Source organism: Bacteroides sp. AM44-19 (genome assembly GCF_003603395.1).
GTDB lineage: Bacteria > Bacteroidota > Bacteroidia > Bacteroidales > Bacteroidaceae > Bacteroides > Bacteroides uniformis.
This window is the reverse complement of the sequence record NZ_QTNB01000001.1, coordinates 517,584-575,254: the sequence shown is the minus strand read 5'-3', so window position 1 is coordinate 575,254 and position 57,671 is coordinate 517,584. Positions and strand designations below refer to the sequence as shown.

51 protein-coding genes and 1 tRNA gene (2 of these 52 cut by a window edge) are annotated in these 57,671 nt (G+C 44.9%); 31 read left to right on the top strand and 21 right to left on the bottom strand.

The genetic code is table 11. The features are described from left to right. From cysC to DW947_RS02620, 6 genes are all read left to right on the top strand, one after another. Positions 1–466, top strand: the 3' portion of a protein-coding gene (cysC, locus tag DW947_RS02645) for an adenylyl-sulfate kinase (protein WP_005836053.1). The gene continues 140 nt to the left of window position 1, outside the view; the window shows 466 of its 606 coding nt (coding positions 141–606); its start codon lies beyond the left edge, outside the window; the stop codon is at positions 464–466. 6 nt (positions 467–472) lie between these two features. Next, positions 473–1,384, top strand: coding sequence for a sulfate adenylyltransferase subunit CysD (gene cysD, locus DW947_RS02640; protein WP_005826557.1), 912 nt, complete (start codon positions 473–475; stop codon positions 1,382–1,384). A 31-nt stretch (positions 1,385–1,415) separates the two neighbouring features. Beyond that, positions 1,416–1,775: a four helix bundle protein gene (locus DW947_RS02635; RefSeq protein ID WP_057281831.1), complete on the top strand. Its 360-nt coding sequence runs from the start codon at positions 1,416–1,418 to the stop codon at positions 1,773–1,775. Further along, a complete protein-coding gene (gene cysN, locus DW947_RS02630; protein WP_117962622.1) occupies positions 1,772–3,274 on the top strand; it encodes a sulfate adenylyltransferase subunit CysN in 1,503 nt (500 codons plus the stop codon). The genes DW947_RS02635 and cysN overlap by 4 nt, the downstream gene beginning before the upstream one ends. A 63-nt stretch (positions 3,275–3,337) precedes the next feature. Continuing rightward, complete coding sequence (locus DW947_RS02625) at positions 3,338–4,444, top strand: sulfotransferase family protein (protein WP_022402110.1); 1,107 nt, start codon at positions 3,338–3,340, stop codon at positions 4,442–4,444. Positions 4,445–4,469: 25 nt separating this feature from the next. After that, the gene (locus DW947_RS02620; protein ID WP_057088318.1) at positions 4,470–5,435 is read left to right on the top strand and encodes a PCMD domain-containing protein; all 966 of its coding nucleotides are present in this window, start codon (positions 4,470–4,472) and stop codon (positions 5,433–5,435) included. A gap of 82 nt (positions 5,436–5,517) precedes the next feature. Here DW947_RS02620 and DW947_RS02615 read toward each other — a convergent pair whose 3' ends face one another. The 5 genes from DW947_RS02615 to DW947_RS02595 all read right to left on the bottom strand — a co-directional run bounded on the left by DW947_RS02615 (position 5,518) and on the right by DW947_RS02595 (position 11,631). Then, on the bottom strand, positions 5,518–6,270 hold the full coding sequence (locus DW947_RS02615) for a YjbH domain-containing protein (RefSeq protein ID WP_118930937.1): 753 nt from the start codon (positions 6,268–6,270) through the stop codon (positions 5,518–5,520). 126 nt (positions 6,271–6,396) lie between these two features. Then, entirely contained in the window at positions 6,397–7,536 is a 1,140-nt protein-coding gene (locus tag DW947_RS02610; protein WP_117866199.1) for an OmpA family protein, read from the bottom strand. A gap of 40 nt (positions 7,537–7,576) precedes the next feature. Further along, the gene (locus DW947_RS02605; protein ID WP_005827864.1) at positions 7,577–8,452 is read right to left on the bottom strand and encodes a DUF3869 domain-containing protein; all 876 of its coding nucleotides are present in this window, start codon (positions 8,450–8,452) and stop codon (positions 7,577–7,579) included. Between the two features lie 13 nt (positions 8,453–8,465). After that, a complete protein-coding gene (locus DW947_RS02600; protein ID WP_119958436.1) occupies positions 8,466–9,713 on the bottom strand; it encodes a hypothetical protein in 1,248 nt (415 codons plus the stop codon). 778 nt (positions 9,714–10,491) lie between these two features. Next, entirely contained in the window at positions 10,492–11,631 is a 1,140-nt protein-coding gene (locus DW947_RS02595) for a site-specific integrase (RefSeq protein ID WP_117866197.1), read from the bottom strand. A 299-nt stretch (positions 11,632–11,930) separates the two neighbouring features. Here DW947_RS02595 and DW947_RS02590 point away from each other — a divergent pair, with 299 nt between their 5' ends. The 11 genes from DW947_RS02590 to rplT all read left to right on the top strand — a co-directional run bounded on the left by DW947_RS02590 (position 11,931) and on the right by rplT (position 22,664). Next, complete coding sequence (locus DW947_RS02590) at positions 11,931–12,917, top strand: YjbH domain-containing protein (protein WP_243635071.1); 987 nt, start codon at positions 11,931–11,933, stop codon at positions 12,915–12,917. 13 nt (positions 12,918–12,930) lie between these two features. Further along, entirely contained in the window at positions 12,931–13,839 is a 909-nt protein-coding gene (locus tag DW947_RS02585; RefSeq protein ID WP_117866196.1) for a DUF3869 domain-containing protein, read from the top strand. Between the two features lie 40 nt (positions 13,840–13,879). After that, entirely contained in the window at positions 13,880–15,004 is a 1,125-nt protein-coding gene (locus tag DW947_RS02580; RefSeq protein ID WP_057281808.1) for an OmpA family protein, read from the top strand. 127 nt (positions 15,005–15,131) lie between these two features. Beyond that, the gene (locus DW947_RS02575; RefSeq protein ID WP_035448038.1) at positions 15,132–15,884 is read left to right on the top strand and encodes a YjbH domain-containing protein; all 753 of its coding nucleotides are present in this window, start codon (positions 15,132–15,134) and stop codon (positions 15,882–15,884) included. 116 nt (positions 15,885–16,000) lie between these two features. Next, positions 16,001–16,426, top strand: a complete 426-nt coding sequence (gene ruvX / locus DW947_RS02570) for a Holliday junction resolvase RuvX (protein WP_005836066.1) — start codon at positions 16,001–16,003, stop codon at positions 16,424–16,426. 43 nt (positions 16,427–16,469) lie between these two features. Then, entirely contained in the window at positions 16,470–17,027 is a 558-nt protein-coding gene (def, locus tag DW947_RS02565; protein WP_005827872.1) for a peptide deformylase, read from the top strand. 117 nt (positions 17,028–17,144) lie between these two features. Next, positions 17,145–19,205, top strand: coding sequence for a tetratricopeptide repeat protein (locus DW947_RS02560; protein WP_005827873.1), 2,061 nt, complete (start codon positions 17,145–17,147; stop codon positions 19,203–19,205). A gap of 79 nt (positions 19,206–19,284) precedes the next feature. Beyond that, on the top strand, positions 19,285–21,225 hold the full coding sequence (thrS, locus tag DW947_RS02555; RefSeq protein ID WP_005836068.1) for a threonine--tRNA ligase: 1,941 nt from the start codon (positions 19,285–19,287) through the stop codon (positions 21,223–21,225). Between the two features lie 120 nt (positions 21,226–21,345). Further along, complete coding sequence (gene infC, locus DW947_RS02550; RefSeq protein ID WP_005827878.1) at positions 21,346–21,948, top strand: translation initiation factor IF-3; 603 nt, start codon at positions 21,346–21,348, stop codon at positions 21,946–21,948. Positions 21,949–22,015: 67 nt separating this feature from the next. Further along, a complete protein-coding gene (rpmI, locus tag DW947_RS02545) occupies positions 22,016–22,213 on the top strand; it encodes a 50S ribosomal protein L35 (RefSeq protein WP_005827880.1) in 198 nt (65 codons plus the stop codon). Between the two features lie 100 nt (positions 22,214–22,313). Further along, positions 22,314–22,664 carry a 50S ribosomal protein L20 gene (rplT, locus tag DW947_RS02540; protein ID WP_004289896.1) on the top strand — a complete coding sequence of 117 codons (351 nt, stop codon included), beginning with the start codon at positions 22,314–22,316 and terminating at the stop codon, positions 22,662–22,664. 538 nt (positions 22,665–23,202) lie between these two features. Here the strand turns inward: rplT and DW947_RS02535 are convergent. The 7 genes from DW947_RS02535 to DW947_RS02505 all read right to left on the bottom strand — a co-directional run bounded on the left by DW947_RS02535 (position 23,203) and on the right by DW947_RS02505 (position 29,870). Beyond that, positions 23,203–24,510 carry a phenylacetate--CoA ligase gene (locus DW947_RS02535; protein WP_057088188.1) on the bottom strand — a complete coding sequence of 436 codons (1,308 nt, stop codon included), beginning with the start codon at positions 24,508–24,510 and terminating at the stop codon, positions 23,203–23,205. Between the two features lie 30 nt (positions 24,511–24,540). Next, complete coding sequence (locus DW947_RS02530) at positions 24,541–25,122, bottom strand: indolepyruvate oxidoreductase subunit beta (RefSeq protein ID WP_009036846.1); 582 nt, start codon at positions 25,120–25,122, stop codon at positions 24,541–24,543. Positions 25,123–25,126: 4 nt separating this feature from the next. Continuing rightward, a complete protein-coding gene (locus tag DW947_RS02525) occupies positions 25,127–26,719 on the bottom strand; it encodes a thiamine pyrophosphate-dependent enzyme (RefSeq protein WP_016273438.1) in 1,593 nt (530 codons plus the stop codon). A 76-nt stretch (positions 26,720–26,795) separates the two neighbouring features. Then, positions 26,796–27,827 carry an endolytic transglycosylase MltG gene (gene mltG / locus DW947_RS02520; RefSeq protein ID WP_044467511.1) on the bottom strand — a complete coding sequence of 344 codons (1,032 nt, stop codon included), beginning with the start codon at positions 27,825–27,827 and terminating at the stop codon, positions 26,796–26,798. A 66-nt stretch (positions 27,828–27,893) separates the two neighbouring features. Then, positions 27,894–28,805 (bottom strand): TolB family protein, encoded by a 912-nt coding sequence (locus DW947_RS02515; protein WP_005836075.1) that lies wholly within the window; start codon positions 28,803–28,805, stop codon positions 27,894–27,896. Positions 28,806–29,130: 325 nt separating this feature from the next. Beyond that, the gene (locus tag DW947_RS21510) at positions 29,131–29,352 is read right to left on the bottom strand and encodes a hypothetical protein (protein ID WP_034523134.1); all 222 of its coding nucleotides are present in this window, start codon (positions 29,350–29,352) and stop codon (positions 29,131–29,133) included. A gap of 445 nt (positions 29,353–29,797) precedes the next feature. Next, positions 29,798–29,870, bottom strand: a tRNA-Thr gene (locus DW947_RS02505). A gap of 199 nt (positions 29,871–30,069) precedes the next feature. Here DW947_RS02505 and DW947_RS02500 point away from each other — a divergent pair. The 5 genes from DW947_RS02500 (at position 30,070) to DW947_RS02480 (ending at position 36,251) form a co-directional block, all read left to right on the top strand. Next, positions 30,070–31,743, top strand: a complete 1,674-nt coding sequence (locus tag DW947_RS02500) for an SDR family NAD(P)-dependent oxidoreductase (protein WP_119958435.1) — start codon at positions 30,070–30,072, stop codon at positions 31,741–31,743. A 140-nt stretch (positions 31,744–31,883) separates the two neighbouring features. After that, a complete protein-coding gene (locus tag DW947_RS02495) occupies positions 31,884–34,352 on the top strand; it encodes an SLBB domain-containing protein (RefSeq protein ID WP_119958434.1) in 2,469 nt (822 codons plus the stop codon). A gap of 8 nt (positions 34,353–34,360) precedes the next feature. Then, positions 34,361–35,467 (top strand): Wzz/FepE/Etk N-terminal domain-containing protein, encoded by a 1,107-nt coding sequence (locus DW947_RS02490; RefSeq protein WP_044468719.1) that lies wholly within the window; start codon positions 34,361–34,363, stop codon positions 35,465–35,467. Further along, positions 35,446–35,793, top strand: a complete 348-nt coding sequence (locus DW947_RS02485) for a UpxY family transcription antiterminator (protein ID WP_016273443.1) — start codon at positions 35,446–35,448, stop codon at positions 35,791–35,793. Before DW947_RS02490 ends, DW947_RS02485 begins: the two co-directional genes overlap by 22 nt. Next, positions 35,793–36,251 carry a WbuC family cupin fold metalloprotein gene (locus DW947_RS02480; RefSeq protein WP_044468723.1) on the top strand — a complete coding sequence of 153 codons (459 nt, stop codon included), beginning with the start codon at positions 35,793–35,795 and terminating at the stop codon, positions 36,249–36,251. The genes DW947_RS02485 and DW947_RS02480 overlap by 1 nt, the downstream gene beginning before the upstream one ends. A gap of 80 nt (positions 36,252–36,331) precedes the next feature. Here the strand turns inward: DW947_RS02480 and dnaJ are convergent, their stop codons facing one another. Both dnaJ and DW947_RS02470 read right to left on the bottom strand, forming a co-directional pair. After that, positions 36,332–37,504 (bottom strand): molecular chaperone DnaJ, encoded by a 1,173-nt coding sequence (gene dnaJ / locus DW947_RS02475; protein ID WP_057088198.1) that lies wholly within the window; start codon positions 37,502–37,504, stop codon positions 36,332–36,334. 11 nt (positions 37,505–37,515) lie between these two features. Beyond that, entirely contained in the window at positions 37,516–38,148 is a 633-nt protein-coding gene (locus tag DW947_RS02470) for a nucleotide exchange factor GrpE (RefSeq protein ID WP_005827933.1), read from the bottom strand. 221 nt (positions 38,149–38,369) lie between these two features. Here DW947_RS02470 and DW947_RS02465 point away from each other — a divergent pair, with 221 nt between their 5' ends. After that, positions 38,370–39,989: an ABC-F family ATP-binding cassette domain-containing protein gene (locus tag DW947_RS02465; RefSeq protein ID WP_005827934.1), complete on the top strand. Its 1,620-nt coding sequence runs from the start codon at positions 38,370–38,372 to the stop codon at positions 39,987–39,989. Between the two features lie 214 nt (positions 39,990–40,203). On the opposite strand, the gene DW947_RS02460 is transcribed toward DW947_RS02465, so the two are convergent. Next, entirely contained in the window at positions 40,204–41,256 is a 1,053-nt protein-coding gene (locus tag DW947_RS02460; protein ID WP_005827936.1) for a leucine-rich repeat domain-containing protein, read from the bottom strand. A 112-nt stretch (positions 41,257–41,368) separates the two neighbouring features. Between DW947_RS02460 and DW947_RS02455 the strand changes: the two genes are divergently transcribed. Continuing rightward, a complete protein-coding gene (locus DW947_RS02455; RefSeq protein WP_057258980.1) occupies positions 41,369–42,265 on the top strand; it encodes a CPBP family intramembrane glutamic endopeptidase in 897 nt (298 codons plus the stop codon). Between the two features lie 53 nt (positions 42,266–42,318). On the opposite strand, the gene DW947_RS02450 is transcribed toward DW947_RS02455, so the two are convergent. Further along, the gene (locus DW947_RS02450; protein ID WP_117962630.1) at positions 42,319–44,454 is read right to left on the bottom strand and encodes a Tex family protein; all 2,136 of its coding nucleotides are present in this window, start codon (positions 44,452–44,454) and stop codon (positions 42,319–42,321) included. Positions 44,455–44,587: 133 nt separating this feature from the next. Between DW947_RS02450 and DW947_RS02445 the strand changes: the two genes are divergently transcribed. The 7 genes from DW947_RS02445 (at position 44,588) to DW947_RS02415 (ending at position 53,463) form a co-directional block, all read left to right on the top strand. After that, the gene (locus tag DW947_RS02445) at positions 44,588–45,151 is read left to right on the top strand and encodes a hypothetical protein (protein WP_117866187.1); all 564 of its coding nucleotides are present in this window, start codon (positions 44,588–44,590) and stop codon (positions 45,149–45,151) included. Beyond that, positions 45,144–47,054 carry a sensor histidine kinase gene (locus DW947_RS02440; protein WP_117866186.1) on the top strand — a complete coding sequence of 637 codons (1,911 nt, stop codon included), beginning with the start codon at positions 45,144–45,146 and terminating at the stop codon, positions 47,052–47,054. The genes DW947_RS02445 and DW947_RS02440 overlap by 8 nt, the downstream gene beginning before the upstream one ends. A gap of 26 nt (positions 47,055–47,080) precedes the next feature. Continuing rightward, positions 47,081–48,826 (top strand): bifunctional metallophosphatase/5'-nucleotidase, encoded by a 1,746-nt coding sequence (locus tag DW947_RS02435; RefSeq protein WP_117962756.1) that lies wholly within the window; start codon positions 47,081–47,083, stop codon positions 48,824–48,826. A 45-nt stretch (positions 48,827–48,871) separates the two neighbouring features. Then, the gene (locus DW947_RS02430) at positions 48,872–49,210 is read left to right on the top strand and encodes a hypothetical protein (RefSeq protein ID WP_034525598.1); all 339 of its coding nucleotides are present in this window, start codon (positions 48,872–48,874) and stop codon (positions 49,208–49,210) included. A 151-nt stretch (positions 49,211–49,361) separates the two neighbouring features. After that, positions 49,362–51,686: a TonB-dependent receptor gene (locus DW947_RS02425; RefSeq protein ID WP_016273450.1), complete on the top strand. Its 2,325-nt coding sequence runs from the start codon at positions 49,362–49,364 to the stop codon at positions 51,684–51,686. Positions 51,687–51,760: 74 nt separating this feature from the next. Next, positions 51,761–52,639, top strand: a complete 879-nt coding sequence (locus tag DW947_RS02420) for a helix-turn-helix domain-containing protein (protein ID WP_005836102.1) — start codon at positions 51,761–51,763, stop codon at positions 52,637–52,639. A 62-nt stretch (positions 52,640–52,701) separates the two neighbouring features. Next, positions 52,702–53,463: a creatininase family protein gene (locus DW947_RS02415; RefSeq protein ID WP_117962758.1), complete on the top strand. Its 762-nt coding sequence runs from the start codon at positions 52,702–52,704 to the stop codon at positions 53,461–53,463. Positions 53,464–53,650: 187 nt separating this feature from the next. Here the strand turns inward: DW947_RS02415 and DW947_RS02410 are convergent, their stop codons facing one another. The 5 genes in view from DW947_RS02410 to gmd are tightly spaced (at most 48 nt apart) and all read right to left on the bottom strand, a layout consistent with a single transcriptional unit that may run on beyond the window. Further along, complete coding sequence (locus tag DW947_RS02410) at positions 53,651–54,073, bottom strand: BT0820 family HAD-type phosphatase (protein ID WP_005836103.1); 423 nt, start codon at positions 54,071–54,073, stop codon at positions 53,651–53,653. Between the two features lie 39 nt (positions 54,074–54,112). After that, positions 54,113–55,417, bottom strand: coding sequence for a carboxypeptidase-like regulatory domain-containing protein (locus DW947_RS02405; RefSeq protein ID WP_171028986.1), 1,305 nt, complete (start codon positions 55,415–55,417; stop codon positions 54,113–54,115). Positions 55,418–55,458: 41 nt separating this feature from the next. Further along, the gene (locus DW947_RS02400; RefSeq protein ID WP_044468733.1) at positions 55,459–56,706 is read right to left on the bottom strand and encodes a YjbH domain-containing protein; all 1,248 of its coding nucleotides are present in this window, start codon (positions 56,704–56,706) and stop codon (positions 55,459–55,461) included. 48 nt (positions 56,707–56,754) lie between these two features. After that, positions 56,755–57,465: a YjbH domain-containing protein gene (locus DW947_RS02395; protein WP_117962762.1), complete on the bottom strand. Its 711-nt coding sequence runs from the start codon at positions 57,463–57,465 to the stop codon at positions 56,755–56,757. Further along, positions 57,459–57,671 carry the final stretch of a GDP-mannose 4,6-dehydratase gene (gmd, locus tag DW947_RS02390; protein ID WP_117962764.1) on the bottom strand. It continues 897 nt past the right edge of the window, so the window shows 213 of its 1,110 coding nt (coding positions 898–1,110); the start codon falls outside the window, past its right edge; its stop codon occupies positions 57,459–57,461. Before gmd ends, DW947_RS02395 begins: the two co-directional genes overlap by 7 nt.

Below are 57,671 nucleotides of genomic sequence, written 5' to 3'. Positions count from 1 at the left end.
CTTGGAGCGCGAACTTCATAAAAGAGGATTGCTTTGCCGTATCCTGGATGGTGACAACATCCGCAGTGGCATCAACAATAACCTCGGTTTTACGGAGGCCGACCGTGTGGAGAATATCCGGCGTATAGCCGAAGTTTCCAAACTCTTTCTTGATACGGGTGTTATAACAATCGCGGCTTTTATCAGTCCTAATAACGATATTCGTGAAATGGCGGCTGATATTATCGGACAAGACGATTTTCTGGAAGTTTATGTCAGTACCCCGCTTGAAGAGTGTGAACGCCGTGACGTGAAGGGACTTTATGCCAAGGCACGTAAGGGAGAAATCAAGAATTTTACAGGTATTTCCGCGCCTTTTGAGGAACCGGCTCATCCGGCTCTGACGTTGGATACCTCTGTTCTCAGCCTGGAAGAATCGGTCAATAAACTGTTGGAACTCATTTTACCAAGAATTCAGAAGAAATAAGATATAATGAAAGAAGAATATAAATTGAGCCATTTGAAGGAACTCGAAGCAGAGTCCATTCATATTATCCGTGAAGTGGCAGCGGAGTTTGAAAATCCGGTGATGCTGTATAGTATCGGCAAGGATTCTTCGGTTATGGTGCGCTTGGCCGAAAAGGCGTTTGCTCCCGGCAAAGTGCCGTTCCCGTTGATGCACATCGATTCCAAGTGGAAGTTTAAGGAGATGATACAGTTCCGTGACGAGTATGCCAAGAAGTATGGTTGGAACCTGATAGTGGAAAGCAATATGGAAGCTTTCAATGCAGGTGTCGGGCCTTTTACGCATGGCAGCAAGGTGCATACGGACCTGATGAAAACGCAGGCTTTGCTCCACGCATTGGATAAGTATAAGTTTGATGCGGCATTCGGTGGTGCTCGTCGCGACGAGGAGAAGTCACGTGCCAAAGAGCGTATTTTCTCTTTCCGCGACAAGTTCCATCAATGGGACCCCAAAAATCAGCGTCCCGAATTGTGGGATATTTATAATGCCCGGGTACATAAAGGAGAGAGTATCCGCGTATTTCCGTTAAGTAATTGGACGGAGCTGGACATCTGGCAATATATACGTTTGGAAAACATCCCTATTGTGCCGTTGTATTTTGCCAAGGAACGTCCTTGTGTGGAGATTGACGGAAATCTGATAATGGCGGATGACGACCGCTTGCCGGAACAGTACCGCGACCAGATAAAGATGCGTATGGTGCGTTTCCGTACGCTGGGTTGCTGGCCGTTGACCGGTGCTGTGGAAAGCGATGCCGATACCATCGAGAAGATTGTCGAGGAAATGATGACCACCACCAAGAGTGAACGGACGACCCGTGTCATTGACTTCGACCAAGACGCAAGCATGGAGCAGAAGAAGCGCGAGGGATACTTTTAAATTGACAATTGATAATTGACAATTGACAATTATGGGGAAAGGTAATCTCATAATGGATAAATCGTTTGCTTTTGCAATACGGATTGTCAGACTTTACAAGTTGCTGTGTGAGCATAGAAAGGAGCTTGTTCTTTCTAAGCAAATATTGAGAAGCGGAACAGCTGTAGGTGCTTTGATTAAGGAAAGTGAACATGCTCAGTCAAAAGCTGATTTTATCAATAAATTGAGTATTGCTCTAAAAGAAGCAAATGAAACAGAATATTGGCTGATGCTATTAAAAGAATCTGATTATCTCTCAGCGGATGAATATAATTCCATAATAGAAGATTGTAGGGAACTGTTGAGGCTCCTTATTTCGATTATAAAAAAAATGAAAGAAAATAAAGTATGAAAGATAGGTGTAAGGACGAATTGTCAATAGTCAATTGTCAATTGTCAATTTCGGAGTTTCTCCGAAAGGATGAGCAGAAAGACTTGTTGCGCTTACTGACTGCCGGTTCTGTGGATGACGGAAAATCCACATTGATAGGCCGTCTGTTGTTCGACAGCAAGAAACTATATGAGGACCAGCTGGACGCACTGGAACGCGACAGCAAGCGCATGGGAAATGCCGGCGACCACATTGACTACGCCCTTTTGCTGGACGGCTTGAAGGCGGAGCGCGAACAAGGCATCACCATCGACGTGGCATACCGCTACTTCTCGACCAACAATCGTAAGTTTATCATTGCCGACACTCCGGGACACGAGCAGTACACACGCAACATGATTACCGGAGGCTCTACGGCTAACCTGGCAATTATTCTGGTGGATGCACGTATGGGTGTCATTACGCAGACGCGCCGGCATACTTTCCTGGTGTCGTTGCTTGGCATCAAGCATGTGGTGCTTGCTGTCAATAAGATGGACCTGGTGGATTTCTCCGAAGAACGTTTTAACGAGATAGTCGATGAATACCGGAAGTTTATAGCTCCATTGGGTATTCCTGACGTAAACTGCATTCCGCTGTCAGCTTTGGACGGGGACAATGTAGTGGAGAAATCGGAACGTACTCCTTGGTATGAGGGTATTTCACTTCTTGACTTCCTGGAGACGGTACATATTGACAACGATCATAATTTGAAGGATTTTCGTTTCCCGGTTCAATACGTCTTGCGCCCCAATCTCGATTTCCGTGGTTTTTGCGGCAAGGTGGCTTCGGGTATTGTTCGTAAGGGAGATGAAGTGATGGCATTGCCTTCCGGTAAGAAGTCGCATATCAAGAGTATAGTTACATACGACGGCGAGTTGGATTACGCCTTTCCGCCCCAGTCCGTCACCCTGACTTTGGAGGACGAAATAGATGTGTCGAGAGGGGAAATGCTGGTACATCCGGATAACCTGCCCGTCATGGACCGCAATTTTGAAACGATGCTGGTTTGGATGGATGAAGAGCCGATGGATATAAACAAATCATTCTTCATCAAACAGACCACCAATATAAGCCGCACCCGCATCGACAGCATCAAGTATAAGGTGGATGTCAATACGATGGAGCATCTTTCCATTGACAACGGAAAGTTGAGCAAGGAAACATTGCCGATGCAGCTCAATCAGATTGCGCGCGTGGTGCTGACCACTGCCAAAGAGCTGTTCTTTGACCCTTATCAGAAGAATAAGGCTACCGGTTCGTTCATCCTGATAGACCCGATAACCAACAATACCAGTGCTGTAGGTATGATTATCGATAGGGTGGAGGATAAGGACATGCACTTAGCTGAGGACCTGCCTATACTGAATTTGCCTCAGCTGGGTATAGCTCCCGAACATTACGAAGCTATAGAAAAGGCTGTGAAAGAGCTGGAACGCCAGGGCGTGGCTGTACGGATAGAGCGCAGTACTTCTTTATAAGTATTGCAGTTCTCTCTCGGTATCACCGGAAGAAAACCATAACATATTAATATAAAGATAATAATGGGATTGTTAGAATTCAATAAGCTTCCGATAAACACCCTGGTAGGTGCGGATTGGAAAACATTCAAGGATATAACGGGCGGTCGTGACATCGGTGCTGCCTACAAAGGCAAGTATCGGCTGACAAAAGCTGTCTGCCGCCTGCTGTCCACTTTGGCTCCTCTGCAGGACAGACGCTATGAAAAGCTTCTGGCAGATAAGCCCTTGGAGCATGATCCGGTATTCATTTTGGGACACTGGCGTAGCGGAACTACGTTTGTGCATAATGTTTTCTCCTGCGACAAGCATTTCGGCTACAACACGACATACCAGACTGTATTTCCGCATCTTATGATGTGGGGGCAGCCTTTCTTCAAGAAGAACATGAGTTGGTTGATGCCGGACAAACGTCCCACGGACAATATGGAACTTGCCGTTGACCTTCCGCAAGAAGAGGAATTTGCTTTGGCAAATATGATGCCCTACACCTATTATAATTTCTGGTTTCTGCCCGAATATCAGCAAGAGTATGCCGATAAATACCTGCTGTTTGATGACATCACAGAGAAAGAGCTGAAAGTATTTGAGGAGACTTTCGTCAAACTGATAAAGATTTCTCTTTGGAATACGAACGGAACCCAGTTTCTTAGTAAGAATCCGCCTCATACGGGACGTGTGAAAGAGCTTGTCAAGATGTTCCCCAATGCCAAGTTTATCTATCTGATGCGTAATCCTTATACTGTTTTCGAAAGCACACGTAGTTTCTTTACTAACACCATTCAGCCGTTGAAGCTGCAGGATATCAGTCATGAGGAGCTTGAGAAGAATATTTTGTCCATTTATGCCAAACTGTATCATAAGTACGAAGCGGACAAGGCATGCATTCCTGAAGGAAACTTGATAGAGGTGAAGTTTGAGGACTTCGAAGCGGACGCAATGGGAATGACTGAACATATCTACAAGGCTTTGTCCATTCCGGGCTTTGCAGAGGCGCGTGCCGATATTGAGAAGTATGTAGGCGGAAAGAAAGGATATAAGAAGAATAAATACAAGTATGATGAGCGTACAGTGCAGTTGGTTCAGGATAACTGGAATTTTGCGCTGGAACAGTGGAAGTACGATTTATAATGATTGTCAATTATCAATGAGAGAAATGATTCAAAAGAAAATTCGTATGTTGGGAGTGCTGTCTGCCATGCTTTGTTGCGGAGCCGTTTCTGCGCAGCAGCACGAGGTAGAGATGATTCCTTTCGGAAATATGGATCAATGGATTGACCGCCAAATCAAGGAATCCGGTATTATTGGCGGTGCCACGAAGAATGTGTATGCCATCGGCCCTACTGCTACTGTCACCGAAACCAAGGCATACAAGAATATGGGAGGTTCGCCGTGGGCGACATCCAATGTGATGGCCCGGGTAGCCGGTATCACGAAAACTAATACTTCTGTTTTTCCGGAAAAGCGAGGGGATGGTTTCTGCGCCCGCATGGACACCCGTATGGAGAGTGTGAAAGTTTTTGGAATAGTGGATATCACGGTGCTGGCTGCCGGCTCTATGTTTCTGGGTGAGGTGCACGAACCTATCAAGGGAACCAAAAATCCGCAGAAAATGCTGAATTCCGGCATACCGTTCACAAAGAAACCTATCGCCATACAGTTTGATTATAAAGTAAAGATGTCCGACCGCGAGAAGCGTATCCGTGCAACGGGCTTTAGCCGTATCACAGATGTGGAAGGAAAGGACTTCCCGGAAGTGAATCTGTTTCTGCAAAAGCGTTGGGAAGATGAGAAGGGGAATATCTATGCCAAGCGCGTAGGAACGATGGTCGTAAGATATTATACTACTACCGATTGGCATAATAATGCCACTTATTCCATCATGTACGGTGATATTACCGGTGACCCTGCGTACAAGGCCCACATGATGCGTCTTCAGGTTGAAGAACGCTATGCAGTTAATAGTAAAGGAGAGAGCGTACCTATTAAGGAGGTTGCCTGGGGAACGGAAGATGATGTGCCTACTCATTTGTTGTTACAGTTTACCTCCAGCCACGGTGGTGCTTACATAGGTTCTCCCGGTAATTCGTTGTGGATTGACAATGTAAAATTGGTATATTAGAATAAAAGCAGTTAAAGTTGGATGTCATACTTTAGCTGCTTTTTTAATGGAGTCACTGAGACTTTGGGTTACTTCTTATTTCTTATTTCAGATGAATTTTGTATGTCAGCCCTCCACTGAAATATTTCATCCTCTGCATTTCCACCTGCACATGCAGATGCTTGAACAACAGATAGGTGGCTCCCAAGGCAAAGTCCTTGGAGTCATATTCCGCTATCACCCTCAGCTGCGGATGGAAGGACGGATTGTAGGTGACACCCAGTGCAAAGCCATTCAGCTTGTACTCCTTGCGGTTGTTGTAAAGGTAGGAAAGATGGACACCAATCTCCTCTTTACCCACAACGGGTATATGCTTGGAGGCGGCAATGTAGAAACGGCTGTAATATCCGTTACCTTCCGTGGTGCCGACTTGCCCCCCTCCGGAAGAAGTGAACGGGTCGGACGTCCCCAGCACGACAGCCGGCATGTATTTCCAGAACTGCCCCTCCTTCAACACACGCAGTCGGGCGGAAAAGTAACGGTCCTGGTTCGTGAATCCGCTGTATCCGTATGGCTTCAATCCCAACGCCTCCGCCTTGAAAAGTGTACACGTGTAGGCCACTTCCAGAAAGGGAAAGACTGTGACATTCAGGAAGTAGTTGTAGGTATGATAGTACCAGGTGGGTGGTGTGAGCTCCTTGTTCAGGAAGTTACCGCCAACCATGAAAGTCTTGTCACGCTGCATCTCCGCAGAGGGTGCATGCAACAGCCCGGTCGTACCATACGTCAACTGGGAAAAGGCTGAAAGGGAAAGGCTGCAAAACAGAACGATAAAGAATAGCTTAAACTTCATCATCACATATAAATTCAGTCGCTGATAAAAAATGGATTGCTTTATGACATGCATCGGACATAGTACCAAAAAAAGGCGTCTGAGTCCCAGACGCCTTCATTTTTAGAGTCTATTTGTCACTTGGAGTTATTATTCCAGGATAACTACACGGTTCAGGAAGTTCTTGCCGAACATGTTTTCAGTACCTCCGAATCCTACGAGCTCAAGTTGGTCTTTACTTACACCTTCTGCAATCAAAGCATCGTAAACAACCTGAGCACGCTTTTCAGACAGTTTCTGGTTCCAAGAAGCGCTACCGGTAGCCTTATCGCAATAACCGGCAACTTTGTACTTCCTATCCGGATTAGCCTTCAGAATCTTGGCAGCCAACTGGATGTTAACCTTGCCATAGTCGTCCAGACGGGCGCTGCCAATCTTGAAGAAGATAGCACGCGGACCGGCAACTTCAACTTCCTTAGTCACTTCCTTAACTTCAGGTTTAGCGTTGGCCAGTGCATTCTTGCAGTTAGCCAGGTCAGCCTGAGCCTGAGCCAGTTCGCTTCTATATCTGTTGATTTCCGCATTGATAGCATCTTCGTCGATATTGGAAGCCTTCACAAATTTCTTGCCACCGAAGATGTAGCTAACACCTGCGGTCAACATGCCAGTGCCTTCAGCCTTGCGATGGCTGCTGATGTTACCGAAAATGGACGGAGCGATAGCACCGCGAGCTTCTACATCAATAGCCCACTTAGTGTTGATATTGAACTTCAAGCCCAAACCGGCGGAAGCACCGATACGTGCACGCATTTCAGCTTCACCGGCAGGAGCCATAGACTGCGAAGTACCGTCAGCACTAATTGTAATATCCACATTTTGAGATTTTGCTACAGAAATTTGAGGTCCCAAGAAACCATAAACTTCGAAGAAACGGTTAGGATTGGCGCCGGCAAACAATGTAGAAAGATTGATCATTGCATCAATGTTACCACCTACATAAGTCTTGTTGTGTTCCCAATATGCATCATCCAAACACAGATGCTGAGTAATACCGTTTACCTGAGCACGTACACCCCAAGTCGGAGTAATCAGCTTACCAACTGACACGCTGAAATGCGGAGCAATCTTATTGAAACCGTCATTGTTGATGGCGTGGATACCACCACCTACACTGACAAAAATATTATCGCTCCATTTCGGAGTGTAGTAGTTCGTTTTTTCCTGTGCATTCAGATTTGCTGCACAAGCGCCTGCCAATAGTAAGGAGGCTATCATTAATTTACTTTTCATTTTCTCTTGAGTTTAAGATAAATAACAACTAAAACTTCTATTAATCAAGTTCACCAACACCACCACCGGCATTGCCTTCACCATGACCATGACCATGACCGTGGCTATGACCGTGACCAGGAATATCTTGATTTTCAAGAACAAACAGTGTAGAAGTTGTATAATCATCTACTTCAATAGAAGCTAAAGGCTCTGTTTCAGCTTTTGTTACAGCCTTCTTCACTACTTTATATTCAGTTGTTACAACAGTATAAGTAATAGATGCAGTTGTTCTAGAGTTAGCATAAACTTTATACTTATTCTCCGGTGTTGTTACTGTCGTTTCCTCATATGTATTCTCAAGCGTGTTAAAGAAAGATTCAATAGCTGCGCGTTCAATAAGATCAGTTGTATTGATTTTCTTTGCACCTACTTTTGCACCTTCTTTTACTACATAAGGGAATGATGGAATGTCAAACCAATAAAGCTCGTAGTTATCCCAAGTCTTAACTTTAGGATCCGTTACTGGTTCAAGTTTTGTAGATTCTGCTACAATCTTAGTCTCAGCATCTTCTTCCTGAAGAATGATAGTCGGAGTCAGAGTAGCAAATTGCCCAGCTTGCAAAGCAGGAACCTTAACTGTAACAGTTGCACTCAAACCATTATAAGAAGCTGTAACATCAACACTCTTAGCAGCCAGAGTAGGATTACCAGTAAATGTCAACTCTGCAGGTGCGATAGTGGCTTGGCCAGTTACATCTGTAGTAACACCATCCTCTATAGCAAGCACAATCGGACTAATAACAGCTTGTGCATTAGTAGGAGTTACATTAACGTTGAACTCTTCCTTCTCACAAGAAGTTAAAGTTGTAGCTAAAGCTACTACGGCTAACGCAAATACTGCACTTATGCCGTTTAAGAATTTAATCTTTTTCATCTCAATTAATTAATTAAAAATTTAACAATTCTGACTTAATAAAATATGGGTTAAAACTATTTTCTTCCATTATATTGTCACTAACTTCCGCTTTATACTGTCTATAATAGTACCTTTCATTACCTGCATTATAAACAATGCCCATATTAGCAGAGGTATTCACACGAGGTATATATCCTTTCCTTTTATATTTATAAGGAGGTAATGCCACTTGAAATCGGAAGCCTCCATTCATCTTTGCATGTTCTGCTTTCATTGCATAGAAACCAATCGAACAATAGCGAAAATGGCGAATCATTTCAAATTTAACACCTTTCTCCTTCAATAAATACTGTTCTGCTTTCAGATTAAACTGAGTGTTAAATTGCGGCCAATAAAAGCTACCGCCCAAAGACCACGTAACAAGTGCTGTCGAAGGATCATATACATAGCGAAATCCGCTCCAATATCCCATTCCTGTATACCCAATCCGAGCCATTAAGGAAAAGCGTTCATCCTTAAAAGGGCGATAAAATTCGGCGTCCACTCCATATTGGTCAGCACTAAAACATCCCACAGTCACTTTACCAAACACATTATACGGTAATCTAAAACGCTGTGAAATTGTAATATGTCCTGGATGAACTTTATCTTCAAACCTTCCATACCCATCATTATAAACCGGTATTTTCAACTGTGCCGTTAATTTCATACCTTTCCATAACGAAACTTCTATCGCAGGACTCAAATCAAACAAGACCTGGTAAATCTGTGTAATCACCAGATTCTTGAAAGCTAATTGAGGATATACCAATACATCAATCTTGAACAAAGAACTATTTTTCAACTTTATTTTCCGTGCATTTTTCCAAGCATCGCCCAATTCATAGCTCACATTCCAGTCATTACGCTCCGCTTGAGGCACCGAATCCCCCCTTAGGGGACAATAATAAAGAGAAATTTGGGGTACATTATTGTCCAGAACTATTATCCGACATGACTTTTCTTCCGGTAAACCCATCTTTTGAATAATATCTACCGCCTTACCTATGCCTACACCCTGCAAACGATATGCAGAGTTTTGCAGAACATAAACACGTTCATTGCCATCTTCTGTCCATCCAACATTTTCAAATCCCATTTTCACTAAAGCATCTACAGTACTTTCCCCCGTTTGGCAAATTCCTTTTAAAGGGAGCAAACAGTATAAAAAGAACGCTGCACACTGTGCTATTGTTTTAGTATTTAGGCACTTTCTTATGTTAGAGTTTTTATACCTCATTTTTTCAACCATTTTTCGTGTCCGTATAACACAAAATATGGTGCAAAAATAGACACATTTTTAATAATACCAAAGAATTTTATATGAAAAGATGAAATAATCTCGTTTTTTCTTCAAAAGCTTCTAACAAAGCCCCTGAATGTTTATATGAAGTCTATTACCATTTTAAAACTTTTGAATTAACGATGTACAATTGTCATATAGAATGTTATATTTTGTGTCAAATAGTCACTTTTTAGCAATTTCTACTAATCTACTTTTCTTGCGAAAAAGAAAAAATAGAAAAAGTATCCGCAAAAAATAAGGATGAAAATACAAATACCCTACATTTATACAGATATTTATGTAATACTTTCTCTAAAGGACTTGTTTTTTGTATGTAGCAAGTTAATATCCGGCAAACAAAAATACAATATCTAGCAAACAAGATATTAACTTATTCTCGGTAGAAAAACAGTTTTTTTCATAAAATGATAAACCACTTCTTTGAAATAGCCCTCCATTCATCTTAAAATCCATTTTAGGGAGCCAAAGCAGCTGATGTTCAGTATTCTTCATTTTAACGCCAATAACTCAAAATAGGAATGCAATTATTTGCATGAATAAAAAATATCTATCATTTTTTAATCAAAGATCAACAAATCAATGACACTTACAGTTTACATAATGAGTTTTAGCAGCATTTATTAGGCTCCTAATATCTTTTAAGTGAATTAGGAACACGAAGTGATGACTAAAAATACAAAATGGCAAATTGTATTTCGAATTCAACTAGCTCTTATGTTATATTAGGAATCAAAGCGACGGCCTTCTTTTTACTTTCATCCACAAGCTTTGCGTAAATTTGTGTTGTCTGTATATTGGTATGTCCCAATAACTTGGAGACTGTATATAAATCTACTCCCAACGTCAGCATCATTGTTGCATGTGTATGGCGTGCTGTGTGAAAGGTTACATGTTTCGATATCCCAGCCTGCTCGACCCATCTATGCAAAATTTCATTACTCCGTCCTAATGAGACCAATCCGGCAAATACCTTTTCCGTCTCTTGGGCATTTCCTCTGTTTGGCAAATGTTTTATAGCTTCTGAACTGAGTGGAAGCGATATGGCTTCTTTCGTTTTCTTCTGAATGATATTCAATAGTGCATTTCCATTTTCATCATAACGTATATCTTCCCATCTCAATGCAATAATATCACAATGTCTCAATCCACAAAAACAGCTGAATAGAAATGCTTTTTTTAATAAGGTATTATAAAAAGGAGTATGAACTAATCTGGTTAATTCCTTTATTGTGAGATAATCCCTTTCTGTTCTACAACGTTTTGGCTTATCCTCATTCTTTATTTTATCCATTGGGTTAACAGTTATGTAATCTTCATAGACAGCACAGTTCAAACAATAACGTAGCATCTTCAAATAATAAAGTTGGGTGTTAACATGTAACATTTTTTCTTTTTGACTATGTATTTGTTTTGCTCTCTTCAAGTAATCTATAAACCCCAATAAATAGGCTTTGTCTACCTTCCTTAACAATATTCCATTCGGTGTATATCTTTTCAAATGACATACGACAGCATGTATTGTACTTTTTCGCACCTTATTGTTTACACTTTGTTCTGCTACTAATTTCATATAGTCAGTCAGCTTCACATCGGACAATCTGTTACGATTAAATCCATAAGCTTGATTTTGTATTTCCACAATCCTCTGAGACTTAATCGCATTTGCTAAATTTAGCGTTTCCACATTTCGTTTTTTGTCAGCTTGATTATGTTCAGGGATAATATACAACTTTAAGAATTCGTATTGTCGTCTTCCATTCATATATATGTCTAGATATATGGATTGACATCCATTTACTAACTTTTTTGTTCTCACCTTTATTGGCTCTTTTATTTTCAATAGCTTTTTCATATTCTTTCAATAAAAACACACAGTTTATTATTAGTAGTAACAAAATGGTAACAAGTTCTCAATTCCCAAAATTATTTCCATTCTTACTTTTTGTATTCAATTTATTAATTATTAAACATTTACACCACACAATACAGTACTGCTAAAAGGGCAAATATAATAATAAGCCAGTAACAATTAACTATTAAATAGCAAACAAGAGGAAGATACTTTATTGTTTGAAAAAAAACAAATAAACATAAAAGGCTACTGATATTCAGCAAACTGTATATCATATCAAACATAATGTAAAGTATATAATGTCATTTCCGGAAGAAAAGTCATGTCGGATAATTGTTCTGGACAATAATGTACCCCAAATTTCTCTTTATTATTGTCCCCTAAAGGGGGATTCGGTGCCTCAAGCGGAGCGTAATGACTGGAATGTGAGCTATGAATTGGGCGATGCTTGGGAAAATGCACGGAAAATAAAGTTGAAAAATAGTTCTTTGTTCAAGATTGATGTATTGGTGTATCCGGAATTCTCTTTCAAGAACGTGATTATTACGCAGATTTATCAAGTTCTATTTGATTTGAGCCCTGCAATAGAAATTTCGTTATGGAAGGGTATGAAAGCCACAGCACAAGTGAAGATACCGGTTTATAATGATGGATATGGGGCTCGGGAAGGAAAGGTTCATCCGGGTTTCCTGACTCTTTCACAACGTTTTCGATTGCCTTATAACGTTTTTGGTAAATTTTCAGTAGGTTATTTTAGTGGCAACCGATATGGTGCTGATGTAGATTTCTTTCGACCCTTTAAGGATGAGCGCTTTTCTTTGTTGGCAAGAATAGGATATACGGGAGCTGGACGTTGGGACGGATTTAAGTTCCAATATGATCCTTCATTATGGCGTGTGACGTGGTCTTTGGGTGGAAATTTCTATTGGCCGCGATTTAATACACAGTTCACACTGAAGGCTGAACAGTATTTGTTGAAGGAAAAGGGGATTAAATTCGATATGATTCGTCATTTCCGTTATTGCTCAATCGGCTTTTATGTCATGAAGGCAGAGCATGCTAAAGCGAATGGAGGATTCCGGTTTCAGGTGGCATTGCCTCCTTATAAGTATAAAAGGAAAGGATATGTACCGCGTGTGAATACTTCTACCAATATGGGTATTTCTTATAATGCAGGTAATGAAAGGTATTATTATAAGGAATACAAGGCAGAGGCAAGTGATAATATAATGGAAGAAAATAGTTTTAACCCATATTTTATTAAGTCAGAATTGTTAAATTTTTAATTAATTAATTGAGATGAAAAAGAAAAGTTTTTTTAGTGGCGTAAATGCTAAATTAGCATTGGCTACAGTGGCTTTGACAAGTGTGATGTTCACAAGCTGCGAAAAGGAAGAATTCAATGTTGCACCTGTGGAATTGGATCCTGCAAGTGCTACCATTGCTATTACTGTATATGATTTGGGGGATCGTTCTATCATAACAGAAGGCCTTAATATTACAGGTGACACTGAAGTGAAGGCTGGTGCTGATGGTAAAATTGCACCTGAAACAAGAAAGTTTACTGCTACAAAAAAAGATTATTTACCAGGCGAGGGACAAGCTGTGATTCCTGCTTTGAATAAAGGACAATTCGCTTTTGTTCCGGTAAACATTTTCTTGCAGAAAATAACAGATGCCGCTAAGGATGTATATCCTACTCCTGATCCTGAGACTATAAAACCTGAAATAGGTCAGGTTGTAGATGGTGGAAGTTATACCAATGATAGTCCCGAGCCTGTAGTGCAAGAATTGTCATATACAGCATATGTCGGTCAAACTGTTACTAACATTGATGAGGTAAAAACTTGGATTGATGCAAATATACCTGCTACTAAGGCTTTGTCTAATGAAGAACTGAAAGCTGTATTGAAAGCTGCTGTAGAAGGTCTTAATACCGGTTTTACTGCAGTAGTTAGAACAGAAGAAGTAACAATTGCACCTTATACAACTGTTACTTTGAAAGCTACTACAAACTATCAGACTTCTGTAAATAATGTTTCAGCAACAGTAGATGGTGTGGTATATAATATTCCTGGTGTAAATATTAAGGTTGCACTTAATACAACTGCAACACAAGATATTGTTTCAATTACTCATGATCATGGTCACGGTCATGGCAATGGAAACAATGCTGGTGGTGGTAATGGTGACGGTACAGCTTACTAAAATCGTTTTAGTTAGTATTTAATTTTAAACTAAAGGAATAATGAAAAGTAAATTAGTAATAGCCTCCTTATTATTAGCAGGCGCTTGTGCAGCAAATCTGAATGCACAAGAAAAAACGAACTACTACACTCCGAAATGGAGCGATAATATTTTCGTGAGTGTAGGTGGTGGTGTCCACGCTATCAACAATGATGGTTTCAATAAATTGGCTCCGCATTTTAGCGTATCAGTTGGTAAGTTGATTACTCCGACATGGGGTGTACGTGCTCAGTTCAATGGTGTTACTCAGCACTTGTGTCTGGATAACTCATATTGGGAACATAATAAGACGTACTTTGGTGGTAACATTGATGCAATGATCAATCTTTCTACATTGTTCGCAGGCGTTAATCCTAACCGTTTCTTCGAAGTTTATGGATTTTTGGGTCCTCAAGTAACTGTTGCAAAGTCAGCTAATGTGCTGATTCAAAACGATGGAACAATGATTCCTGATGGGGATGAAAAGACTAGAGCACGTGTAGGCGCTTCTGCTGGTTTGGGCTTGAAGTTCAATATCAACACTAAGTGGGCTATTGACGTAGAAGCTCGCGGTGCTATCGCTCCGTCTGTATTCGGCAATATCAGCAGCCATCGCAAGGCTGAAGGTACTGGAACTTTGACTGCAGGTGTTAGCTACATCTTCGGTGGTAAGAAGTTTATTCCGGTTTCTAAGATTGATGAAGACGCAGTCAATGCAGAAATCAACAGATATAGAAGTGAACTGGCTCAGGCTCAAGCTGACCTGGCTAACTGCAAGAATGCACTGGCCAACGCTAAACCTGAAGTTAAGGAAGTGACTAAGGAAGTTGAAGTTGCCGGTCCGCGTGCTATCTTCTTCAAGATTGGCAGCGCCCGTCTGGACGACTATGGCAAGGTTAACATCGAACTGGCAGCCAAGATTCTGAAGGCTAATCCGGACAAGAAGTACAAGGTTGCAGGCTATGCCGACAAGGCTACCGGTAGCGCTTCTTGGAACCAGAAGCTGTCTGAAAAGCGTGCTCAGGTTGTTTACGATGCTTTGATTGCTCAGGGTGTTGACAAAGACCAGCTCGAACTCGTTGGATTCGGTGGTACTGCCAATATGTTCGGCAAGAACTTCCTGAACCGCGTAGTTATCCTGGAATAATATACTCCAAGTGACAAATAGACTCTAAAAATGAAGGCGTCTGGGACTCAGACGCCTTTTTTTGGTACTATGTCCGATGCATGTCATAAAGCAATCCATTTTTTATCAGCGACTGAATTTATATGTGATGATGAAGTTTAAGCTATTCTTTATCGTTCTGTTTTGCAGCCTTTCCCTTTCAGCCTTTTCCCAGTTGACGTATGGTACGACCGGGCTGTTGCATGCACCCTCTGCGGAGATGCAGCGTGACAAGACTTTCATGGTTGGCGGTAACTTCCTGAACAAGGAGCTCACACCACCCACCTGGTACTATCATACCTACAACTATTTCTTGAGTGTAACTATCTTTCCCTTTCTGGAAATAGCCTACACGTGTACACTTTTCAAGGCGGAGGCGTTAGGATTGAAGCCATACGGGTACAGCGGATTCACGAACCAGGACCGTTACTTTTCCGCCCGTCTGCGTGTGTTGAAGGAGGGGCAGTTCTGGAAATACATGCCGGCCGTGGTGCTGGGGACATCTGACCCGTTCACTTCCTCTGGCGGCGGTCAAGTTAGCACTACGGAAGGTAACGGCTATTACAGCCGTTTCTATATTGCCGCTTCCAAGCAGATACCCGTTGCGGGTAAAGAGGAGGTTGGCGTGCATCTTTCCTATCTGTATAATGACCGCAAGGAGTACAAGCTGAATGGCTTTGCACTGGGTGTCACCTACAATCCGTCCTTTCATCCGCAGTTAAGGATGATAGCGGAATATGACTCCAAGGACTTTGCCTTGGGAGCCACTTATCTGTTGTTCAAGCATCTGCATGTGCAGGTGGAAATGCAGAGGATGAAATATTTCAGTGGAGGGTTGACATACAAAATTCATTTGAAATAATTAGTGAAAAAATCAGAGGAGGGGATGTTTGATACTATCAGACATCCCTTTTTCTGTATTATATATGTAAGATTAACGGCGGAATTCAAATTTTAATCGTAATTTTGTAGCCCATTATGAGTAGAATAATAGCCATAGACTACGGTCGGAAACGCACGGGAATAGCCGTGAGTGATACATTGCAGATGATTGCGAATGGACTGACAACTGTGCCTACACACCAATTGTTGCAGTTTCTTCTTGATTATGTGGCTAAGGAGCCGGTAGAGCGTATCTTGGTAGGCTTTCCTAAGCAGATGAACAATGAGGCTTCGGAAAATATGAAGAATATCGAACCTTTTGTCCGTTCGCTGAAGAAGAAACTGCCTGACATGCCGGTTGAATATGTAGACGAGCGTTTTACTTCTGTTCTGGCTCATCGGACGATGCTTGAGGCCGGATTGAAAAAGAAGGACCGCCAAAACAAAGCGCTGGTGGATGAAATCAGTGCAACTATTATTCTGCAAACTTATTTAGAGAACAAACGTTTCTCTTTTTTATAATGTATAGAAAGTAATTTGTAATTAGTAATTTGTAGTAAAGGAAATGATTTTACCCATTTATGTGTACGGCCAGCCCGTATTGAGAAAGGTAGCAGAGGATATTGCCCCGGACTATCCGAATTTGAAAGAACTTATTGAGAATATGTTTGAAACGATGGACAATGCTGAAGGTGTGGGACTTGCTGCACCGCAAATAGGTTTGCCTATCCGCGTAGTAACCATTAATCTGGATGTCTTGTCTGATGATTTGCCAGAATATAAAGATTTCCGCAAGGCGTATATCAATGCCCATATTCTGGAAGTGTCCGGTGAGGAAGTTTCTATGGACGAGGGTTGCTTGAGCCTTCCAGGAATTCATGAATCAGTGAAGCGTGGCAACAAAATACGCGTGCAATACCTGGACGAGAACTTGGAACCGCACGATGAGATTATCGAAGGTTACCTGGCACGCGTGATGCAGCACGAGTTCGACCATCTGGAAGGAAAGATGTTCATCGACCATTTGTCTCCGTTACGCAAGCAGATGATTAAAGGAAAACTGAATGCCATGTTGAAAGGCAAGGCACACTGCACTTATAAGGTGAAAACCGTAAAGAAATAAGTTTAACCATATAATATGGTATAAAAGGCTCAAAAAATATAAAAAGTGTTCCGCTAATCCCGACAAGTAAACGAAAAACGTTACTTTTGTTTCGTTTACAAGCATTTATAAAACAAGATGATAAAAAAAATACTGACGGCTATTTTGCTGTTACCCACATTGTTGTATGCACAAATCAATACGGAACGGGTGATGACCATTGCTCGGAATGCATTGTATTTTGAGGATTACGTGCTTTCTATCCAATATTTTAATCAGGTAATCAACGCGAAACCTTATTTATATGAGCCTTATTTCTTCCGTGGACTGGCAAAAATCAATTTGGATGACTATCAGGGAGCGGAGAGTGATTGTGATGCTGCGATTCAGCGGAACCCTTTTGTGGTAGGTGCTTACCAAATCAGAGGATTGGCACGTATCCGTCAGAACAAGTTTGACGAGGCGATTGAAGATTATAAAACTGCCATCAAATACGACCCGGAGAATGTGGTGCTTTGGCATAATCTTTCCCTTTGCCATATTCAGAAAGAAGATTATGAGGCGGCTAAGGAAGATTTGGGTACGCTTCTGACAATTGCCCCCAGATATACACGTGCCTATCTGATGCGCGGGGAAGTCTCCCTGAAACAGAATGATACGATACAAGCTTTGCGTGATTTTGACAAAGCCATCGATATGGACCGTTATGACCCGGATGGATGGGGGGCAAGAGCCATTGTACGCCTCCAACAGGGGAAGTATAAAGAGGCTGAAGCTGATTTGGACCAGTCTATCCATCTGAGTGCAAAGAATGCCGGTAACTATATCAACCGTGCCTTGGCGCGTTTCCATCAGAATAATTTGAGAGGCGCCATGAGTGACTATGATTTGGCTTTGGATATTGATCCGAATAATTTTCTCGGGCACTACAACCGCGGTTTGCTGCGTGCCCAGGTGGGCGATGACAACCGGGCAATAGAGGATTTTGATTTTGTGTTGAAGATGGAACCGGATAACATGATGGCCACCTTCAATCGTGGTTTGTTACGTGCGCAGACGGGGGATTACCGGGGAGCTATCAGTGACTATTCCAAAGTGATTGCAGAATATCCTAACTTTATGGCCGGCTATTATCAGCGTGCCGAAGCCCGTAAAAAGATTGGCGACCATAAGGGAGCCGAGCAGGATGAGTTCAAAATCATGAAGATGCAGATAGACAAGCGTAACGGTGTTTCTTCTGGTGACAAAAAGGAAGGTGACGACAGTAAGGATGTTGCGGATAATTCCTCGGAAAACTCCAATGGAGATGGTGGGAAGACCCGTAAGAAATCCGACAAGAACATGGAAAATTATCGGAAAATTGTAATAGCGGACGATTCGGAAGCTGACCAGCGTTATAAGAGCGATTATCGCGGACGTGTACAAGACCGGAATGTGACCATCAAGCTCGAGCCGATGTATGCTTTGACTTATTATGAGAAACTGAGCGATGTGAAGCGTATCGTACATTATCATAAGTATATTGAGGAACTGAACCATTCGAAACTGTTCCCGAAGCCACTGCGCATCACCAATATGGAAGCTCCGTTGACGGAGGAACAAGTACGCTTCCACTTTGCTTTGATAGACGCTCATACGTCTGATGTGGTGGCTGACGAGAAGAACGCCAAGAAACGTTTCATGAGAGGTCTGGATTTCTATCTGGTTCAGGATTTTGCCAGTTCCATAGATGACTTTACAAAGAGTATCTTGTTGGACGACACTTTCTTCCCGGCATACTTTATGCGTGCTTTGGTGCGTTATAAGCAACTGGAATATAAAAAGGCCGAAGCCACAATGAGTGAAGGCGCCACTTCGGGTACAACGGAAATGAAGAAGCCAGAAGTGACGGCCATCGATTATGAAGTTGTGAAGAATGACCTGGACCACGTTATTCTATTGGCTCCTGATTTTGTCTATGGCTATTATAACCGTGGCAATGTGTCTTCGTTACTGAAGGATTACCGTGCCGCCTTGGCGGATTATGACAAGGCGATTGAGCTGAGTCCCGATTTTGCTGAAGCATACTTTAACCGTGGGTTGACGCACATCTTCCTGGGGAATAACAAACAAGGTATTGCCGATTTGAGTAAAGCCGGAGAGTTGGGCATTGTCTCGGCCTATAATATCATAAAGAGGTTTACAGATACACGGGAATAACATTTTTTTGCTAAAAAATAGAATATCAAAAAGAATTAGCTATTTTTGCGTTCTGAAAAATGAAATATACATATAAACTATGATAAAGATAACATTTCCAGACGGCTCTGTTCGTGAATATAACGAAGGAGTAACGGGACTGCAGATTGCAGAAAGCATCAGTTCGCGATTGGCACAAGACGTGCTGGCTTGTGGCGTGAACGGAGAAATTTATGATTTGGGGCGTCCTATCATGCAAGACGCTGAAGTGGTTCTTTATAAATGGGAGGATGAGCAGGGTAAGCATGCCTTTTGGCATACCAGTGCCCACTTGCTGGCCGAAGCTTTGCAGGAACTCTATCCGGGCATCCAGTTCGGTATAGGTCCTGCTATCGAAAACGGTTTCTACTATGATGTGGACCCGGGTGAAACGACTATCAAGGAAGCTGACCTGCCAGCCATTGAGAAAAAGATGGCTGAACTGGTGGCTAAGAAAGAAGCGGTTGTCAGACAAGACATTGCCAAGGCGGATGCTTTGAAGATGTTCGGTGACCGTGGAGAAACTTATAAATGCGAGCTGATTTCCGAATTGGAAGACGGCCACATCACAACTTATACGCAGGGTGCATTTACCGACTTGTGCCGTGGCCCTCACTTGATGACCACAGCGCCTATCAAAGCTATCAAGCTGACTTCCGTTGCCGGTGCTTATTGGCGTGGACAGGAGGACCGTAAGATGATGACCCGTATCTATGGTATCACCTTCCCGAAGAAGAAGATGCTGGATGAGTATCTTGTTCTGCTGGAAGAAGCCAAGAAGCGTGACCACCGCAAAATCGGTAAGGAGATGGACTTGTTCATGTTTTCTGACACCGTAGGTAAGGGGCTCCCGATGTGGCTACCCAAAGGTACTGCACTGCGTATCCGCTTGCAGGACTTCTTGCGCCGCATTCAGGCCCGTTACGATTATCAGGAAGTAATGTGTCCGCCCATCGGCAACAAATTGCTTTACATCACTTCCGGACACTATGCAAAATATGGTAAGGACTCCTTCCAGCCCATCCACACACCGGAAGAAGGAGAGGAATACTTCTTGAAACCGATGAACTGTCCTCACCACTGTATGATTTACAAGAACTCACCCCGTTCTTACAAAGACCTGCCTTTACGTTTGGCAGAGTTCGGTACGGTTTGCCGTTACGAGCAGAGTGGCGAGTTGCACGGTTTGACACGTGTACGTAGCTTTACGCAGGATGATGCGCATATCTTCTGCCGTCCGGACCAGGTGAAGGATGAGTTCCTCCGTGTAATGGACATTATCTCCATCGTGTTCGAATCTATGGACTTCGAGAACTTCGAGGCACAGATTTCCTTGCGCGACAAGGTGAACCGCGAAAAATATATCGGTAGCGACGAGAACTGGGAAAAAGCAGAACGAGCCATCATCGAAGCTTGTGAAGAAAAGGGTCTGAAGGCAAAAATAGAATATGGAGAAGCCGCTTTCTATGGTCCTAAATTGGACTTCATGGTGAAGGATGCCATCGGTCGCCGTTGGCAGCTGGGTACCATCCAGGTGGACTACAACCTGCCGGAACGTTTCCAGCTGGAATATACCGGTGCCGACAATCAGAAGCACCGTCCCGTAATGGTTCACCGTGCTCCGTTCGGCTCCATGGAACGCTTCGTGGCTGTGCTTATTGAGCATACGGCCGGTAAGTTCCCGTTGTGGCTGACTCCCGACCAGGTTGCCATCCTGCCTATCAGCGAGAAGTTCAACGACTATGCGCATGAAGTGAAACAATACTTGAAGCGATATGACATCCGTGCCATTGTGGATGAGCGCAATGAAAAGATTGGTCGTAAGATTCGTGACAATGAGATGAAGCGTATTCCGTACATGCTGGTTGTAGGTGAAAAGGAGGCTGAAAACAAGGAAGTTGCTGTCCGCAAGCAGGGAGAAGGTGATAAAGGAACCATGAAATTTGAAGAATTTGCCAAAAAAATGAACGAAGAAGTTCAGAATATGATAAATAAATGGTAACTTTGCGCCCAATTGTAGAAGCATAGCATATATTAGATGTTCTAAAGTTCGCTTTTACTTAACAAAAACATTAATTTGGGAATAGTAAATAAGAAACAAACTGGAAGTAAACGTTATTTAATGAAGAATGACAGCTTAAAAGGGCAACATCGGATTAACGAACAAATCCGGGCCAAAGAAGTCCGCATAGTGGGCGATGAAGTAGAACCAAAAGTGTATCCGATAGCGCAGGCTTTAAGACTTGCTGAAGAACATGAAGCGGATCTCGTGGAGATTTCTCCAAATGCACAACCCCCTGTTTGTCGTATTATTGATTATTCTAAATTTCTTTATCAGTTAAAGAAGCGTCAGAAAGAGCAAAAGGCAAAGCAGGTAAAAGTGAACGTGAAGGAAATACGTTTTGGACCTCAGACAGATGACCATGACTATAACTTCAAGTTGAAGCATGCTAAAGGCTTTTTGGAAGATGGTGACAAGGTGAAGGCCTACGTATTCTTTAAAGGACGTTCCATCTTGTTCAAAGAGCAAGGTGAAGTGTTGCTGCTCCGTTTTGCCAATGATTTGGAAGACTATGCGAAGGTAGACCAAATGCCGGTTTTGGAAGGAAAGAGAATGACAATCCAGCTCTCTCCGAAGAAAGTGGCGGCACCTAAGAAGAGCGCGGCTCCCAAGCCTGCAGAAGATGCGCCAAAGGCTGCGTCGGCTGAAACCGAAGAAGAATAAAGAAGTGAGTAACGCCATAGGTATAGTGCGTTGCCATATAATTTAATAATTAAAAAGTTTAAAAAAGATGCCAAAGATGAAGACTAACTCCGGTTCTAAAAAGAGATTTACTCTTACCGGAACAGGTAAAATCAAAAGAAAGCACGCTTTTCATAGTCACATCCTGACTAAGAAAACTAAGAAGCAGAAAAGAAACTTGTGCTACTCTACACTTGTTAGTACAACAGATGTAAGCCAGGTGAAAGAGCTCTTAGCAATGAAGTAATTGAAAAGCGTACAAAAGTATTAAAGTTATTAACCGAATGCATTAGCTTTAAGTCCGCTGCGTGAAGTAACGGCGCTAACATTCAAAAACAAGTAAAACTATGCCAAGATCAGTAAATCATGTTGCTTCTAAAGCAAGAAGAAAGAAAATTTTGAAATTGACCAGAGGTTACTTTGGTGCAAGAAAGAACGTTTGGACCGTTGCCAAGAATACTTGGGAAAAAGGTTTGACCTATGCGTTCCGTGACCGTAAGAACAAGAAAAGAAACTTCCGTGCTTTGTGGATTCAGCGTATCAACGCTGCTGCTCGTCTGGAAGGTATGTCTTACTCTAAGCTGATGGGCGCTTTGCATAAAGCTGGTATCGAAATCAACCGCAAAGTGTTGGCTGATTTAGCGATGAACCATCCGGAAGCTTTCAAGGCTATCGTTGCTAAAGCAAAGGCTGCATAAAAACAGTTAGCAGATAAATTACGAGGTGCTGATTACTCTTTTGGTAGTCAGCACTTTTTGTTTTCTGATACTCCGGGGAGGGGTTAAAACTTGAAAAGGACTTGAAACAATTTACTGCTTTTACTTGTTTCTTTCATAGAAACTCATTACCTTTGTTATAGAAAAAATAGCCGCATTGATTGGATCGGGAAACTCATCAATTTTTATGAAATACCGAGACAAGCTTCGCTTCTCAATGGCGGGCCACGCCCTTCGGGGTAACTCTTGAGTCGGTGGATTACAAAGAGGAGGAGCACTCAAATCATGTCATACGGAGTTTCATCACATCATCGGTGCGGCTTTCTATAAAAGAGGAACGGTAATCTGTTTGGATAACCGTTCCTCTTTCGTTTTATGCGGATGTGGGTGATTGTGAAACGATGATACGTGATGCTGAAACAGATGATGTGTCAAGGGAAGATAGATGATGTGTTTATACAAGACAGACCATCTGTATCGGGTGAACAGATGGTCTGTTTTGAAAAGAGTTTTTTTAAGTTTATTTGTTGTCCCGTAAGTCTTTTACCCTGACGGCTTTTCCTTCGCTCTGCGGCAAGGAACCTTTCTTTACCAACCGTAACTTCGGAGTTACCAGAATCTCGTCTTTCAGCTGGCGGGTAATGGCTTTGCTAATCTTTTGCAGCTCGATGTAATTGTCGGTAGAGAGGTCGCTAAGTTCAACTTCCACAATCATCTCATCCTGGTTATTGACCGTTTCGAGCGTGATGAGGTAATTGCTGCCCAATTCGGGGAATTGTACCAGCACCTTTTCCACCTGCATGGGGAAGATATTGACTCCCTTGATGATGAACATATCGTCGCTACGGCCTTTGATGCGGTCTATACGGATGTGGGTACGTCCGCAAGGGCACTTGCCGGGCAGGATGCGGGTAAGGTCGCGTGTACGGTAGCGGATGAGGGGCATCATCTCTCTGTCCAGCGTTGTCAGTACCAGTTCGCCGATTTCACCTTCCGGTACGGGTTCGCCGGTTTCCGGGTTAATGATTTCGACCAGGTAGCAATCTTCCCAGAAGTGCATGCCGTCTTGTTCGGTGCACTCGAAGGCTACGCCGGGACCGTTCATTTCAGTCATACCAAAGCTGTTGTAGGCTTTGACGCCAAGCATGCGTTCAATCTTTCTGCGTTGCTCGTCTGTGTGGGGTTCGGCACCGATAACAAGCGTTTTCAGACTTGTGCCGGCGGGGTCCATCCCTTCTTCCTGGAATACCTCTGCCAAGCGGATGGCATAGCTGGGAATGGCATGCAGGGCAGTGGTCTTGAAGTCGGTGATGAACTTTATCTGACGCTTGCTGTTTCCGGCAGCGGCAGGAACAGTCAGCGCACCCAGACGTTCGGCTCCATACTGAAAGCCCAGTCCTCCGGTGAACATGCCGTAACCGGAGCTGTTTTGGAAAACATCCGTCTTACGGATACCTACCATATAGAGGCAGCGTGCCACTAAGTTAGCCCAAGAGTCCAAATCGTGTTGGGAGTGTACGATGACCGTCGGCGTGCCCGTAGTACCACTGGAAGAATGGATACGTACTCCGTCCTCACGCATATCGCCTGCTACTAATCCAAAAGGATAATTGGCGCGCATATCGGCCTTGGTGGTAAACGGTATCTTACGTATGTCTTCTACAGACCGGATGCTGTCGGCAGTGATGCCATGCTCTTGGAATACCTTTTTATAATAAGGAGAGTTGGCGGCAATGCTGACAGTCTTTTTTAACCGTTGCAGTTGCAGTTCGCGCAACTGCTCACGGGGCATCGTTTCAATCTCTTCTTCCCAGTATTTGTTATTCATGGTATGTTGAAATTTAGAGTCAATTATAGTTTACATCAGTTTTTCAGCAATCTCTTTGCCGGCAGCCAACGCTTTGAGGTTCAGCTCTACAATGGCGTCGCCCTTGCGTTGGAAGATTTCGCGGATGCTGTCTTGCACCTTTGCGTAGTCGATGCCGAGGAAGGGGATGGTGGCGCCCAGCAGTACGATGTTCGCTACGCGGGGAGAGCCGACTTCTTTTGCCACTTCGTTTACGTTCAGCATGATTTTATGCGGCAGCTTGTTGATTTCGGCCTTGATGTCTTCTTCTGCCGGATAGTTGGGAATGTTGATGAAGGGGGCTTCATTGGTCACCAGCCAACCTTCGGGGCTGAGGTAGGGGAGGTAGCGCAGTGCTTCCATCGGTTCCAGGGAGATGATGAGGTCGCATTTTCCTGTGGGAATGAGGTCCGAAGCGATGGGTTGGTCGCTGATGCGCAGGTTGGACTGCACGTCGCCGCCTCGCTGGCTCATGCCGTGTACTTCTGCCTGCTTCATGTAGAGTCCGTCCTTGAGGGCTGCTTTGCCGATTACAGTGGCGATGGAGAGGATACCTTGTCCTCCTACGCCGGAAAGTATGATGTCTTTTTTCATGGCTTTACTTGTTTCTTTTTTTGCGTGCTAATGTTTGGATACATTCTCTGCGGGGGATGATGACGGATACGCCGTGGTGCTCGATTTCTTCCCGGATGATTTGCTTCATCTCTTCGTAGTTTTTCTTCAAGGGCACTACGACGCGGATGTGTTCGGGAGCTACACCGATGCCGGCGCAGATGGCTTCCAGACGTCCGGTGCCGGCAGAATCTTGTCCTCCGGTCATGGCGGTGGTTTCGTTGTCGGAGATGACGATGGTGACGTCGGCGTTTTCGTTGACGCAATCCAGCAGTCCCGTCATGCCCGAGTGGGTGAAGGTGGAGTCGCCGATGACGGCTACGGCAGGATGCAGGCCGGCATCCGAAGCACCCTTCGCCATGGTGATGGAGGCGCCCATATCCACGCAAGAGTTAATGGCGTTGAATGGGGCATTGGCTCCCAGCGTGTAGCAACCAATGTCGCTGAACACCTTATAAGTGGGATATTCTTCTTTCAATACTTGGGTCAGCACCGTGTACATGTCGCGATGGCCGCAACCCTCGCACAAAGCGGGCGGGCGCATCTCTACCAGAGAAGGAACGCTGAATTCAGCCTTGTTCTCCTTGCCTACGGCACGTGCCACGCTGTCCGGGTTCAGCTCTCCGTCTTGTGAAAGAGTGCCGTCCAAACGGCCTTTTACTTTGATGCCGATGCCCAGATAGCCTTTCAGCTGTTTTTCTACGAACGGTTGTCCGTCTTCCAGTACCAGAATCTCGTCACATGCTTCTACCAGCTGCATCAGCTGTTTCTTGGGCAACGGGTATTGTCCGATTTTCAGTACCGGATATTCGCAACCTTCGGGATAGTTCTCCATCAGGTAGTTGTAGCCGATGCCGCATGCCACGATACCCAGCTTTTTGTTGGGGCCGTCGGTATATTTGTTGTAAGCGGAGTTTTCAGAAGCTTTGATAAATTCGTCCTGGCGTTGCAGCAATGCTTTGTAACGTTTGCGTGCATTACCCGGCAGGAGGATGAACTGACGCGGGTCTTCGCTGAAGGAAATCTCATTCTGCGGTTGTTGCTCCTTGCGCTCTACGCCGGAACGGGAGTGTGCCAGGCGCGTAACCATGCGCATCAGGATGGGTTCGCCGGTCTGTTCGGAGAAGTTGAATCCGTTGTACACCATGTCGTATGCTTCCTGCTGGTTGCTTGGTTCGTACATCGGGATGAGAGAGAAGTCGCCATAGAAACGGCTGTCCTGCTCGTTCTGAGAGGAATGCATGCTGGGGTCGTCGGCAGCAATGATTATAAGACCACCTTTTACGCCGGTAATGGCAGAGTTGATGAAACAGTCGGCAGCCACGTTCATACCCACGTGCTTCATGCACACCAGTGAACGCTTGCCTGCAAAGGACATGCCCAGGGCAGCCTCCATTGCAGTTTTCTCGTTGGAGCACCAGCGGTTATGGATGTTCTTTTCGGCAGTAATCGGTGCCATCTGAATATATTCGGTGATTTCCGTAGAAGGAGTGCCGGGATAGGCATATACACCCGAAAGTCCGGCGTCTAATGCAGCTTGTGCAATGGCTTCATCGCCAAGTAAGAGTTGCTTGCTCATATCTGAATATTTAAGTGTTAGTCATGGATTAATATTTGACGCAAATATAGGATTTTGCTTTTATTTTATCAGCAGATTACTTGAAAATCTTTCTTTCGTTTAATGCATTCCAATATTTTCTTGCATTTTTCATGTGCTCGGCATAATTGGATGCAAAGTTATGGGTGCCCGAGAAGTCCTCTTTGGCACACATGTAGAGGTAGTTGTGTTTCGTATGGTTCAGCACAGCATCCAGCCCGATGGGTGAGGGGATGCGTATGGGACCGGGAGGTAGTCCGGTGTTGAGATAGGTATTGTAGGGGGATTCTACTGCCAGATGGGCATTCGTAATTCTCCGCAAGCCGAAGTCCTGCAAGGCAAATTTGATGGTAGGGTCGGCTTGCAGAGGCATGCCGGTGTGCAGGCGGTTGATGTAGAGCCCTGCCACCATTGGTTTTTCGGGATTGTTGTTTGTCTCTTCCTCGACGATGGAGGCGAGGGTGCAGACTTCCGTCGGGGTCATTCCGATGGCGGTGGCTTTGTCTAAGCGTTCCTGGTTCCAGAACTTCTGGTGCTCTTTTTGCATTCTTTCGAAGAACTCTTCTGCACTCATGTCCCAATAGACTTGGTAGGTTTCGGGGATGAAGAGGCAGGGCAGGGTCTCTTTGTTGTATCCCAGTTTTTGTTGGAATGCGGAGTCGTTCATCAATCCGGCTATTTCGGTGGAGTCTATCATGAGCTGTTTGCCTACGCTGCGTGCCAGCCGGTCCAGTGTGCGTACGCTGCCGACGGTGAGGTTCGTAGGTTCTTGATATCCGCGGTACAGACGGCTGAATACGTGATATACGTTTTCCCCCGGCCGGATGGCGTAGCGTCCGGTGTGTATATTTTCGGAATATTTCTTGTATTGGGCCATCCAGCGGAAGCCGGTGAAGCTTCGAGGATGGCCTTGTTGTTCCACCTTATTATATATGGAGTCGGCGGTGTCGTCGCGGTCTATATAGATATAGACTGTCTTTTTCGGATGGAATTGCGGGGCAAACAGATAGTAGTATACTGTTCCTGCACAAGCTGCTCCAATAAGAATCAGTGCGACGAATGTTCCGATAATGATTTTCTTCTTTTCCATTTTGTTTTACTGCATCTTTAGTCGGGCAAAGTTAGTAAAAAATGGAGTGAAAACCATCAAGTCATATCAGTTAATTCGATAGCTGACAAAGGCTATGCGTTTGCTGTCCGGTGCCCATGAGTTGACATTGATGGTGCCTTGTCCACCGAAAAGCTTTAACAATGTCTTGGGTTCTCCACCGTTTGCGGGCATTAGGCGCAGCTCTACGTTCTTGTTTGCCAGGTGCTCTCCCGGTTCCAGGTCACCTTTGTAGTAGGTGATGAATACAACGGATTTTCCGTCAGGGGAGATGTGGGGGAACCAGGAGTTACGGGTTTCGTCAAAGGTCATCTGGGTCTGTTCGGAGCCGTCTGCCTTCATGCGCCAGACTTGCATGAGTCCGGTGCGTACGGAATTGAACCAGATGTATTGTCCGCAGGGGGAATATTCCGGTCCGTCATCCAGACCTTCGGCAGTGGTCAGGCGGGTTTCTTCACCTCCTTCCGCTGGGATGGTATAGACGTCATAGTTGCCGTTTCGTTCGGCGCAATAGGCAAGCTCTTTGCCGTCGGGGCTCCAGCCGTGGAGGTAGCTGGGAGCCATAGGTGTTATTAAACGGGGAGTGCCGCCCGTGATGGGAAGTGTATAAATGCGCGATTTATAGTCTTCTTTCGTCCCGTGGCTGATGGCTATCTGCTGTCCGTCGGCCGAGAGGACGTGGTCGTTGTTGCAGTTTTGGGCAAATCCGGTGTTTATCAGTTCCGGTTCGGCAGGCGAGGTGGGGGAAAGGCGGTAAAGCTTTCCGTCGCTGTTGTATAGCAGCCATTGCCCGTCGGGCGTCCAATTGGGAGCTTCAATCCGGTAGGGAAATTCTTTTACGACAGTCCGGTTACCGTTGGTTACATCCAGTATTTCGAGGACGCTGGTAATCTCGTTTTTTTGTTGAGCGGTTGCGGTCAGTGCAACAGTTGCAAAGAAGGGGATTAGATAGGGTTTCATGTTCATATCGTATTTAATAAATCTCCGCAAGATACATTTTTTATTGGAAACTACATAGTCGGAGCATGCTTTTTTCAGAGAGAATCTGTAGTGATGGTCGAATGCGTAGTGCTTATCATATGAATAGTTTCCGGTATTGCGCTGAATACCTTTGAGGGCTACGATAGATTATGTTTTTCCTTGCAGAGAATTATTCGTCCGACGGTTGTTGCTTATTCGTCCGACATCTGTTGCATTATCGTCCGACAGCTGTCGGACGATAATGCAACAGATGTCGGACGAATAATTCTTAGTAAATGTGGAAATAAAGCGTAGTAAGGCTAGCTCAAAATCTCTCAAACATCCATTCATCTACCTTCAGCTCCTTGCCTTTAAACACGAAATAAAGGTCGTGAATGCCGTCTTTGTCTGTGTCTATCTTTGTAGAGACAGTCTGCAAAGAGTCTGAATTGAAGGAGGTGGAAGCAGCGGGTTGGCGTTTCCACTGAAGAATTGGGGTGATTTTACCGGACGCGTGTCTTTCTTTCTTGAATCGGAAAGCGCCCACACATCGTTTCCTGCGGATATAGCCGCCAGCAGCAAAGCCGCTGTAAATAATTTGATTCTTTTCATTTGTTTATAGTATGTTATAGAAACCTATGGTAGCCTTTTGATTTTGGCTTGTGTTCTTCAATCACCTCAATCCTTTATTTAAGATTGAAAAATCGGGTTATTGAAAAGTTGCCGCAAATATTGGGAATTACTATGTATAATATAAGGTGTATTATGTTTTTAATAATGTGCCTATATGTTTCAAGTTATCATTGTAATCAGATGGTGCTGTTTTAAACTTGCTTTACTTGCTTTGGGATAATTATGCGGCTATGGATTAAACTGTTTGGAAGGGCATTATGTTTTATGCAAATATATTGGTAGAAGAGCGTTTTTTTATTCTAACGATTCTTGAAAAGAAAAAGCACTGATTATTCCAGATAATCAGTGCTTGAATATCGAGCCGCTAGCCAGACTTGAACTGGCGACCTACGCGTTACGAATGCGTTGCTCTACCAACTGAGCTATAGCGGCAATAAGCTTTTGTTTACGGGGTGCAAAGGTACATCTTTATTTGAAAAGGCAAAAAGAATCTCTGTTTTTTTTAGAAATATTTTAGTGGGATAATTTTCTATTTGAATGTCTTGAACTTTATTGCCATAAAAATTGGATAATAAAACGAAAAGAAGCATCTTTGTCGTAGGTCCTATAGCAAATAAGTCTGATACTGATTATGAATTTAAGAATCTATTATAAATATCTTTCTTCACGCATAGCGTCCAAATGGACGGTGCTGTTGGTAGATGTAATTATCGTTGTGATTTCCATGCTTTCTGCATGTTTTTTGCAATATAGGCTTTCGTCCGTATCTTATGAAATTTCTTTATATGTATGGCTGACCATTTGGGCTGTCTTGTGTAATATCTGTTTCTTTCATATTCTCCGTACTTATGTGGGTGTTATCCGTTTTTCCTCTTTTGTAGATATTTATCGTGTGTTTTGGAGTCTTACGATAAGCTATGTTGTACTGTTTTTAGGGAATTGCTGTTGGTCTGTTTCGGGGCTTGGAGAAACTTTGCCGAACAGCATTCTGTTTATGGCATATATGTTCACCTTCTCTCTGATGGCTTGTATGCGCATTGCTGTGAAGATGCTTTATGAAGCTATTGCTTTTGATGCACGTCATTGCGTGAATGTTTTTATTTATGGATTCCATGGGACTGGAGTCAATGTTGCAAAATCCTTGAGAGTTAGTCGTAATAATCATTATCGCCTGCGTGGCTTTATTTCGGACGAACCTGATATGATAGGTAAACATACGATGGGATGCAGGGTATATCCCAATGATGAGCAGCTGTTTGACCGTCTAAAGAAAAAGAAAGTGGATACAATCATTATCTCTCCAAGCAAGGTGTCGGATTTGGAAAATTCCGGAATGCTGGATAAACTGTTCTCTCATGATATTCATGTAATGACCGTTCCTCCCTTAAGCGATTGTATGGACGATGGACTGATAAAGGACATTCAAATAGAAGATTGGCTCCGTAGAGAACCGGTGCAAGTTGACATGCGTAAAATTACGGCCCATATCGAGGGGCGTAGAGTAATGGTTACGGGAGCGGCGGGAGCTGTAGGAAGGGAAATCGTTCGCCAGTTGGCTACACTGAATCCTTATCAGTTGATTCTGGTAGATCAGGCAGAATCCCCATTGTATGATGTACAGTTGGAATTGTCTGATCATTGGAAGAATCTGGAGGTCCGTGTATTGGTTGCAGATGTTGCTAACCGTACGCGTATGGAGGCTATATTTGAAGAAACACGTCCTCAACTTGTTTTTCATTCTGCTGCGTATAAGCATGTACAACTGATGGATGATTTTGTATCGGAGGCAATTCAAACGAATATATCGGGGACAGTGAATATTGCGGACCTGGCGGCAAAGTATAGAGTGTCCCGTATGGTTATGATATCTGCTGCTAATGCACGTCATCCGGAGAATGCTATGGAATATAGTAAGCGTGTGGCGGAAATATATGTGCAATCATCTGATTGCAGGTTGAAACGCGACACAAGGGAAACTGATATGTTCATAGTACGTTTGGGTGAGGTGTATCCGACGAATACTCATTGTTTGATTACCTTGTCTGAAGCTTGTATGCTCACCCTGGAAGTGGGAGTCATGGGGGATGGGGGAGAAGTGTACATTGTGGGAGGGCCTGGGGATGGACTTTTGGATTCTGTAATCGGTGAAAAGATAAAGCGTGAAAAGGCATCTGTTGATGATTATGAACATGTGCGGGAAGAAGTGCTGGCCTTGGTGCAACATAGTTATACTGAAAAAAAGGCTATTTTGATTGGACTAATGAAAAAAATAGTGCCAATTTTCCCGCTTTCTTCTACCCAATGAAAAGACGTGAAAGTGACAGCTTTTTAATGCTTTTTCTGAAACTTAGAGGTGGAATAAATGTATATTATAAAAATAATATATTACCTTTGTGCCCGATTTATATTTATTACAAGAACTCAAAAGATTAATCAGAATATCTTATGCGTAGATTAATAACACTATTCTTTTTGGTATTTACTTTGTCAGGGGTAGCTTTTGCTCAGCAGATGTCAGATGATCAGGTTGTTCAGTATGTAAAAAGCGCTCAGCAGATGGGCAAAAATCAAAAGCAGATTACTACTGAATTAATGCGGCGGGGAGTGACAAAGGAACAAGTTGAAAGAATTCAGAAAAAGTATGAAAACTCTAAATCTGGAAGTCCGCAGAGCAATACCCAAGATGAGAAGCGTTCTCGTCAACGTGGTGAAATGAGTGGCGTAGTCAAAGGGCTGCGTACAACCTCGGAAACTTATTCTGCCAGACAAACGGATGTTGCAGGGGATTCTTTACAAATGATGGATAATCGTTCCTTGTCTCAAGAGAAGGAAACAGAGGATCCGACTTCGCAAATTTATGGTCATAATATTTTTACTAACGATAATTTGACTTTCGAACCCAATGTGAATGTTGCTACTCCCGAGAATTATCGTCTGGGACCTGGTGACGAGGTGATTATTGATGTGTGGGGAGCTTCTGAAACAACGATTCGACAAACAATCTCTCCGGAAGGAAGTATTCTTGTGAATAATTTAGGACCGGTTTATCTGAGTGGCAAAACTGTAAAGGAAGCCAATAATTATTTGAAACAAGAATTTGCCAGAATATATTCTGGAGTAACCGGAAATGTTCCGTCTACCCAAGTTAAACTGACATTAGGAGAAATACGTTCTATTCAAGTAAACGTTATGGGTGAAGTTGTGGTGCCCGGAACTTATACCCTCTCATCATTTGCTTCCGTATTTCATGCTTTATATCGTGCAGGTGGTGTGAACCCGATTGGTAGTTTGCGCAGTATTAAAGTGATTCGCAATGGAAATACAATAGCGGATTTGGATGTTTACGATTTACTTATGAAAGGAAAAATGAAGGATGACATCCGTCTGCAGGATGGTGATGTAATTCTTGTGGATCCTTACCAGTCACTGGTACAGATATTAGGTAAGGTAAAACGTCCGATGTTTTATGAAATGAAACCCACTGAAACCGTAGGTACATTATTGAAGTATTCAGGTGGTTTTACGGGTGATGCTTATAAGAAAGCATTACGTATAATCCGTAAAAGTGGACGTGAGCATCAAATTTATAATGTGGATGAGATGGATTATTCCGTATTCCGCGTAGATGACGGTGATAAGATAACGGTTGATTCCGTTTTACAGCGTTTTGAGAATCGTGTGGAAATCCGCGGTGCTGTATATCGTGAAGGTTTGTATCAGTTGGACGGTACGATGAATACAGTGAAGCAGCTGATTAAGAAAGCGGAAGGACTTCGCGGAGATGCATTCTTAAACCGTGCTATAATCGATCGTGAACTTGAAGACTTGTCGCATGAGGTTATACAAGTAGATGTGAAAGGTTTGCTGAACGGGACGGCTGCAGATATTCCTTTGCAGAAGAATGACATTTTATATATTCCAAGTATTCATGACTTGAAGGAAGAAGCTACACTTACCATTCATGGTGAAGTTGCCAATCCGGGTACATATCTTTATTCTGATAAAATGACAGTAGAGGATTTGGTGTTGCAGGCTGGTGGCTTGTTGGAGGCGGCGGCTACAACAAAGGTTGAAGTTGCACGGCGCATGAAAGATCCGAAGAGTACATCTTTCAGTACTACAGTAGGCCAGAATTTCTCTTTTGATTTGAAAGATGGCTTATTGGTGGGAGAAGGAAGCCAGGATTTCCATCTTGAGCCTTTTGATGAAATTTATGTTCGTAAGAGTCCGTCCTATTTTAAACAACAGAATGTTATGGTGGGCGGAGAAGTCCTTTTTAGCGGTAATTATGCACTATCGAAAAAGAATGAACGTTTGAGTGACTTGATAGCTAAGGCTGGTGGAGTAACTCCCGATGCTTATATAAAAGGAGCGCGTCTTATACGTAGGATGACCGAAGAAGAATTCCGCCGTAAGGAAGATGCTCTGCGTATGGCGCAAGCGGGAGGCGGAGATTCCATATCTGTAAAAAGATTGGATTTGTCCGATACCTATTCTGTAGGTATAAATCTGGGAGAGGCCTTGAAAAATCCTGGTTCAGATGCTGATATGGTGCTTCGCGAGGGAGATGTATTATTTGTTCCGGAGTACGTAAGTACAGTGAAAATCAACGGTGCTGTAATGTATCCGAATACAGTTTTATATAAAAAGGGTGAAAGCTTGAAATATTATATCAACCAGGCTGGTGGTTTTGGTAATGACGCCAAGAAACGCAAGGCCTATGTAATATACATGAATGGTACAGTTTCTCGTTTAAGAGCAGGAAACAAGAAAGCCATTGAACCAGGTTGTGAAATAATTGTTCCAAGTAAAGAACAGAAAAGGAAGATGACTACCACTGAAATTCTGGGAATGGGAAGTACGACAGCTTCTATTGCAGCGATGATTGCGACTATGGTTAATCTCTTTAAGTAATTTGAATTATGAGCGAAGAAAAAATACAAAACATAACCTCTCCACAACCTGAGGAACAAGAAATAGATTTGATAGAACTGGCCCAGAAAGTATGGGCTAGTCGCAAATTGGTTTTTAAGGCGTGTGGTATCGCTGCCCTTGTTGGACTGGTTGTTGCATTTAGTATTCCTAAGGAGTATTCTACAAGTGTGACGTTGGCTCCGGAGAGTGGTGGTAAATCTGGTGGCGGAAGTATGGGAGCCCTTGCAGCCATGGCGGGTATCAATTTGGGTACTTCTTCTGGTGAAGATGCTTTGTCACCCGAACTTTATCCTGATATTGTAAGTTCTACTCCTTTTCTGATTGAACTGTTCGATGTTAAAGTCAAGGATCAGAAAGCAAAAGTAGACACGACTTTATATGCTTATTTGAAAGAAGAACAGCGTTCTCCTTGGTGGAGTGCAATTTTCTCCGCTCCTTTTAAGGTGTTAGGATGGACATTGTCTTTGTTTAAGGATGAACCGGAAGAGGGGGATGCAAAGCTGGATCCTTTTCGTCTTACTAGAGATGAGTCTGCCATTGCAGATGCTTTAAGTAAACGTATCTCTGTTTCCGTAGACAAAAAGACAGGTGTGACAACCTTGTCTGTTACTATGCAGGATCCTTTGATATCTGCTTCGCTGACGGATACCGTGATGCATTGCCTGCAGAACTACATCACAGATTATCGAACTAATAAAGCTCGTCATGATTTGGCATTTACCGAAAAACTTTATGGAGAAGCAAAGGCCAGTTATGAGTCTGCCCAGAAGAAATACGCAAATTTTGTAGATGCAAACCAGAATATAATATTGCTGAGTTATCGCGCAGAGCAAGAGCGTTTACAGAATGAAATGAATTTAGCCTATCAAGTATATACACAAGTGTCTCAACAATTGCAGATGGCAAGAGCTAAGGTGCAGGAGATTACACCGGTATATACGGTTGTCCAGCCGGCTACGGTACCTTTGAAGCCTGCAAAGCCCAATAAATTGATGATTTTGATCGGCTTCATGTTCTTAGCTGGTGTCGGCAGTGTGGGATGGATATTATTTGTAAAAGATTTATTAAAGGGATGGAAAAAGCAAACAATATGATGACGGATAATGATATGATGTGCTGGCATGCATTGTACACAGCACCCAAGTCTGAACATAAGTTGATGCAGCGTTTGAATGCTGCGGGATATACTACATATTGCCCGATGCAGGCTGTGTTTGTAAAATGGAAAGGGCATACCCGGAAGGTGATTACTCCTCTTTTTTCCGGATGTTTGTTTGTTGCCGGTAATGTGTCGGAAGTTACCTCATTGGCTTCCTTGCAGAAGGCTGCTATATTAGTAGATAATGAAGGAAAAAGTTTGTCTATTGAGGCGGGCAAAGCAGAACTTCCTGCCAAGTTTGCCCAATTGCTGAAGTTATGATGAAGCTGATAACAGAAGAGCTGCTGGATACCGTTACTTCACGAGCTAAGGAGAACTCCCGTTTACGTATGAATTATAATTTTCATGCGTCTATGGATGCTCCTATTCATCGGTTGCTGAATGCTTTGGAACCGGGAACTTATCTTCCTCCTCACCGTCATACAGATAAGGAAGAAACTTATCTGGTTTTGCGTGGGAGTCTGCTGGCATTTTTTTATGATGATGCCGGTAATGTAACAGATAAGGTATGCCTCAATCCTTCGGAAGGTAAATATGGTCTGGAAATTCCTTCTAATACATGGCATAGTATTATTGCCTTGGAGTCAGGTACCGTTATTTTTGAAATTAAAAAAGGCCCATATCAGCCTCTACCCTCAGAGGATTTGGCTTCGTGGGCTCCTCAGGCTTCTGATGTGGAGGGAATAAAGGCTTTTATGAAGCGGATGTTGGAGCTTTAACATTTTCCCCGATAAACCCATAAGAAAGCCTCCCGATATATTTTATTGTATACCGGGAGGCTTCTTTATGTACCATGTTATTAGTCAAACAGGCTCTTGAACTTTTTGAATATTTTCTCTTTAATCGAAGTGTTCGGCTTGAAGTTATCCGATTCTTCCATCTCCTCCAATGCTCTCTTCTCATCCTTGCTCAGCGTTTCGGGTACATATACGCTGACATTTACCAGCAAATCTCCCGTGCCGTACCCGTTCACGTTGGGTAAACCTTTGCCGCGCAGGCGGAGTACTTTTCCCGGTTGCGTACCTGAGTCAATTTTTACTTTCACCTTTCCATCAATCGTGGGAATTTCTACCGCACCACCCAAGGCTGCTGTCGGGAAGCTGAGGAGCAGGTTGTAAATCAAGTCATTTTCATCGCGTATCAGGTTCGGGTCTTGCTCTTCCTCTACAAGAATCAGCAGGTCACCCGGTACACCGTTGTGCTTGCCTGCATTTCCTTTTCCGCCCATAGAGAGTTGCATACCTTCTGCAACACCTTTCGGGATTTTTACGGTTACTACTTCTTCACCGTATACAATACCTTCACCGGCACATTCCTTACACTTGTTTTTGATGATTTTGCCTTCACCGCCACAAGTCGGACAAGTGGTTCTTGTTTGCATGGTGCCGAGTATGGTTTGCTGGTTACGGATTACCGTGCCGCTGCCGTTACAAGTCGGGCAGGTCTCTGAACCACCGTCACCTTCGGCTCCCGTACCATGACAGTGGGTACAAGGCACGTATTTCTTCAGTTTGAATTTCTTTTCCACGCCGGTAGAGATTTCCTTGAGGTTCAGTTTCACCTTGACGCGCAAGTCCGAACCACGGTAACGGCGTTGTTGTGTGCCGCCACCTCCGCCGAAACCTCCAAAACCGCCAAAACCTCCTCCACTGTGTCCGCCAAAGATGTCACCGAACATGGAGAAGATGTCGTCCATGGACATGCCTCCACTGAAGCCGCCGAACGGACCACCATTACCGGCGGCACCACCCAGTCCGGCATGACCAAACTGATCGTAGCGGGCACGCTTGTCCGGATTGCTTAGTACGTCGTATGCCTCTGCCGCTTCCTTGAATTTCTCTTCGGCTGTTTTGTCGCCCGGATTCTTGTCCGGATGATATTGGATGGCTTTCTTGCGATAGGCTTTCTTTATTTCTTCTACCGTTGCTGTCTTTTCGACTTCCAATACTTCGTAGTAATCTCTTTTTTCCATACAGTTTTATGTTATTCTCCGACTACCACTTTGGCATGACGGATCACTTTGTCGTTTAGGATGTAACCGGTTTGTACACAGTCTAGAATTTTGCCTTTCAGTGCTTCATTGGGTGCCGGAATCACGGCGATGGCTTCGTGATAGTCTGTATCGAGCGGTTGTTCCTTTGTCTCTATTACCTTAACGCCGTTTTGTCCCAATACAGACATGAACTTGTTGTAGATAAGTTCAACGCCTTCTTTTACGGCGGCTACGTCGGTGGCTGTCTCCATGTTTTTGAGGGCGCGTTCAAAGTCATCCACAATGGGTAGGATACTGCTGATACTCTTTTCACCACCGTTCAGGATGAGTTCTGCTTTCTCCTTCATGGTACGTTTGCGGTAATTGTCAAACTCGGCAGACAAGCGCAGGTATTTGTCCTTCTGCTCTTCAATCTGTTCATTGGCCTTTTCCAGTTCCTGGGCGAGCTTTTCTTCTTCTGTCAGGGGAGCTTCGTTTTCTTGTGAAGTTTCTTGTCCGACAGTTTCTTCGTCACATTCGTTGGGAGTAGCTTGAGTTTTCAGCTCCTCTTCCTGGTTGTTTTCTTTTTCTTTCGGATTCATATTGTTATGCTTATTATTCTTGTAAAATGATTTAGCTTTCATTGCTGTTAAGGGTTTAAGTTAATACGATATTAGTGCTCCAGCAAAAACTTTGCCAAAACGGATATTTTTGCCGAAAACGCTGCAAAGGTAATACTTTTATGTCAGATTGACAGCGCTTCTCTGTGTCTATTCATGGAAAAATAACTATCTTTGCACTCGCAATTCGCAGACTAATAGGTATTAAATAGTAAATTGTAAATAAATAAATCGTAAATATAAAGATGATTACAGTCTCTAATGTCTCAGTACAGTTTGGTAAAAGAGTGTTGTTCAATGACGTAAACCTGAAGTTTACAAGTGGTAACTGTTACGGTATCATCGGTGCCAACGGCGCCGGAAAATCTACTTTCCTGAAAACGATTTCCGGGGAGCTGGACCCTACGACGGGCTCCATCATGCTGGCTCCGGGAGAGCGTCTTTCCGTTTTGAGCCAGGACCACTTTAAGTGGGATGCTTTTACGGTGATGGACACGGTGATGATGGGACACACGGTGTTGTGGGATATCATGAAGCAGCGTGAAGTGCTGTATGCCAAAGAGGATTTCACAGACGAGGATGGGCTGAAGGTTTCCGAATTGGAAGAGAAATTTGCCGAGTTGGACGGCTGGAATGCCGAAAGCGATGCTGCCGCCTTGTTGAGTGGTTTGGGTATCAAGGAAGACAAGCATTATCTGTTGATGGGTGAGTTGAACAACAAAGAAAAGGTGCGTGTCATGCTGGCGCAAGCTCTCTATGGAAATCCTGATAACTTGCTGCTGGACGAGCCTACCAATGACTTGGATATGGAGACCGTGACTTGGCTGGAAGAGTACCTCTCCAACTTTGAGCATACGGTGCTGGTGGTAAGCCACGACCGTCACTTCCTCGACTCCGTTTGTACGCATACGGTGGACATCGACTACGGAAAGATTAACCTCTTTGCCGGTAACTATAGCTTCTGGTACGAGTCCAGCCAGCTGGCGCTCCGTCAGCAGCAGAACCAGAAGGCAAAGGCCGAGGAGAAGAAGAAAGAGCTGGAAGAGTTTATCCGCCGATTCAGTGCCAATGTGGCAAAGAGCAAGCAGACTACCAGCCGCAAGAAGATGTTGGAGAAACTGAATGTAGAAGAAATCAAGCCGTCATCACGTAAGTATCCGGGCATCATCTTTACGCCCGAACGCGAACCGGGTAATCAGATTCTGGAAGTTTCCGGTTTGACGAAAACGCTGGAAGATGGTACGGTGCTGTTCCGCGACGTCAACTTCAACGTAGAGAAGGGAGACAAGATTGTATTCCTTTCGCACGACCCGCGTGCCATGACCGCCCTGTTCGAGATTATCAACGAGAATATGAAACCGGATGCAGGTACTTTCAACTGGGGTGTGACTATCACCACCGCTTACCTGCCGCTGGACAATACTGCATTCTTTAATACAGACCTGAATCTGGTGGACTGGTTGAGCCAGTTCGGTGAAGGCAATGAAGTCTATATGAAGAGCTTCCTGGGACGTATGCTGTTCTCCGGCGAGGAGGTGCTGAAGAAAGCAAGCGTATTGTCGGGAGGTGAGAAGATGCGTTGCATGATTGCACGTATGCAGCTGCGCAATGCCAATTGCTTGATTCTGGATACACCTACCAATCACCTCGACTTGGAGTCTATCCAGGCATTCAACAATAATCTAAAGACCTATAAAGGCAATATCCTTTTCTCATCCCACGACCACGAGTTCATTCAGACGGTTGCCAACCGTATCATCGAATTGACTCCGAACGGTATTATCGACAAGATGATGGAGTATGACGAATACATCACTTCAGACCACATCAAGGAGTTGCGTGCACGTATGTACGCAACAAAGTGATAACGGAAGCTAAGGACTAAATAAGCATATTTTAAATTGTTCCATCATGATGGAACGATTCTTCTTTCATATCTTTTTGGTTTAATAAAGGCTTGTGCGATATTGAAAAAAAGAAGAAGGTGTGTCAGAATGATTTTTAGCTATCATTCTGACACACCTTCTTTTGCTATTAAAAGAGTCTCTTTGTTCTTATTAAGGCGGGGAATAGTCTGAGTTATTGTTTCTCCTTATATATAATTTTGCCTTGGCTTTCTCCGAAAAGGTTGTCGCCCAGCGTGGTAATCTTATTCCCCGTGGCAAGCACATAGCGCAGGTTGTCGCATCCCATAAATGCTCCGTACTCAATGGCGGTTACACTGGCAGGAAGCACCAGCGTGCCGCACAAACGGCCGCAGCCACTGAATGCACGCTGTCCAATGCTTCTAAGCTCTTGCGGGAGCCGTACGTTCAGCAGATACTTCTTTTGGGTGAAAGTATAGTCGGGAATTGCAGTGGCATTACTGTTGGTCATGTCGATGGAAACCAGATTGGGCATATAGTCGCGTATCAATGTGAAGTCGGCTTCGTCCATTTTTCCTTCAACGGTCAGAAAGTTAACGTCTTTGGGCTGAAATCCGGCTCTTAACAGTTCGCTGGCAAGGCTGCCCATTTTACCAATCTGCACATTTACTGTCAGTGGTTCTCCTTCAATGAATGCAAAGGTTTCCCATTTCTTTTTGGTACGATAGGAGTCACTGCATCCCAATGGAACAAATATGGCTGTAACGCTATCGGCCAATGCTTCGGACAACAGATTGGGAGCCGTTTTCTTCCGTATCTGGCATATCTTGAGATTTTTGCATCCCTTAAAGGCAGCATCTTCGATGTTCTTGGTCTTGTCGGAAAGGATAATCCTGGTCAGCGTCTCCTTACCTACAAATGTACTGTCGTCCATTTGCTTGCAGAAGGCATATGCCGGAATGCAATTGGCAGGATATACATAAAAACGGTTTGGATAAGTCCCGTTCTTGCCTGCATACATGCTGATGGAGGCATTGGAAATGTCCAGCAGTTGCAGGTTTTTGAATTCATCCCGTAGATGCCTGAAATCTACGGCATTCAGCTTGCCCTGCAGGGTCAGTTGGGTGATTTCATTGGCTTCCGCTTCTGTCATCAGTTCCACCAGGGTACCAGGTTTGGCCACGTAGTATCTTTTGGATTTTTGTGCCGAGGCATTCAGCATTAACGCCAGTCCGGCAACGGCTAAAAGTATTTTTCTTAGTTTCATGTTTGTCGATTCCAGATTGATTTTTCAAATATAAGAAGAAACCGGCAGGAATACATGAAGTTTTTTCTTTTTATTATTATTTTTGTCGGATATTAATCAAAATGAGATACAAATGGAGACGGAAGAAACGGTGAAGGAAGAGTGTGTTGCTATGAGTAAAACAAAACGTATTTGGCTGGCATTCGTTGATATAGTACTGTTTACTGTACTTTTTATGATTTTTCTGTTTTTGTTTGCCATACCTTTTGCGATTGCTTTCCCTGAGTTGAAGACACAAGCTGGTGGGATGAGCGTCTATTTAATGATGTTGAATGAAGTCTTGATGTTGGCCAGTGGGCTTATTGCCGCTTGTATGGTGCTGGGTTTCAGGAAGCTTCCTTTTTCGGGCTTGGGCTTGTCTTTGAAGGGATGGGGCAGAAGCCTGCTGAACGGAGCTTTGTTTGTCGTGTTCTTGTATGTAGTTGGTTTTGGCTTGTCTTTATTGTTGGGGGCTGTGGAAGTGGCAGGGGTCTTGTTTTCTCCCATTTCGTTGTTGTCGAGTCTTTTGCTTTATTTTTTAGTGGCAGTTACGGAAGAAGTTATTGGACGCGGTTTCATTTTAGGGCGTATGCTGGATGGAGGCGTCAATAAGTTTGTGGCATTGCTTATCTCTGCGGTGTTATTTTCGTTGATGCATCTTTTCAATCCCAGCTTTGCCTTCGTCCCGTTTTTGAATATCATGCTGGCGGGTTGTTTCTTGGGAGCTTCCTATATATACACGCGCAACCTCTGTTTCCCCATTGCCTTGCATTGGTTCTGGAACTGGATTCAAGGTTCTGTTTTGGGATATAAAGTCAGTGGAAATGAATTTAGCAATGAGAATCTGCTGATTCTTCACTTTCCGGAAGAAAATCTGATAAATGGAGGAACTTTCGGGTTCGAAGGCTCTATTCTGTGTTCACTACTTTTAGTGCTTGGTACAGTAATTATCTTAAGACACTATTATAAGGGATTAGTGATTAGGGATTAATGATTAATACGGAAACCATTAACCACTAACCATTAATCACTAATCCCTAATCACTAATTCTGTTCCACTCCTTTCATTGTCAGCTGTATGCGTTTCCGGTCCATATCTATGCTGAGTACCTTTACGCGTATATGCTGGTGAATGGACACTACTTCATTAGGGTCTGATATGAATCTGTCGGCGAGTTGGGAGAGGTGTACCAGTCCGTTTTCCTTGATGCCTATGTCGACAAATGCGCCGAAGTTGGTGATGTTTCCTACGATGCCGGGCAATTCCATGCCTTCGCGCAGGTCGTTGATGGTGCGCACGTTCTTGTCAAATTCAAATATCTTTATCGGTCCGCGTGGGTCACGTCCGGGCTTGTCCAGCTCTTGCAGGATGTCTTTCAGTGTCGGCATGCCCACGGTGGGGGAGAGGTAGCGTTCGGGATTAATCTTCAGACGCAGCTCCCGGCTGGCTATCAGCTCGGCTACGCTGCAACCCAAGTCCTTTGCCATTTGTTCTACGATACAATAGCTTTCCGGGTGTACGGCAGTATTGTCCAGCGGATTCTTTGCCTGCGGAATGCGTAGGAAGCCGGCACATTGCTCAAACGCCTTGGCACCCATACGAGGTACTTTCATCAGTTCCTTGCGCGAGGTGAAGGCACCGTTTTCGGCGCGATAGTTCACAATGTTCTGTGCCAGTTGCGGACCCAATCCCGAGATGTAGGTCAGTAGATGGCTGCTTGCGGTGTTCAGGTTGACACCTACCAAGTTTACACAGTTTTCTACGGTCTGGTCCAATGATTTTTTCAGCTTGGTTTGGTCCACATCATGCTGGTATTGCCCCACACCAATAGATTTCGGGTCAATCTTTACCAACTCTGCCAGCGGGTCCATCAGTCGTCTGCCTATGGACACAGCACCGCGTACGGTGACGTCGTAGTCGGGAAACTCGTCCCGTGCAATTTTAGAGGCCGAATAGATGGAAGCTCCCTGCTCGCTGACGATGAATATCTGTATGTCGCGGTTGAAGCGCTGATGTTTCAAGAACTCCTCCGTTTCGCGGCTGGCAGTTCCGTTACCTATGGCTACGGCATCTATCTTATAAGACTCTATCATCATTTGCAGCTTGGCAAATGCCTCTTTCTGCTTGCTGACCGGAGGGTGGGGGTAGATGTTCTCATTGTGGAGCAGATTTCCTTGTGCATCGAGGCACACGACTTTACAACCCGTACGAAATCCGGGGTCTATACCCATCACACGCTTTTGCCCCAGTGGTGAAGCCAGCAACAACTGACGGAGGTTTTCGGCAAATACCTTGATGGCTTCCTCATCAGCACGCTCTTTGCTTTGCGTGGCAAATTCCGTCTCTATGGATGGCTTCAATAGGCGTTTGTAGGAATCCTGCACGGCTTCCGCCACTTGCTGTCCGCAGGGGTTGTTGCTCCGCACGAATTGGCGTTCCAGCCGTTCCACGCACTCCTCATCGTCTGGGCTGATGCTGACTTTCAGCAGGCCTTCCGCTTCGGCACGCCGGATGGCGAGCAGGCGGTGGGAGCTGCATCGCTTCAACGATTCGGAGCAATCGAAGTAGTCGCGGTATTTGGTCGCTTCCTCTTCTTTGCCTTTCACCACCTTGGCGGTCAGTGTGCCTTGGCGGGCAAATGCGTTGCGCACGCTGTTTCGGGCACGTTCGTCTTCGCTAACATGCTCGGCTATGATGTCACGGGCACCTTTCAGTGCATCTTCCACGTTCTTCACGTCTCCTTTCACGTAATTGGCGGCGCGTTCCTCCGGATGAGGCTCACGTTGCAGCATCAGCAGGGTGGCGAGGGGTTCCAGTCCTTTTTGACGGGCTGCTTCGGCACGTGTTTTCCGTTTGGGCTTGTAGGGGAGGTAGATGTCCTCCAGTAGGGTATTGTCCCAAGTCTCCTCGATACGTTTCTGAAGTTCGGTGGTCAGTTTACCTTGTTCCTGTATGGTGTTCAGGATGGTTTCTTTACGTTTGGCGATTTCGTTCAGCTTTTCGTAGTGGGTCTTTATGGATTCAATCTGCACTTCGTCCAGTCCTCCCGTCACTTCCTTTCGGTAGCGGCTGATGAAGGGGATGGTGGCACCATCGTTCAGCAATCCGAGGGTCTGTACTATTTGTTTCTCTGATATGCCGAGGGCGGCAGATATCATGCGGTGGAAATGTTGTATCATCGGTTCTCTCTTTTTATAATGGATGCCAAAAGTACGAAAAACAATCGTCGTACGAAAATAAACCCCATATTCTTGGAAAAATCATTTATTATTGCGAAGTTTGTCAACTATAACGAACTAATAAACAATAAATATGGAAGAAGCTAAAGGTCAATCGATTTTAGATAAAATGCTCACTACATTTATCAATACGTTAGTGAAAGCAGCCGAAAATGAGGCTCAAACACATTTCGGCAAAAACCTTGAGGAGGTATTGAAGCATTTCATGGCAAAAGTGAATAGCGATTTTGAAAAACAATGCCTGCTTTGGTATTTTACAAAAAAAGGTCAAACTATGACCGTGTCGTCAGAAGTCTTTGAGCGGATTGCGAAAGCGGCTGTTGCCTCGCGTGCGGCAAGCGAGAAGCTGTTTCATGGCCCACAGAAGGTAATCATTAAAGGAAAGGTCTATTATTCCCAAACCATTTCTTTCTATGAGAATGATGAATTTGATTATGCCTTGGGCTGTGCGACAATCTTCTTTGATGAGGAGGGCGTTCCCGTAGGCCTGAAGGATATTTATGACTTTAACGAAGCAAAACATCGTGATACCAATGCCGAGAGTGACACCACATTTATGGCTAAATTTGAAAAAGCAAATTTAGCAAAGTCCTACGCCATACTTTATGGCATTAACGACTACAAATTTAATGACTGATGTGTCTCGTGCCATATCGTCATGTATCATAGCATTATTCTGCTGTCTGTTACCGGTGTTCTCTATCACAGGAGAACATCCGGTACTGATTATCAGCTCCTATAATCCGGATGCCGGCCGTACTTCCGGCAACATCTCAGACTTTATGGAGGAGTTCCAACGCCTGGGCGGGACAAACACCATCGCATTGGAAAACATGAACTGCAAAAGCTTCTCCGAATCTCCCCTTTGGGAACGGAGGATGGTGGAGCTATTGTCCAAATACCAGGGCGATAACAGTCCGGCGCTGACCGTCCTTATTGGGCAGGAGGCTTGGGCTGCCTATCTTTCTCTGCCCGACTCTATACGCGGCAATACTCCGGTCGTAAGTGCATTGTCCAGCCGTAACGCCATATTGTTGCCGGGCGATACGGTCGACTTAAAGACCTGGATGCCCGAATCCGTCGACTTCTTCACGGATTTCCCCAGTTCGCCTATCAAGGCTGGCTTCGTTTATGAGTATGATGTGGAGGCCAACATCAATATGATAAAGCAGATGTATCCCGGCACCAAGAATATCGCTTTTGTCTCAGACAACAGTTATGGCGGCGTTGCCATGCAAGCCTATGTAGTGAAGGAGATGCAGAAGTTTCCGGAACTCAACCTGATTCTGCTGGACGGACGCGTCCATACCATATATACCATTTGTGACAGATTGCATGAGTTACCGGAAAATACAGCTATATTGATGGGGACATGGCGTGTGGACATGAACGATGGTTACTTCATGCGGAATGCAACCTACGCCATGATGGAAGCAGCTCCCACTTTGCCCACTTTCTCGCTCAGTTCCGTAGGCTTGGGATATTGGGCTGTGGCAGGTGTTGTTCCTGCCTACCGTGCTTTGGGCAAGGAGATGGCAAGACAGTCCTACCGCCTGCTGACCACCCCTCAGGATAGTGAGACCCATATGGAAATCATTCCGAATGAGACCATACTGGACGGCAAGCTCGTGAAGGAAAAGAAACTGAATATCGCCGGCCTTCCGCAGCCGGTAAAGATGCTGAACGTAACCCCTTCTTTCTACGAACAGTACAAGTATCATATCTGGTCTGTCGGTGCTGTTCTGTTGGTGCTGTTGGGCGGTTTGTTCGTTTCCCTTTACTTTTATTATCATACAAAGAAGTTGAAGGATGAACTGGAGGTATCCGAGGGGGCCTTGCGTGAAGCAAAGGACCGTGCCGAAGAATCCAGCCGCCTGAAGAGTGCTTTCCTTGCCAATATGAGCCACGAAATCCGTACTCCATTGAATGCGATTGTGGGCTTCTCGGACGTGCTGTCTGCCGGAGGAGCCTCGGAAGAAGAACAGCGTGGCTATTTCGAGATTATTAGGACCAACTCTGATTTGCTGCTTCGGTTGATTAATGACATATTGGATGTGTCCCGTTTGGAGGCCGACCGCGTCATCCTTTCTTTGGAGAGCTGCAATGTAGTGCAGATATGCCAGCAGGTAGTAGCTTCCGTGGCCCAGGCACGTAGGTCGACCAATCAATTCTTATTTGAGTGTGAACGTGAGGTAGTGGAGATGCGGACGGATGTGCAGCGTTTACAGCAGGTTGTGATAAATCTGCTTTCCAATGCGGACAAGTTTACAAAGGAAGGTACGATAACCTTGAAGCTGGAGCCGGATACGGCGAGGAATGTTGCAGTATTCTCGGTGACTGACTCTGGTTGCGGCATTCCATTGGACAAACAGAAACGGGTGTTCGAACGTTTCGAGAAGCTGAACGAATATGTGCAGGGAACCGGCTTGGGCTTGTCCATCTGTAAGCTGACCGTTGAGAAGTGGGGCGGCGAGATTTGGATAGATCCTGCCTATACGAATGGAGCGCGGTTTATGTTTACTCATCCTATGAACTTATAAGAACCGACAAGAAATAAGGAAATATAATGAAAAGATTTAGTTGTTTTTTTATCTGGATTTTTGTCCTGACAAGCATACTGCCTGCGCAGGAAAGAGAGGTGAAACTGAAAGTCGTACAGACCAGTGATATACACGGAAACTACTATCCCTACGACTTTATACGCCGCCGGGAGGCAACCGGCAGTCTGGCACGTGTGCATGCTTTGGTGCAAAAAGAACGTGAGGCTTATGGCAAAAATCTGATTCTCTTGGACAATGGTGACATTCTGCAGGGACAGCCCACAGCCTATTATTATAATTACATAGATACCGTTGCCCCTCATCTGGCAGCGGAGATGATGAATTTCATGGGGTATAATGCCGGTAATATGGGTAACCATGACGTAGAGACCGGCCGTACCGTTTTCGACCGTTGGGCAGGTGACTGCCGTTTTCCGATATTGGGTGCCAATATTGTGGATACTGCTACCGGAGAAACCCATTTCAAACCCTATGAGGTGCTGGAACGTGACGGAGTGAAAATTGTGGTTCTCGGTATGATAACTCCTGCCATCCCCGTGTGGCTTTCAGAGAATCTGTGGAAAGGGCTGCGTTTCGACGATATGGAGGAGACTGCCCGCAAATGGATGAAGATTATCCGTGAGCAGGAAAAGCCTGATTTGGTTATCGGTATGTTCCATGCCGGCCAGGATGCCCAGCTGATGGGAGGCAAGTATCGCGAAAACGCTTCGGTGGAAGTGGCGTGCAACGTGCCGGGATTCGATATTGTCCTGATGGGGCACGACCATGCGCGCGAATGCAAGAGGGTGTGCAACATAGCCGGTGACTCGGTACTGGTGATGGACCCTGCCAGCAACGGTGTCGTTGTGAGTAATGTGGATATAACCTTGAAACTGCGTGATGGTAAAGTTATAGACAAGAAGATAGACGGCATACTGTCCGATACGCAAGACTACGGCGTCAGCGAAGAGTTCATGCAACGCTTTGCCCCCGAAAATGAAGCTGTGCAGAATTTTGTTTCCAAGAAAATTGGTTCTTTTACCGAGACTATCTCCACACGTCCTGCTTATTTCGGTTCTTCCGCTTTTATAGACCTTATCCACGAATTGCAGTTGGCAATCAGCGGAGCGGATATTTCTTTTGCGGCTCCTTTGTCCTATGATACGGAAATCCGTAAAGGAGACATTTTTGTGAACGATATGTTCAATCTGTATAAGTACGAAAATATGCTTTACACCATGCGTCTGACGGGGAAGGAGATACGCGATGCCTTGGAGATGTCGTATGATTTGTGGACCAATCGGATGAAGTCTCCGGACGACCATATCCTTCTCTTCCGTGAGAAGCGCCGCGAAGGTGTTACGGATAGGGCCTCATTCAAGAATTTCAGCTTCAACTTCGATTCTGCGGCGGGTATTATCTACACGGTGGATGTGACCAAGCCGGATGGCGAGAAGGTAACCATTCTCAGCATGGCAGACGGTACCCCGTTCGATATGGATAAAATGTATAAGGTAGCGGTGAATTCTTATCGTGGAAACGGTGGTGGCGAATTGCTGACAAAGGGTTCCGGCATCTCGCAGGATGAATTGAAGGAGCGCATCATCCACTCTACGGATAAGGACTTACGCTATTATCTGATGCAGTACATCGAGCGAAAGAAGGTGATTGAACCGCGTGCGCTGAATCAGTGGAAGTTCATTCCCGAAGAATGGGCGGCTCCGGCTTCCAAGCGTGATTATGAGTTCTTGTTTGGCAAAGTTAAAGAATAATTCACTATCTTTGCGGCTCAAAATCTATAGTATAAGTTTTTGGGCGTGAAGCAGAAGAAAAAAATTATAGGTGCATTGAGCTTGCTGGTACTGTTTATCATGTACCAGGCAAGTATCACTGCGTTCACTCACGTCCATTATGTGAATGGGGTGATGATAACGCACTCGCACCCTTTTCATGGCACACACTCTCACTCTCAGACTTCCCTTCTGGTTATCGGGCATCTGTCGGTATTCCACTCTTCCGGGGTGGATGTGTATGAGGTTCAGCACCCGATGCGTCCTTTGCTGTCCATGCTCAGAGCCAAACCGGCAACGCCTACTGTAAAGGGGGAAGTTATACGTACTCTTTCCCTTCGCGCTCCTCCCGCTCTTTTTTCATAGTCATTAGGTTTAAAAACGCCTGGATTTTTTGCATGTAGATACCAGGTGTTTTAGTCTCGAATGTCCGGTATTTCAGTGAAAGAAGTGCGGCATTGCGGATTATTATCTTTTTTCAGACTTGAATTATTTTTTTATTTAGAGCGCTAATTTGATGAAACAATACATTTTGGCGTTGGTACTTGCAGTGGTAAGTGCCAGCGTAGCTTTTGCCGTAAATCCTATAAAGGAAGGCAATATGATTTCCGGCCATGTGATAGTGAAAGGTACGGAGGAAAATATACCGTATGCTACGGTTTTGATTATCGGCAGCGGTCAGGGAACGGTTTCTAATGAAGAAGGACAATTTGAGTTCCGCAAGCTTCCGGCGGGAAAATACAAGCTCCGTGTGTCGGCAGTGGGCTACAAGACCCAAGAGAAGGAAGTGACGGTGAGCAAGGACTTTACTGCCGTCATACATTTCCCGATGGAAGAGGAGAGTTTCATGACCGATGAAGTGGTGGTATCTGCCAACCGCAACGAGGTAAGCCGCAAGGCAGCTCCGGTAGTTGTAAATGTGATGAGTACCAAATTGTTCGAGATGGTCAACTCCACCGACCTTGCCAAGACACTGAACTACCAGTCGGGCCTGCGCGTGGAGAACAACTGCCAGAACTGCGGCTTCCCCCAGGTGCGCATCAATGGCTTGGAAGGTCCGTATTCGCAGATATTGATAAACAGCCGTCCCATCATCAGTGCATTGAGCGGTGTGTACGGATTGGAGCAAATCCCCGTGAACATGATTGAACGGGTAGAAGTGGTGCGTGGCGGAGGCTCTGCCCTGTTTGGCGCCAATGCTGTGGGAGGAACTATCAATATTATAACCAAAGACCCCATCAACAATTCCTTCCAGGTATCGAGCATGTTCTCCAATATGGACGGCAAGTCCTGGGAGCAATATATGGGTGGCAATGTGTCGCTGGTTGCCAAAGATAACTCTTACGGCATTGCCTTTTATGAGAGTTACCGCAACCGTAACCCCTACGACCGCGATGGCGATGGCTTTTCCGAGCTGGGCAAGCTGAACATGAATACCTTCGGTTTCCGCGCCTATTACCGTCCTACGCATTTCAGCCGCATCAATCTGGAATACCATACCACTAACGAACTTCGTCGCGGAGGCAACAAATTCGATTTGCAGCCGCACGAGACGGACATCACCGAGCAGACCAAGCATATCATCAATAGCGGAGGCGTGAGCTATGATTTGTTCTGGAAAGAGTACAAGCATAAGATTTCGGCTTACACCTCCATCCAGCACACCGACCGCAACAGCTACTATGGTGCCCAAAAGAACATGAATGCCTACGGCAAGACGAAAGACCTGACCTGGGTTGCCGGCGGCATGTACGTGGGCAATATGGACAACTGCTTCTTTGCCCCCGCCACCTTCACCGGCGGACTGGAATATCAGAACAACTCCCTGCACGACATCATGACCGGCTATCATCGTGACATGGAGCAGGATGTCCGCATTGCCAGCGCCTTCGTGCAGAATGAGTGGAAGATGAACGTACTGACCATGCTGGTCGGCGCCCGCCTGGACAAGCACAACCTGATAGACAAGCTTATTTTCAGCCCCCGCGTCAACCTGCTCTACAAGCCGACAGATGATTTTCAGGCACGCTTGACTTATTCTACCGGTTTCCGTGCTCCGCAGGCATACGATGAGGACTTGCACGTGACGGCAGTAGGCGGCAAGGGAGTCCAAATCAAACTCGCCGATAACCTGAGTGAAGAACGCTCCAACAGTTACAGCGGTTCGGTGGACTGGACTGCCCATCTGGGTCACTGGCAGGCAAACATCCTGGTGGAAGGTTTCTATACAGACCTGCGCCACGTCTTTGTGCTCGAAGATATCGGCAAGAACGAAGTAGGGGATGTCATCAAGGAGCGCCGCAACGGAAACGGTGCACGCGTATATGGTGCCAATCTGGATGTAAAGATTGCCCATGGCAAGGAGGCGCAGTTCCAGCTCGGATTTACGGCACAGCGCAGCCGCTATACCCATGAGGAAGCCTGGACGAAGGTGGACGGAGAAGACCTTACCACCAAGCGCATGCCCCGTACACCTGATTATTACGGGTACTTCACTTTCTCCTCCGCACCGGTAAAGAATTTTGATTTCTCTCTTTCCGGTACCTATACGGGAAAGATGATTGTTCCGCACTACGCACCGGAAGATGCTCCCGAGGGTGCCTTCTGTAATATCACTTCAGACCGCATGGAGCATACTCCCCAATTCCTGGACCTGAATGTGAAGCTGAACTACACCTTTGTGCTTCACGACCATATCAAACTCCAGTTGAACACGGGTGTACAGAACATCTTTAACAGTTTCCAGAAAGACCTGGATAAAGGGGAATTCCGCGATGCGGGTTATTTCTACGGACCGACGCAGCCGAGAACCTTCTTTATCGGTTTCAAGATAATGAACTAAAAGTTTCCATTTAAGAATTTTTAGAGCTAAATTCCGCAAAATAGTCCTACATTTGTCGCCAAAGCACAAAAACCATGGATACTAAGAGAATACGGAATGTAGACATTTCCCAGATACATCATTTGCCGATGATTGATTTCATCGGCAATGATTTTGCTATTTTTAATGACATCAAGGACATGCCTTTGAGCTCTTATCCCACCCGTTTGAATGCTGCTTGCCTGACTGTCTGCTTGAAAGGGTGGTGCAAACTGGAACTCAACCTGCAGCAATGTGAAATGCGGGAAGGTATGTTGGGTATTATTCTTCCCGACCAGATTGTTCTGCAACGCGAGCGTTCCGATGATTTTTCCGGTCTTTTCATTGCCGTCTCAAGGGATTTTATGGATATGGTGATACCTACCATGCAACAGCTTTTCCCTATGTTTTTCATGATTAAGGAGCGGCCCTTCGTTCACATCACTCCGGAGGAATCCCAATCGTTTCAGGAGTATCACTCTTTTCTTTGGAGCAAGGTGAAGCTGAAAGACAATCCTTTCCGTAAGGAAATCACTCAGGGGTTGCTGTTGGCCCTTTTTTATGAGATATATAATATCTATCAAGGACATGTCATCCAGGAACGCATTCCCAAAAGCAGGAAGGAAGACTTGTTCGAGCGCTTTATCCGTGCTATTTCCGAGTCCTATAAGGAAGAGCGCAGTGTGTCCTACTATGCTGATAAGATGTTCCTCACTGCCAAGCACCTTTCCACCGTAGTGAAGGAAATCAGCGGAAAGACGGCGGGCGAATGGATTGACAGTCTCGTCGTTTTGGAAGCCAAAGCCTTGTTGAAGTCTTCCGAGCTGAGCATTCAGGAAATTGCAGACGAGCTGCACTTTGCCAACCAGTCGTTCTTTGGCAAGTATTTCAAGCATCACACCGGTATGTCACCTAAAGAATATCGCCGGCAATAGGTTCAATGTGACGGAATAATGTTTATTTTTGCGGTAAAGATTTACCCCCAAAATAAACTATCATGGAAAAAAGAGAAATTGACCTTATTGTTTCCTGCTATGGAAAGGTGAAAGGAGTGAAGTATGACGTTGTCATCCTGCCTTGGGGAGCTACGGAGCCCCATAATCTGCATCTGCCTTATCTCACTGATTGTATTCTGCCGCATGACATTGCCGTAGATGCGGCTGCACTGGCTTTGCAGAATTCCGGTGTACGCTGCATGGTGATGCCTCCCGTACCTTTCGGTGCACACAATCCGGGGCAGCGCGAACTTCCGTTCTGCATCCATACCCGCTATTCCACCCAGCAGGCCATTCTGGAAGACATAGTTGCCTCCCTCTATGCACAAGGCATGCGTAAGCTGATTATTCTCAGCGGTCATGGCGGCAACAACTTCAAGGGAATGATTCGTGACCTGGCGTTTGTGTATCCCGATTTTCTGATTATCGCTGCCGACTGGTTCAGCATCGTCCCTCCCAAAGACTACTTTGAGGCTGTTGTCGACGACCATGCCGGCGAGTCTGAGACTTCCGTTATGATGCATTACCATCCCGAGCTGGTGAATTTGGCTGAGGCCGGTGACGGGGAATCCAAACCGTTTGCCATTCCTTCCTTGAATGAAAAGGTTGGCTGGGCTCCCCGCCATTGGGATAAGGCTACAGTCGACAGCGGGGTAGGGAACCCCAAAAAAGCTTCTGCCGAGAAAGGAGAACGTTATATGAAACCGGTGGTGGAAAAGTTGGCGAAACTCTTTACGGAAGTCGGCCTGGGAAGTCTGTATTGATGTACTTGGCTTCCGGCTATATATAAAAATAGGCAATAACCGTTGTGGATATTGCCTATTTTTTTAGTGCACCCTAAAAACTAATCTCTTTACTCTTATAAAAACTAATCTTTCTCTATTTCGAGTACAAAATTAGAAGGTTTTTGCGAGTTATGAATTGACATAAGTCAAAAATCTCATTCGGATATTATTTTTTCAAACGTGCCCAAAAGCCCTTCTTTTTCTGCCGGACCGGTTCACTGTTTTCGCGGAACAGTTCTTCGTAGGTCACTCCGTCATGTATCATGCGGTAGATGCTTCCCCAGTCAGGCAGTCCACCTAGGTTGCGGTCATCGATAAAGAGATCGGCTTTTACTTTGCGTGAAAAACCGGTGTGTGCGATGTCTTCTTCCGGATAGTCCCGGTTGACGGCATAGAATTCCACACCCCGTTTCCTACACCATTCCACAGCTTCCTCCAGGAGCTTCCCTTCACGTACCGACCATAAAATCAGCCGGTGACGCTCGTTTATCAGCATCTTCAGCGTAGCGGTGGCAAAGGGAATTTCTTCTCCTATCTGGGGATAGCGGTGTTCTACAATGGTACCGTCAAAATCAACGGCTATGGTCATAAATGAATAGCTTTTATTGGTTTCAGACTGTAGAAAAAATTATCCTTGACCGCCTGTGGTGCCGCCGGAGTGCTGGCTGACCGGATTGTTTGAATACTCTTCCTGATGTCCCGTGTAGCTTTTCAGCTCTACTTTTACGTCTTTGCTCTGGTTGCCTACTATTACTTTAAAGGTATATGTTTTCACGCGTACCATGCGCTTGCTGCCATACAGCAGTACATGGTTGCCACTGACACTTGCAGTCAGCTTTTGTTCAATTTCATAAGAACCGTTCGTACCTCCCTCTTCAGTTTCAATGTAGTTGTTGATGTATGTGGCCAGTGCATCGGATGCTCCTGCAGCTTTCAGCGCTTCAGCCGGAGAAACGGTATAGTCCCATCCGTTCTTGATTTTAAGGGTCAGGGTGATGTTTTCCAGCGCATCGTAATCTCTGTTCTCAATCTTGATTACCTCGGCTTTTCCATTCACTTCGTTGTAGCCGTTTGCTACACTGGCGGCAGCTTGTTTGGTAAATTTCACTCTAGGTGAATATTTGCCGGCTATCTTCTCGCCTTGCGGAATGGTAATGATGTAATTGTTATTGTTGAATCCCACGGTTTTAGCAGCGGCTCTGGTTGCAGGCGCCTCGCTGGATTCCACTTCCATGTTTTCCGGATCAAAATAGCCCAGGTTGGCATCAGTCGACGGATTGGGAATGGCAATGATGATATCTTCCTTGGCAACAGCGTCAGCCGGCTCTGTCTTGATGGCTACGTTATTTACAGAAGCCTTTGATGCTTCCGGTTGTGTGGAAGTTGCCGGATTGGCCTCACGTGCCTCTTCAAACACGACGGCTGCAATCTTGGTGTTTTCTTCCGTACCTCCGGTGGGTATGTTGATGGTGGCGGCATTCTCCTTTTCCGGATTTTCTATTTTCGGAGCCTCAATGGTGCTTCCGTCAGCCTCCTGCATCTCGCCGAATTCTATGGTTGTTGACATTTTTACATTTACCACCATCAGGCTGTGGTTGGCTGTTCCATCTGTAAATTCTGCTGTGGCCTCGTAGTCATCATGTCCTTCAGCTGTTACAGTGAGCGTGTAGATGCCGGTTTTGTTCACAGTCAGTGAGTATACGCCTTTTGCATCGGTTGTGGCAGAGTATTCGCCGCTTTTTACGGTGGCTCCTGCCAATGGACCGTTGGCATCGGTAATGGTACCTGCAATGTAGTAGGCTGTTTGACTTCTTAGCGGGTCTTCCACTTCTTCATACTTCTTGTCGTCATCGTGGCAAGATGTAAAGACTGTTGTGCTGAAGGTCATTGCAAACATCAATGCACCTCCTAAAAATAAACTTTTCTTTTTCATAATTTTCGTCATTTGATAAAACTAATCTGTTTAAATTATACTTATTTCGATTTTTCTTTTTGCAGTTCCTTTATAAGGAAATAGCGTATATAGTCCGGCTGGTAGAAGTTGCTGCTTCGGTTTTCGTTAGGGCGTGTACTGTAACTTTTTCCCAGTTGTTTTTCTATGTACTCTCCATCTGCCACCATGCCGTATGCCCATGCAAAGTAGTCAGCCGGTTTTACTCTGAAGAATCCTTTTCTACTCCATTTTTTTCCCGGCAGGGGGATGGCAAAATGAAATCCTCCGTTTATCTCTCCGTCTGTACAAAGGGCATACAAGCCGATGGCATACTCTCCGAAGTGCCGCGTACAGTCTCCTCTCACTCCATAATCACCGTAAATATATCTTCCTGCTTTCAAGTCGAACTGCAAGTTGAGGCGTGGTTCGTAGTACGAAGCATTCAGTGAGGCATTGATACGCTGTTTTCTGCCTATATACCAGCCGTCTTCCCGGGTGATGGCGGAGAAACCGGTGGAGCCTGCCGTTCCGCCCAGTTCCCAACGTCCGTTGTTGGTGCGGTATTTTATTTCCAGTTGTGCACCATATCTGTTGTTGGTGAAGTTACCCACCGTCATTTTCCCGAAGATGTTGTGCCTGAAGCGTACATCCTGCGATAGAGCTATGATTCCCGGTCTTATCCGTTTCATCTCTCCACTCAGATTGGTGGCTACGGGCAGTATCACTTGTGCGGTCATTTTCCCACCTTTCCATAGAGCCATTTCCACTGCCGGATTCAGGTTGATGGCATATGTATACAGTTCGTCAAACGTATTGTTCTCCAAAAACAAATCGGGGTATATCACCAAATCCACCTTCCAGGCAGACGGCACTTCTTCTTGACCGGCATTTTTCAATGCCTTCATGGCCGCATCCGTATCTACCGTAATTCCCATTTGCTGATATACTTGTGTCAGGCTAATTTCTCCGTTTCTGTATGCTGCCGTCAGTGTATCCGGCAGATTGATGCAAAGCCTGGGAATCCGGTTTTCCAGTACCACCAATTGCAAATCGCCCTTCGTCTTGCTTCCCAAGCAGGCATCTATGGCTTTGCCCACTCCGGTGTAGGTACTTCTATATACGTTGTTCTCAAAACTTACAGTGGTTACCCCTGGGGTCTGTGCACATCGTATATTTTCCATACCGATGGCTTTCAAGCTCTCTGTCACTTGGGCATCTGCCATTGCAGAAATACCACAGAACCATATTGCCAGTATCCACTTCAAACCGTTTTTTCTCTTGTTCTTCATCTTATTCTCCAATCCCTAATCCTTCATCCCTAATCCCTTATCCCTCTCTTAGTGCAACAACCTGCATTCATACCGTATTCCTCCCGATATGCTGTTGAATTCTCTGGTAAACACATGGATGGAGAAATGCTTCCATAATCTGGCGGCGGCTCCCACATTGAAACCTTCCGAATCATATTCGGCCATGACAGTCATTTCCCGGCAGAAAGCAGGAGAGTAGCTGATGCCTCCGAAAGGACCGTCTTGTATACTGTGTTTGTTCAGTGGCAGGTAATATCCAGCAGTCAGTGTTAGTCGGTCTCCTTTTGCGATGGAGAAGCCTTTGGTCAGTACGCCATATATGGTTGCAAAGTAGTTGGTTCCAGTGTCTTTGAAAGGGTCATTGGTACCTATGACTATTGCCGGATGATATTTTCCTTCCTCTATCGGACGTATACGTGCAGATAAAGAACGGTCTTGCTGGAAATATCTTTTCTTACCGTCATACCGGGTGGTTTTCAATAGCGTACACCGATAACTCAACTCCAGAAAAGATAAGAATGTGATGTTGACGAAGTAATTTCCGGTGTTGAAGTTAAACGGTGTCATGCCGTTCGGAAGATAATTACCGCCTCCCATAAAGGTACCGGCCTTCTGCATATCCGCTGTCGGGATGTTCAGCAGTCCGGTGTTGCCCATGGAATATTGGGCCTGCACCCCCATACAGCAACCAAGTAGCAGTAGGAGCAGGCACCATTTTCTTATTCTCGTTTTCAGCATGTCCGAGGAGGGGTGTTTTCGCTATCCATTTGTGCTCTCATATAGAGCTTCTTCACAAATGCCATGTCATGTGTCACCATGATTTTCACCAGTTCTTCAAAAGAAGTCTTGCGTGGATTCCAACCCAGCAGTGTTCTGGCTTTGGTCGGGTCACCCAGCAGTTGTTCCACTTCGGCAGGACGGAAGTATTTGGGATCCACTTCCAC

Bases quoted from the DNA above. Each gene is read 5' to 3' on its own strand.
- thrS (WP_005836068.1), top strand. From the start codon at position 19,285: ATGATAAAGATAACATTTCCAGACGGCTCTGTTCGTGAATATAACGAA.
- ruvX (WP_005836066.1), top strand. From the start codon at position 16,001: ATGAGTAGAATAATAGCCATAGACTACGGTCGGAAACGCACGGGAATA.
- DW947_RS02515 (WP_005836075.1), bottom strand. From the start codon at position 28,805: ATGAAACCCTATCTAATCCCCTTCTTTGCAACTGTTGCACTGACCGCA.
- DW947_RS02610 (WP_117866199.1), bottom strand. From the start codon at position 7,536: ATGAAAAGTAAATTAATGATAGCCTCCTTACTATTGGCAGGCGCTTGT.
- DW947_RS02485 (WP_016273443.1), top strand. From the start codon at position 35,446: ATGGAAAAAGCAAACAATATGATGACGGATAATGATATGATGTGCTGG.
- DW947_RS02410 (WP_005836103.1), bottom strand. From the start codon at position 54,073: ATGACCATAGCCGTTGATTTTGACGGTACCATTGTAGAACACCGCTAT.
- DW947_RS02635 (WP_057281831.1), top strand. From the start codon at position 1,416: ATGGGGAAAGGTAATCTCATAATGGATAAATCGTTTGCTTTTGCAATA.
- DW947_RS02600 (WP_119958436.1), bottom strand. From the start codon at position 9,713: ATGAGGTATAAAAACTCTAACATAAGAAAGTGCCTAAATACTAAAACA.
- DW947_RS02435 (WP_117962756.1), top strand. From the start codon at position 47,081: ATGAAAAGATTTAGTTGTTTTTTTATCTGGATTTTTGTCCTGACAAGC.
- DW947_RS02530 (WP_009036846.1), bottom strand. From the start codon at position 25,122: ATGAAAAAAGACATCATACTTTCCGGCGTAGGAGGACAAGGTATCCTC.
- DW947_RS02490 (WP_044468719.1), top strand. From the start codon at position 34,361: ATGAGCGAAGAAAAAATACAAAACATAACCTCTCCACAACCTGAGGAA.
- DW947_RS02395 (WP_117962762.1), bottom strand. From the start codon at position 57,465: ATGCTGAAAACGAGAATAAGAAAATGGTGCCTGCTCCTACTGCTACTT.
- DW947_RS02465 (WP_005827934.1), top strand. From the start codon at position 38,370: ATGATTACAGTCTCTAATGTCTCAGTACAGTTTGGTAAAAGAGTGTTG.
- DW947_RS02405 (WP_171028986.1), bottom strand. From the start codon at position 55,417: ATGAAAAAGAAAAGTTTATTTTTAGGAGGTGCATTGATGTTTGCAATG.
- DW947_RS02605 (WP_005827864.1), bottom strand. From the start codon at position 8,452: ATGAAAAAGATTAAATTCTTAAACGGCATAAGTGCAGTATTTGCGTTA.
- DW947_RS02420 (WP_005836102.1), top strand. From the start codon at position 51,761: ATGGATACTAAGAGAATACGGAATGTAGACATTTCCCAGATACATCAT.
- DW947_RS02590 (WP_243635071.1), top strand. From the start codon at position 11,931: ATGTCATTTCCGGAAGAAAAGTCATGTCGGATAATTGTTCTGGACAAT.
- DW947_RS02535 (WP_057088188.1), bottom strand. From the start codon at position 24,510: ATGAATAACAAATACTGGGAAGAAGAGATTGAAACGATGCCCCGTGAG.
- DW947_RS02560 (WP_005827873.1), top strand. From the start codon at position 17,145: ATGATAAAAAAAATACTGACGGCTATTTTGCTGTTACCCACATTGTTG.
- DW947_RS02445 (WP_117866187.1), top strand. From the start codon at position 44,588: ATGGAAGAAGCTAAAGGTCAATCGATTTTAGATAAAATGCTCACTACA.
- DW947_RS02415 (WP_117962758.1), top strand. From the start codon at position 52,702: ATGGAAAAAAGAGAAATTGACCTTATTGTTTCCTGCTATGGAAAGGTG.
- DW947_RS02425 (WP_016273450.1), top strand. From the start codon at position 49,362: ATGAAACAATACATTTTGGCGTTGGTACTTGCAGTGGTAAGTGCCAGC.
- cysD (WP_005826557.1), top strand. From the start codon at position 473: ATGAAAGAAGAATATAAATTGAGCCATTTGAAGGAACTCGAAGCAGAG.
- mltG (WP_044467511.1), bottom strand. From the start codon at position 27,827: ATGGAAAAGAAGAAAATCATTATCGGAACATTCGTCGCACTGATTCTT.
- DW947_RS02455 (WP_057258980.1), top strand. From the start codon at position 41,369: ATGGAGACGGAAGAAACGGTGAAGGAAGAGTGTGTTGCTATGAGTAAA.
- DW947_RS02525 (WP_016273438.1), bottom strand. From the start codon at position 26,719: ATGAGCAAGCAACTCTTACTTGGCGATGAAGCCATTGCACAAGCTGCA.
- rpmI (WP_005827880.1), top strand. From the start codon at position 22,016: ATGCCAAAGATGAAGACTAACTCCGGTTCTAAAAAGAGATTTACTCTT.
- DW947_RS02595 (WP_117866197.1), bottom strand. From the start codon at position 11,631: ATGAAAAAGCTATTGAAAATAAAAGAGCCAATAAAGGTGAGAACAAAA.
- DW947_RS02480 (WP_044468723.1), top strand. From the start codon at position 35,793: ATGAAGCTGATAACAGAAGAGCTGCTGGATACCGTTACTTCACGAGCT.
- DW947_RS02470 (WP_005827933.1), bottom strand. From the start codon at position 38,148: ATGAAAGCTAAATCATTTTACAAGAATAATAAGCATAACAATATGAAT.
- infC (WP_005827878.1), top strand. From the start codon at position 21,346: ATGAAGAATGACAGCTTAAAAGGGCAACATCGGATTAACGAACAAATC.
- def (WP_005827872.1), top strand. From the start codon at position 16,470: ATGATTTTACCCATTTATGTGTACGGCCAGCCCGTATTGAGAAAGGTA.
- DW947_RS02585 (WP_117866196.1), top strand. From the start codon at position 12,931: ATGAAAAAGAAAAGTTTTTTTAGTGGCGTAAATGCTAAATTAGCATTG.
- DW947_RS02615 (WP_118930937.1), bottom strand. From the start codon at position 6,270: ATGATGAAGTTTAAGCTATTCTTTATCGTTCTGTTTTGCAGCCTTTCC.
- DW947_RS02440 (WP_117866186.1), top strand. From the start codon at position 45,144: ATGACTGATGTGTCTCGTGCCATATCGTCATGTATCATAGCATTATTC.
- cysN (WP_117962622.1), top strand. From the start codon at position 1,772: ATGAAAGATAGGTGTAAGGACGAATTGTCAATAGTCAATTGTCAATTG.
- DW947_RS02580 (WP_057281808.1), top strand. From the start codon at position 13,880: ATGAAAAGTAAATTAGTAATAGCCTCCTTATTATTAGCAGGCGCTTGT.
- DW947_RS02625 (WP_022402110.1), top strand. From the start codon at position 3,338: ATGGGATTGTTAGAATTCAATAAGCTTCCGATAAACACCCTGGTAGGT.
- dnaJ (WP_057088198.1), bottom strand. From the start codon at position 37,504: ATGGAAAAAAGAGATTACTACGAAGTATTGGAAGTCGAAAAGACAGCA.
- DW947_RS02575 (WP_035448038.1), top strand. From the start codon at position 15,132: ATGATGAAGTTTAAGCTATTCTTTATCGTTCTGTTTTGCAGCCTTTCC.
- DW947_RS02620 (WP_057088318.1), top strand. From the start codon at position 4,470: ATGATTCAAAAGAAAATTCGTATGTTGGGAGTGCTGTCTGCCATGCTT.
- DW947_RS02400 (WP_044468733.1), bottom strand. From the start codon at position 56,706: ATGAAGAACAAGAGAAAAAACGGTTTGAAGTGGATACTGGCAATATGG.
- DW947_RS02460 (WP_005827936.1), bottom strand. From the start codon at position 41,256: ATGAAACTAAGAAAAATACTTTTAGCCGTTGCCGGACTGGCGTTAATG.
- DW947_RS02500 (WP_119958435.1), top strand. From the start codon at position 30,070: ATGAATTTAAGAATCTATTATAAATATCTTTCTTCACGCATAGCGTCC.
- rplT (WP_004289896.1), top strand. From the start codon at position 22,314: ATGCCAAGATCAGTAAATCATGTTGCTTCTAAAGCAAGAAGAAAGAAA.
- DW947_RS02495 (WP_119958434.1), top strand. From the start codon at position 31,884: ATGCGTAGATTAATAACACTATTCTTTTTGGTATTTACTTTGTCAGGG.
- DW947_RS02450 (WP_117962630.1), bottom strand. From the start codon at position 44,454: ATGATACAACATTTCCACCGCATGATATCTGCCGCCCTCGGCATATCA.